Raw genomic sequence first — 55822 nt, 5'->3', positions numbered from 1 at the left:
ATGGTATGGCCGTCCGGCGCCGCCTTGGCCACCGCATCGGCGCCGAGGTTGCCGGCGGCGCCGGGGCGGTTCTCCACCACGACGGATTGGCCGAGCTGCTTCGTCAGCTCCGGCGCCAGGATGCGGGCGAGGATGTCGCTGGTGCCGCCCGGCGCGAAGGGAACGATGATGCGGATGGTATGGTCGAACGCCGTCTGTGCCAGCGCCGGCGTGGCGAGCAGGGTAGGGGTGGCGAGCAGCAGGCTGCGGCGCGTCGGCATGGGCGTCTTCCCGGACATGTTTCGCCGAGCGTAGCACCGGCGCGGTGAAGCCCAAACCAGGCAGGGCTTGGCGGCCGACGCGGGGGCAGTCCAGTCTGTCCGTCATCGGGGGAAGTGGCCATGAGCAACGCACGCAGCCTGCTGATCGTCGGCGCCAGCGGCGCGGCGGCCACCCGCATCGCCGAGCGGGCGTCGCTGACGCCGGGCCTCGCCCCGATCGGCCTGTCCCGACGCGTGCCGGAGGGGGCGGGGGACTGGATCGCCGCCGACCTGCAGGATGCGGCGGGCCTGGCCCGTGCGCTGGCGGCGCGGCCGGAGATCACACATCTCGTCTATGCGTCCCGCGCGCCGCATGGCGAGAGCGGGGTGGAGGACGTCGGCGCCAACCTGAGGATGCTGCGCAACCTGCTGGATGCGGCGGAGGCCAGCCTGCCGCGCTTCAACCATCTGCACCTGGTGCATGGCGGCAAGTGGTACGGGGTGCATATCGGCCCCTTCCGGACGCCGGCCCGGGAAGGTGACCCGCGCCACATGCCGCCCAATTTCTACTACGACCAACAGGACCTGGTGGCCGCGCGCCAGCAGGGCAGGGGCTGGAGCTGGAGCGCCAGCCGGCCGAGCTTCGTGCTCGACGTGGCGCCGGGCCGGGCGCGGAACCTCGTCTCGACCCTCGGCGCCTATGCGGCGATCTGCCGGGCGCTCGGCCTGCCCTTCGACTTCCCAGGCAAGCCCGGCACCTGGACCGCCCTGCACGAGGTGACGGACGCCACGCTGCTGGCCGAGGGCGTGCTCTGGATGATCGGCGAGCCGCGCTGCGCCAACCGGGCCTTCAACCTCGTCAACGGCGACTGCTTCCGCTGGTGCGATCTCTGGGCCTTCCTCGCCGACCGGTTCGGCCTGCCGGCCGGCGCCGTGCGGCCGATGCGGCTGGCGCATTGGATGGCCGACAAGGAACCGGTCTGGGAGGGCATCCGCGCGCGCCACGGCCTCGCCCTGCCGCTCGACGCCGTGGCGAGCTGGGCGTTTGCAGACTTCGTCCTCGGCATGGACTACGACGTGCTGCATTCGATGACCGCGGCGCGGCTGGCCGGCTTCACCGGCCATGTCGACAGCTGGGCGATGTTCACGCGCCAGATCGCCGCCTACCGCGAGGCGCGGGTCCTGCCGCCGGCTTAGGGCGCCGGCGTCCAGACCTGCTTCAGGTTGCGCAGGGTGAAGCTGCTCCGCGTATGACGGACGCCGGGCAGGCGGTAGAGCTTCTCCCGCAGCAGCCGCTCATAGCCCGCCGTGCCGCCGACCACGGCCTTGATGACGTAGTCGTACTCGCCGGTGACGAGCCAGGCCTCCACCACCTCCGGCATGTCGGTCACTGCCTGCTCGAAGCGGCGCAGGCTCTCCTCGTCGTGCCGCTCCATCATCACCTCGATGATGACGGTGTCCGGCAGGCCGAGCGCCGCCTGGTCGAGGATCGCCACATAGCCCTTGATGACGCCGGCCTGTTCCAGCCGCTTCACCCGCGTCCAGCAGGGGGAGGGGGAGAGGCCGACCTCCTCCGCCAGCTCGGCATTGGTGAGCCGGGCATTGCGGTGGAGGGCGCGGAGGATGCGGCGGTCGATGGCGTCCATGCGCCATGCTATGCCGGCCGCCATGCCTCGTGAAATCCGCCTGAACGCCTTCGACATGGCCTGCGTCGGCCATATCCAGCACGGGATGTGGACCCATCCGCGCGACCGCTCGGTGGAATACACGAGCCTCGACCACTGGATGGGCCTGGCGCGGACCTTGGAGCGGGGGCTCTTCGACGGGCTGTTCCTCGCCGATGTGGTCGGCGTCTACGACGTGCTGGGCGGCAGCCCGGATGCCGCCATCCGCAACGCGGTGCAGATCCCCCTGCTCGACCCGTTGATGCTGGTGCCGGCCATGGCGGCGGCGACCCGCCACCTGGGCTTCGGCGTCACCTGCAACCTTTCCTACGAGGCGCCGCCGCTCTTCGCCCGGCGGATGGCGACGCTCGATCATCTGAGCCGTGGGCGGATCGGCTGGAACATCGTCACCGGCTACCTGGACAGCGCCGCGCGGGCCATGGGCCTCCAGAAGCAGGTGGCGCATGACGACCGCTACGATGCGGCCGAGGCCTTCATGGACCGTGCCTATGCGCTGTGGGAGGGCTCCTGGGCGGATGACGCCGTGCTCCGCGACCGGGCCTCGGGCGTCTATGCCGACCCCGCCCGGGTGCGGGAGGTGGCGGGCGGCGGGCCCTTCCTGGTCGAGCCCTCGCCGCAGCGGACGCCGGTGCTCTACCAGGCCGGCGCCTCGGACCGCGGCCGGGCCTTCGCCGCCCGGCATGCGGAATGCGTCTTCGTCAATTACGGCCGGCCGGCGGACATCGCCCGCCTCACCGCCGACCTCCGGGGCCGCGCTGCCCCGCGGCCGATCCGCATCTTCGCCGGCGCCACGGTGATCGTCGGCCGGACCCGGGCCGAGGCGGAGGAGCTTCTGGCCGAGTACCGCCACCATGCCAGCGTCGAGGGCGCGCTGGCCCATGCCGCGGCCTCGCTCGGCATCGACTTCGACCGCTTCGGTATCGACGAGCCGATCGAGGTCGCGGCGACGGATGCCATCAGCTCCAATGTCGAGGCGATGCGGCGGGTCTTCGGCCCGGGCTGGACCAAGCGGCAGCTGATCGATCAGTTCGTCCTCGGCAGCCGGCAGCGCCCGATCACCGGCAGCGCGGCGGAGGTGGCGGAGGCGCTGATCGGCTTCGCCGAGGCGGCCGATGTCGACGGCTTCAACCTCGCCCGGACGGTGATGCCGGAGGGGATCGAGGCCGTCGTCGACCTGCTGGTCCCGGAATTGCAGGCGCGCGGGGCCTACAAGCGCGGCTACGCGCCGGGGACCTATCGTGAGAAGCTGTTCGGCGCCGGGCCACGCCTCGCCGCTCCCCATCCCGCGACCGCCCATCGCGGATGATCCTTCTGCCTTTTCGGCGGTGCAGCATGAAGAACGGAAAGAAACCCCGCCGGGAGCGGTTCATCCTTCCACGCTGAAAGGCTGGACCCAGGGGATTGCCCTGGCGCCCCGGCCGCCCGACATTCGGGATAACGACGCGGGAGACGGACCATGGGCAGCATCCTACGCCCCGAAGCGACCCTCGACGACCGCTGGGACAAGTCAGGCGAGACGCTGCTGCTGACCGGAATCCAGGCGCTGGTCCGCCTGCCCCTGGTCCGCCACCAGCTGGACAAGGCGCTGGGCTGGAATACCGGCGGCTATATCAGCGGCTATCGTGGCTCGCCCCTCGGCACCTACGACCTGCAGCTGATGAAGCAGGCCGGGCGCCTGGCCGAGGCGAACATCACCGTCCGTCCCGGGCTGAACGAGGACCTGGCGGCGACCGCAGTTTGGGGCAGCCAGCAGGTGGCGCTCTACGGCAATCAGACGGTCGATGGCGTCTTCGGCATCTGGTACGGCAAGGGGCCGGGCGTGGATCGCTCCGGCGACGTGCTGCGGCATGCGAACAGCGCCGGCACCGCGCCGAAGGGTGGCGTGCTGGCGCTCGCCGGCGACGACCCGACCTGCAAATCCTCCACCATCACCTCGGGCTGCGAGATCAGCTTCATGGACGTGGAGATGCCGGTGCTCGACCCGGCCGGCGTCCATGAGATCCTGGACTACGGGCTGAAGGCGATCGACATGTCGCGCTTCGCCGGCCTTTGGGTCGGCATGAAATGCGTGGCCGAGACCATGGACGGTGCCGCCTCCGTCCTCGTCGACCCGGCGGCCTATGCGAGCGTGATCCCGGACTTCGCCTTCCCGCCCGACGGCGTGCATATCCGCCTCCGCGACCATGCCATCCCGCAGGAACAGCGCCTGCGCCATGTGAAGCTGCCGGCGGCCGTCGCCTTCGCCCGGGCGAACGGGCTGAACCCCATCGTGGTGGACAGCCCGCAGGCGCGCTTCGGCATCGCCGCCCGCGGCAAGGCCTATGCGACCCTGCGCCAGGCGCTGCGCGACGCCGGCATCACCGACGAGCTAGCGCGGATGGCGGGCTTGCGCATCTGGAAGGTTGGCCTCGCCTGGCCGCTGGATGCCGAGGCCGCGCGGGACTTCGCACGGGGCCTCGAGGAGGTGCTGGTGGTCGAGGACCGCCGGCCAGTGATCGAGCCGCAGCTGCGCGAGGCGCTCTATCACGAGATGCAGCGCCCGCGGATCACCGGCAAGACCGACGAGCAGGGCCGGCGCCTGCTCTCCGACCTGCTGGAGCTCGACACCGGCGCGGTGCTGCGGGCGCTCTACGCCCGGCTGCCGGAGGCGCTGCGGACCGAGCAGCTGGCTGCGCGCATCGCCCAGCTCGACGAACTGGCCAATCTCGCCCTGGCGCCGGTGCATGACCGGACGCCGCATTTCTGCCCGGGCTGCCCGCACAACACCTCGACCAATGTGCCCGAGGGCAGCCATGCCATGGCCGGCATCGGCTGCCATACGCTGGCGATCTACATGGACCGCAAGACGGACCTGCTGACCCATATGGGCGGCGAGGGCATGCCCTGGCTCGGCATGGCGCCCTTCGTCAGCGAAAAGCACATGTTCGCCAATCTCGGCGACGGCACCTATGCCCATTCCGGCAGCCTCGCCATCCGCCAGGCGATCGCGGCGGGCGCCAACATCACCTACAAGATCCTGGTGAACAGCGCCGTCGCCATGACCGGCGGGCAGACGCCGGAAGGCGAGCTCGGCGTGCCGGAGATCGCCGCGCAGATGGCGGCCGAGGGCGTGGGAAAGATCGTCCTCGTTTCCGACGACCCGGAGCGGCACCAAGGCGACGCGCGCATGCCGCGCGGCATCACCTACCGCCACCGCAGCGAGCTGGACGCGGTGCAGCGCGAGCTGCGCGAGCTGCCGGGCGTTTCGGTCCTGATCTATGACCAGCAATGCGCGACGGAGCGGCGCCGCAAGCGCAAGCGCGGCACCCAGGCCGTGGCGATCAAGCGCGTGGCGATCAACCCGCGCGTCTGTGAGGATTGCGGCGACTGCTCCCGCACCTCCAACTGCCTCGCCGTCGAGCCGATCGAGACCGAGTTCGGCCGCAAGCGCCAGATCGACCAGAGCGCCTGCAACCAGGACCTGTCCTGCGTCGAGGGCTTCTGCCCCTCCTTCGTCACCCTGGTCGGCGCGGAGCCAGCGAAGAAGCCGGTGCCGAAGCCGGGCGAGGCGCTGGCGGAGCCGGTGGTGCCGGAGCCCCGCGCGGGCGAGCCGGCCTGGAACATCCTGCTCGCCGGCGTCGGCGGGCAGGGGGTGACGGCGCTCTCGGCCATCCTCGGCATGGCGGCGCATCTGGAAGGCCGGCCGAGCCGCTCGGTCGACATGCTCGGCCTCGCCCAGAAAGGCGGCGGCGTCTTCGCCCAGCTCCGCATCGGCCGGGCCGGCGCGGCGCCGGAGACGATCGAGGCGCCGCGCATCGGCATGGGCCAGACCGACCTGCTGCTCTCGGCCGACATGGTGGTGGCGCATGGGCGGACCGCGCGGCCGCTGCTCGGCGCCGAACGGACGGTCGCCGTGCTGAATGCCGACCTGCAGCCGACGGCGCAGTTCGTGAAGGACACGAGCACGAAGTATGACCGCGCCGGCATGCTGGCGAGCATCCGCGGCGCCTGCCGCGAGGTGGTGGCGGTGCCTGGCGTGCAGGTGGTGGACGAGGCCTTCGGCGACCTGATCTACCTCAATGTCTGGCTGCTCGGCATCGCCTTCCAGCGCGGGCTGGTGCCGCTCTCGGCCGAGGCGATCGACCGGGCGCTGGAGCTGAACGGCGCGCAGGTGGAGCGGAACAAGGCCGCCTTCGCCCTCGGTCGCGCCGCAGCCCTTGCCCCGCCCGCGCCGGTGACGCCGGAGGACGAGACGTTGGATGCTCTGATCGACCGCCGCGTCGCGGAACTCGCGGCCTATCAGAGCGCCTCTTATGCCCGTCCCTATGCGGAGTTCGTCGCCCGCGTCCGCGCCGCCGAGCAGCGCGCGGTGCCGGGCGAGGAGCGCCTCGCCCGCGCCGTCGCCACCCAGCTCTACCGGCTGATGGCCTACAAGGACGAGTACGAGGTCGCCCGGCTGCATCACCTGCCGGAATGGCAGGCACATCTCGCGGGCCATTTCACCGGCACGCAGCGGGTGGAGCTGAACCTGGCGCCGCCGATCCTCGCCAAGACGGATCCGGTGACCGGGCAGCCGCGCAAGATGGCTTTCGGCCCCTGGATGCTGAAGGCGATGGGCCTGCTGCGCCACGGCAAGCTGCTACGCGGCACGCCGCTCGACCCCTTTGGCCGCACCGAGGAGCGGCGGATGGAGCGGGCCCTGCCCGGCGAGTACCGCGCCGGCGTGGAGCGGCTATTGGATCTCCTCTCCCCCGAGACCCATGCGCGCATCTGCGACTGGGCCGAGGCGGCGGCGGGCATCAAGGGCTACGGCCATATCAAGGCCCGCAACGCCGCGGCGGCGCGGGCGCGGATGGCGGAGCTGGAGGCGGCGGTCGCGCAGCCGGTGGTGGCGATGGCGGCGGAATAGGCTACATCCGCCCAAGCTGCAGAGACGGCATCCGGAGGACGACCATGCTGCCCGACCAGGCCTTCGAACTGCCCGAGGCGACGCGAGAGCTCCGCGAGACGGCGCTCGGCTTCGCCATGGACACCCTCGCCCCGCGGGCGCTGGAATGGGACCAGGCACGGCACTTCCCGGTGGAAGAGATGCGCGCCGCCGCCAGCCTCGGCATGGCGGCGCTCTATGTTCGGGAGGAGAGCGGCGGGGCGGGACTGACGCGGCTCGACGCCGCGGTGGTGTTCGAGGCGCTGGCGATGGGCTGCCCCACCGTCTCGGCCTATCTCTCCATCCACAACATGGTCGCCTGGATGATCGACTGCTTCGGCAACGACACCCAGCGCGCCCGCTGGCTGCCGGAGCTGGTGCCGATGCGGCTGGTGGCCAGCTATGCGCTGACCGAGCCCGGCTCCGGCTCCGACGCCGCGGCGCTACGCACCCGGGCACGGCGGGAGGGCGACCATTACATCCTCGACGGCACCAAGCAGTTCATCTCCGGCGCCGGCGCCTCCGACCTTTACCTCACCATGGTGCGGACGGGGGGCGAGGGGCCGGGCGGCGTTTCCGCCCTGCTGATCCCGAAGGACACCCCGGGCCTCTCCTTTGGCGCCAATGAGCGGAAGATGGGCTGGAACGCCCAGCCGACGCGGCAGCTGATCTTCGACGGCGCCCGCGTTCCCGCCTCCGCCCTGCTCGGCGAGGAGGGGCAGGGCTTCCGCTTCGCCATGGCGGGGCTGGATGGCGGACGGCTGAACATCGCCGCCTGCTCGCTCGGCGGGGCGCAGGCGGCGCTCGACAAGGCCCTGGCCTATGTCCAGGAGCGCCAGGCCTTCGGCAAGGCGGTCGCCGATTTCCAGAACACCCAGTTCCGCCTGGCCGACATGCGGACGGAGCTGGAAGCGAGCCGCACCCTGCTTTGGCGCGCCTGCGGCAAGCTGGATGCCAAGGCGCCGGATGCCGGCGCCTTCTGTGCCATGGCCAAGCGCTTCGTCACCGACACCTGCCACAAGGTGGCGGACGATGCGCTGCAGCTGCTCGGCGGCTATGGCTACCTGGCAGAATACGGGATCGAGAAGATTGTCCGCGATCTCCGCGTCCACCGGATCCTCGAAGGGACGAACGAGGTGATGCGGCTGATCATCGCCCGCTCGATGCTCGGCCGGCGATAAGCCGCTTGCCGGGGGCGGTGCCGGATAGGTACAATATCGGAATGGTCCCTCGCCCCCTCCTGCCGCTGCTGCTGATCGTCCTGGCCTGGCCAGCGGCGGCGCAGCAGCGCGCAGTGGTGGTGCCGGCCGAGGCCTCCATCGCCGTGCCAGCGCGGGGCGCGGCGCCCATCGCCTCGCCCGGCCCGCCGCGACGACCGCGCCGGGCGATCAGCGAACGGGTGCTGCAGGCGCCCCGGCCGGCCGAGACGGGCGCGCCGACCTCGCTGCTGGTCAGCGTGCCGCTCGGCATTGCGGCCGGGGTGCTGGCGGCGACGCTCGGCGGCGGCGGCGGCGGGGGAGGGGGCGGCGTCTCGGCCCCGGCGCGGACGCGCTAGGCCTTCTCCGCCAGGGCGAAGACCCGAAGCGCACTCGCCAGCGGCCGGCCGGAGCCGGCGCGGGCGGTGTCGATCTCCGTCACCAGCCCGGCGAGGCTCTGCCCGCGCCGGGCGGCGACATCCTCCAGCACCACCCAGAAATCCGCCTCCAGCGCCACCGAGGTGCGATGCCCGGCAAGCTGGAAGCTGCGCTTCCTGAGATGCCGCTCCTCACCCATCCAGCGTGGCGCCGGGGGTGACCATGTCCTCCGGCCGGACCCAGCGGTCGAAATCCTCCGGGCTGACATGGCCGAGGCGCTGGGCGGCGTCCTTCAGCGTCAGGTTCTCCTTGAGCGCCAGCTTGCCGATGGCGACGGCCTTGTCGTAGCCGATCCGCGGGTTCAGCGCCGTCACCAGCATCAGCGACTTCGCCAGGTTCTCGGCGATGCGCTCCCGCGCCGGCTCCAGCTTCAGGACCATGTGCTCGGCGAAGCTTTCGGCGGCATCGGCCAACAGGGTCGCCGATTGCAGCACGCAGTGGATGATCACCGGCTTGAACACGTTGAGCTCAAGGAAGCTCTGCGCGCCGGCCATGGTGACGGTGGTGGTGTTGCCCATCACCTGGGCGCAGACCATGGTCAGCGCCTCCGCCTGGGTCGGATTGGTCTTGCCCGGCATGATGGAGGAAGAGAGCCCGTCCGCCGGCACCACCAGTTCCGACAGGCCGGAGCGTGGGCCGCTGCCCAGCAGGCGCACGTCGTTGCCGAGCTTGTTGAGCGAGACGGCGATCACGTTCATCGCCCCCTGCAGCTCGACGAGGGCGTCATGCGCGCCCATGCCCTCGAACTTGTTCGGGTTCGGGGCGAAGGCGAGGCCGGTGCGCTCGGCGACGATCTCGCAGAAGACGCGGTCGAAGTCGCGGTGGCGGTTGAGGCCGGTGCCGACCGCGGTGCCGCCCTGGGGCAGCATCAGCAGCCGTGGCAGGGTGGCGCGCAGGCGCTCCTGGCCGAGCTCCACCTGGCGGGCCCAGGCACCGGCTTCCTGGCCGAGCGTGACCGGCACCGCGTCCATCATATGGGTCCGGCCGACCTTGATGATGTCGGCCCATTCCTCCGCGCGCCGGTTCAGCGCTGCATGCAGCCGGCCGAGGGCGGGAAGCAGGCGTCCCTCCACCGTCTCGGCGGCGGCGATATGCATCATGGTCGGGAAATTGTCGTTCGAGGACTGGCCGCGATTGACGTGGTCATTGGGGTGGACGGGCTTCCGGCTGCCGAGCGGCTGACCCAGCATCTCGTTGGCGCGGTTCGAGATGACCTCGTTGGCGTTCATGTTGGTCTGCGTGCCGGAGCCGGTCTGCCAGATCGGCAGCGGAAAGTCGGCATCGCGCTGGCCGTCGACGATCTCCTGCGCCGCATCCCTGATCGGCCCGACAAGCTCGGCCGGAAGCTCGCCGAGCCGGCCATTCGCCTCGGCGCAGGCCCATTTGTGCAGGCCGACGGCGCGGATCAGGGCCGGGGTGAAATGCTCCGTCCCGATGCGGAAGAGGAGGCGCGCCCGCTCGGTCTGCGGGCCCCAGTAGCGGTCGGCGGGGATGTCGATGGTGCCGAGGCTGTCGGTCTCGGTGCGGGTCTCGGCCATGCGGGCGTCTCCTTGGCGGTCGCCCTGCCAACGTGGCGAAGGGCAAGCCGTTCGTCGGCCCGGCCCGGTCGCCTCAGGCGGAGTAGGAGGAGACCTCGATCAGGTTGCCCTCCGGATCCCGGCAATAGACCGAGCCCATGGCGCCGAGCGCGCCGGTGCGGCTGACCGGGCCGAGTTCGATGGTGACGCCGCAGGCATGGAACTGGCCGACGATCTCCGCCGGCGAGACCGCGACGACGAAGCACAGGTCCTGCGTACCGGGCTCGCAGCGGGCGGCGGCGATCCATTCCTCCGCCGGGGCATCGGCGGGGCGGAGGTTGATCTTCTGCCCACCGAATTTCAGCGCGATGCGGGGTGGCGTGCCGAAATCCTCCCGCTCCATCCCGAGGACGCGCTGGTACCAGGAAGCCATGACCTCCATGTCGCGGCAGTTGATGACGAGATGGTCCAGCCGATCGACCGCGAAGCGCATCAGATGGATCCTTTTCCGGGCAGGCGGGCCGTGACCTCGATCTCGATGCGCATGGCATCGGTCTGCAGCCCGGCATGGATGAGGGTGGAGGCGGGGCGGGCTTTGCCAAGGTGGCGCTTCACCACCGGCCAGCAGGGTTCCCAGTCCTCGCGGCGGGGCACGATGAAGAGCACGCGCACCACGTCGTCGAGGCTGGCGCCGGCCTCCGCGAGGGCGGCGGCGATGTTGCGGAAGGCCTGGTCGGCCTGGGCCACGACATCATCCTCGATGGTCATGCGGGCGTAGTCGTAGCCGGTGGTGCCGGACACCCAGACATGGTCGCCATAGACCACGGCGCGGGAATAGCCGATCTCCTCCTCGAAGCGGGAGCCGGAGGAGATGTGGATGCGGGCCATGCGGCTCAGGCTCCGGCGCAGGCGGGGAGGGTGGAGCGCTTGCGCGCCGTGGCGGCGGGGAAGCGCTCGAGCTTGCCGGCGGGCCGGACTGGCCGCGTCACCAGCTCGCCGCCGCAATTCGGGCAGAGGCCGCCGGGCAGGCGGTTCGCCGCGCAGTCCCGGCACCAGGTGCATTCGAAGGAGCAGATCAGCGCCTCCCGGCTCTCGGGCGGCAGGTCCCGCCCGCAGCATTCGCAATTCGGGCGGAGCTCCAGCATCACTCGAGGCCTTCGTAGAAGTCGTTGCCGTCGTGTCCCGGCCGAAGGCCGGGATGCGCAAAGCCAGTACCACACGGGCAACGGCTGGCGGGTGGCATCACTCCAGCCCCTCGTAGAAGTCGTTGCCCTTGTCGTCGACGACGATGAACGCAGGAAAATCCTCGACCTCGATGCGCCAGACCGCCTCCATGCCGAGTTCCGGATATTCCAGCACCTCGACCTTCCGGATGCAGTCCTGCGCCAGCCGCGCCGCCGGGCCGCCGACCGAGCCAAGGTAGAAGCCGCCATACTGCTTGCAGGCATTCAGCACCGCCTTGCTGCGGTTGCCCTTCGCCAGCATGACGAGGCTGCCGCCGGCGGCCTGGAAGGCGGCGACATAGCTGTCCATCCGCCCCGCGGTCGTCGGGCCGAAGCTGCCTGTCGCATAGCCCTCCGGCGTCTTGGCCGGGCCGGCATAGTAGACGGGGTGGTTCTTGATGTAGTCCGGGAGGCCCTCGCCGCGGTCCAGCCGCTCCTGCAGCTTGGCATGGGCGATGTCGCGGGCAACGACCACGGTGCCGGTCAGCGAGACGCGGGTCTTCACCGGATGCTTCGAGAGCTCGGCGCGGATCTCGCTCATCGGCCGGTTCAGGTCGATGCGGACCACGTCGCCGCCGAGGATGCTATCCGTCGCCTCCGGCAGGTAATGCGCTGGGTCGTGTTCCAGCTGTTCGAGGAAGACGCCCTGCGGCGTGATCTTCGCCTTCACCTGCCGGTCGGCCGAGCAGGAAACGCCGATGCCGATGGGGAGCGAGGCGCCATGCCGCGGCAGGCGGATCACCCGCACGTCGTGGCAGAAATACTTGCCGCCGAACTGCGCGCCGATGCCGAGATTCTGCGTGAGCTTGTGGACCTCGGCCTCCAGCTCCGGGTCGCGGATGGCATGGCCGGACTTGTCACCCTCGGTGGGGAGGGTGTCGAGCCAGCGCGTGGAGGCCAGCTTCACCGTCTTCAGCGTGGTCTCGGCCGTGGTGCCGCCGATGACGATCGCCAGGTGGTAGGGCGGGCAGGCGCTGGTGCCGAGGGTCTTGATCTTCTCCTCGAGGAAGGCGAGCAGCTTCGGCTTGTTCAGCACCGCGCGGGTCTGCTGGTAGAGGAAGGTCTTGTTGGCCGAGCCGCCGCCCTTGAGGACGAACATCATATGGAATTCGTCCGCATGGTGCTCGCCTGGTTGCGCCATGATGGAGAAGTCGACGGGGAGGTTGTTGCCGGTGTTCACCTCCTCGAACATCGAGAGCGGCGCCATCTGCGAGTAGCGCAGGTTGGTCTCGGTATAGGTGCGGTGGACGCCGTAGCTCAGCGCCTCCTCCTCGTCGCCCTCGACCCAGACGCGCTGACCCTTCTTGCCGAAGACGATGGCGGTGCCGGTGTCCTGGCACATCGGCAGCACGCCGCCGGCGGCGATGTTGGCGTTCTTCAGCAGGTCGAGCGCGACGAAGCGGTCGTTGGCGCTCGCCTCCGGGTCCTGCAGGATCTTGGCGAGCTGCCCGAGATGGCCGGGGCGGAGCAGGTGGGAGACGTCGCGGCAGGCCTGGAAGGCCAGATCCTCAAGGGCCTTGGCTGGGACCTTCAGCACGGTCTTGCCATCGACCTCGATGGCGCGGACGCCCTCGATCGGCAGGCGGCGCCAGGGCGTGCCATCCTCCGCCAGCGGGAACATCGGGCTGTACTGGAAGCCGGAAGCACGGGTGGGGGCCGACACCGGGCCAGCGTCGACATCGTGCGAAGGCACGCGCAGGTCGCCGTCCTGCGACGGCACGCGGAGGGTGTCTTGGGGAGGGGTCACGGGCGGTCTCCGCGAAGGGGGCGCCGCCGATGGGCCACCGGCGGCGCGATCATCACCCGGCATTAGCCCAGAGGCGGGGCCAAGCCAACCGGCAGAGGATCAGTCGCGGGCCGGCCGGCGGCGGAAGCTGTCGAGGCTGACGACCTGGCTTGGCTCGGCCGCCGCCGCCGCGGCCGCGGTCTCGGGCTGCGGCGCCGCTTCCTGCACGGGCATCGCCTGGAAGCGCAGGCCGAAGCGGACGGAGGGGTCGGCGAAGGCGGTCAGCGCGGCGAAGGGCACGGTCAGCATGGCCGGGACACCGCCGAAGGAGAGGCCGACGGAGAAGCTGCCGGCGCCGCGATCCACGACCAGGTCCCAGAATTTGTGCTGCATCACGACCGTCATCTCCTGCGGGTAGCGGGCGCGGAGATGGCCGGGCATGGCGACGCCCGGATGGTCGGTGCGGAAGGTGATGTAGAAATGGTGCTCGCCGGGCAGGCCGTGCTTGGCGGCATGCGACAGCGCATCCTGCACCACGGCGCGCAGGGCTTCCTCCGTCCAAAGGGCGTAGGGCAGAAGGCTCTCAGGACGGGTTGACGAATCGCTCATGCATCGAACTCCCCCCCCCATATAGTGCGATTTTACTCAATCACGGAAGTGGGAGTATTGGATAGGCCTGTAGAAAGTGGGGGGCTTCTGTTGCCCGGCGCCCCCCGAGCCGCGCTTACCTATTCCTAGGCAGCGAGTGCGACAGCCTCGCGGCTGTTATCGTTCGCACTTAGAATCGGCCCGATGACGGCGGAACCATGCCGGGCAAAAGCGGCTTCTTTACCACGCGCGTCGAGCCTGTTTCGCCCCCAGGATGGTGGAGGCGCCGGGCACTGCCCCCGGGTCCGCAACGATTATTCCAAGCCGTGTTTATCACCATAGTCGCCGAAGCGACGGATCAGATGTAGGCGCTTCGGCAGCGGAATTCGAGGGGGCAGGGCGGTTTATGTCGCGGTGAATGGCCTCGCGATGCGCCGGCGCCACACCGGCTCCCATCATCGTGGCGTGGAGGGCGGCGCTGGGCTACATCCCGGCCCAGCACGAAGGACCACCCATGCCCCTCACCGACGACCAGCAGCAGGAGATCGAGGCCGCCCGCGCCGCCGAGGGCCGTACCCGCCGCCCCGTCGCGCCAGGGCTGGAGGCGCTGCTCTACCGGGCCGCGCCGGTGCTCGATCACGGTTTCGTCCGCGTCATCGACTACATGGGCGACGACGCGGCGGTGGTGCAGGCTGCCCGCGTCTCCTATGGCCGCGGCACCCGCGCCGCCAATGAGGACCGGGGCCTGATCCGCTACCTGATGCGGCACCGCCACTCGACACCCTTCGAGATGTGCGAGATCAAGTTCCATGTGAAGCTGCCGATCTTCATTGCCCGGCAGTGGATCCGGCACCGCACCGCGAATGTGAACGAGTATTCGGCGCGCTACTCCATCCTCGACCGGGAATTCTACATCCCGGCACCCGACCAGCTCGCCGCGCAGTCCACCGCCAACCGCCAGGGCCGCGGAGAGCTGCTGGAAGGCGAGGAAGCGGCGCGCGTCCTCGACCTGCTGCGCGGCGATGCGATGCAGGCCTATGACCACTATGCCTGGATGCTGAACGAGGATGCCGAGGGCAATCCGGTCGATCCCGCCCGCCAGGGCCTGGCGCGCGAGCTGGCGCGGATGAACCTGACGCTCAATACCTATACCCAGTGGTACTGGAAGACGGACCTCCACAACCTCCTCAACTTCCTTTCGCTGCGCGCCGATGCCCATGCGCAGTACGAGATCCGCGCCTACGCCGATGCCATGCTGGAGATGGTGAAGGCCTGGGTGCCGGCCTGCCACGAGGCCTTCGTCGACTACCGCATGGGCGCCGCGACGCTCTCGGCCGGGATGCTGGCCATCGTCCGGCGGATGCTGGCGGGCGAGCCGGTGGAGCAGCCCGGCAGCGGCCTCTCCAAGCGGGAATGGCGCGAGCTGATGGAGATGCTGGGGCGCCCCGCCGCATGAGCCGGAGCCCAGGCGGCAAGGATGCCGGCAGCCCGGCGGGCACCGCCCGCCCGGCGCCGAAGCCCCGCGCCTCGCGTGCCGGCCGTCCGGCCGGCAGGCCGGCCGCCCCGCGCGCGGCGCGGCCGCCGGTGCCCGATTCGCCGCTGGCCGGCTGGCGGCGCTGGCTCTGGGTCGGCGTGCTGGTCCTCGCCGTGCTGATCGGCCTGCCGCTGGCCCATGCCCTGTTCGGCGAGGTGGTGGCGCTGCTTGGCGGGATGCTGCTCCTCGGTGTCCTGCTCGGGCGCTGGACCGCGCCGCGGCGGTAAGCCGCTACTCGATGACGATGCGCGGCCCGGCCGGCGCCTCCGCGCCGTTCAGCTTGGCCCAGAGCCGGGTGGCCATGCGGCGGTAGGTCTGCGCCTCCTCCGTTTCCGGCCGGGCGGCGACGATCGGGGTGCCGGCATCGGCGAGCGTACGGATCTCGAGCTTCAGCGGCAGCTCGCCGAGGAATTCGACGCCCATCCTCGCCGCCTCGGCCCGTGCGCCGCCATGGCCGAAAAGCTCGTCCCGGTGCCCGCAATTCGGGCAGCAATAGTAGGACATGTTCTCGATCACTCCGAGAACGGGGACATTGACCTTCTCGAACATCTTCACCCCGCGCCGGGCGTCGATCAGCGCCACGTCCTGCGGCGTGGAGACGATCACGGCGCCGGCCAGCGGCACGCGCTGCGACATGGTGAGCTGGGCGTCGCCGGTGCCGGGCGGCATGTCCACCACCATGATGTCGAGCGCGCCCCACTCCACCTGGCCCATGAGCTGCTCGAGCGCGCCCATCACCATCGGGCCACGCCAGATCATCGCCGTCTCCTCCTCGACGAGGAAACCGATGGACATGGCTTTCAGCCCCCAGCGGCTGATCGGGATGATCCGCTGGCCCTCGGTGCGCGGCCGCTCCCGCGTGCCGAGCATCTGGGGAAGGGAGGGGCCGAAGATATCGGCATCGAGAAGCCCGACCTTCAGCCCTTCGGCGGCCAGTGCCACGGCGAGGTTCACCGCCGTCGTGGACTTGCCGACGCCGCCCTTGCCGGAGGCGACGGCGACGATCTTCCGCACCTCGGGCAGCAGCATCGGGCCCTGGCCGGCAGGCGCCTTGGGCCCCGGCCGCGGCGGCGCGGCGGGGGCCGCAGGCGCCGGACGATGCGCCGTCAGCACCGCCGTCGCGCTCAGCACGCCCGGCACGCCGGCTGCGGCGCGCTCGGCCGCCAGGCGCAGCGGCTCCATCTGCGGCGCCCGCTCACGCGGCACGGCGAGGGCGAATTGCACCAGCCCGTCGCGCGCCGCCAGCCCCTGCACCATGCCGGAGGAAACGATGTCCTGCCCCGTCGCCGGATCACGCACCGCGCGCAGCGTATTCCGGACCGTATCGACCAGTTGTTCGGACATCGCTTGAAAACCCTCCACTTCCGGCCAATATCGCGCGCGCCTGGGGCGCTTTGCAGCGTGCGGGCACCCGTCGCCCGGCCGGGCGTGTCATATGGCCGGGTGCCGTCGCGCATCCAGCCCCAAACACGCCGCCAGGTGTGTCCGGGGTCCTGCCGGCGGTCAGAACGATCAATCGGTGGAGGCCGGACCAAACGATGGCGCTGAACAGTGGCGGACCCAGCCCTTGGGGAAATCCCCGACCGGGCGGGCCGTGGGGGACACCTCCACCCGGGCCACCGGGGGGCGGCCGCGGCCCGGGCGGGCCGGGACCCGACCTCGACGACCTGATCCGCCGCGCGCAGGACTGGGTCCGCGGTTTCCTGCGCACGCCGCGGGGCGGCGGCAGCGGGCGGGCGGCCGCATTGCTGGCCTTGCTCGTCCTCGGCGTTTGGGCGGCGAGCGGCATCTACCGCGTCCAGCCGGACGAGGAGGGTGTGGTGCTGCGCTTCGGCGCCTATCACCGCAACGCCCCGCCCGGCCTGAATTACCATATCCCCTGGCCGGTCGAGACCGCGCTGACGCCGCGCGTCACGACCGAGAACCTGGTCTTCATCGGCTTCCGCTCGGCCGATGCCAGCGCCCCCCGCGCCGGCGCCGGCCGCGACGTACGGGAGGAGTCGCTGATGCTGACCGGCGACGAGAACATCATCGACATCGATTTCGTGGTGCGCTGGCGCGTGCGTGACGCCTCGGAGTTCCTGTTCAACACCCGGAACCCGGAAAACACCATCAAATCGGCCGCTGAGAGCATGATGCGCGAGGTGATCGGCCGTACGCCGATCCAGCCGGCGCTGACCGAGGCGCGCGCCCAGATCGAGACCCAGGTGGCCCAGGGCACCCAGGCGATCCTCGACCAGTACAAGGCGGGCGTCGTCGTCACCCAGGTGCAGCTGCAGAAGGTCGACCCGCCCTCCGAGGTGATCGAGGCCTTCCGCGACGTGCAGCGCGCCGCCGCCGACAAGGAGCGCTCCCGCAACGAGGCCGAGGCCTATCGCAACGACATCATCCCCCGCGCCCGCGGCGAGGCGGAGCGGATGATCCAGGAGGCCCAGGGCTACCGCGACAGCCAGGAGGCCCGGGCCAAGGGCGAGGCGACGCGCTTCGTCAGCGTGCTCGGCGCCTATCGCCAGGCTCAGGACATCACGATGCGCCGGCTTTATCTCGAAACCATGGAGGACATCCTGCGGCGCAACCCGAAGGTCATCGTGGATGACCGGCTGCAGGGGCTGGTGCCCTTCCTGAACCTGACGGACCCGCCGGCGGCCCGCGGCGGTAGCCGCCCGGCCCCGTCTTCGCCGCCGACGCTGCCGAGCATGCCGCGCGGTGCGCAGACCCAGGGAGGCACGCGATGAACCGCCTTGCCGTTGCCGGCGTGGTGGTGCTCTTCGCGCTCTTCGCCGTCCTTTCCTCGCTCTTCACCGTGCACCAGACGCAGCAGGTGCTGATCACCCAGTTCGGCGAGCCGCGCCGGGTGGTGCGGGAGCCGGGGCTGAACATGAAGGTGCCCTTCATCCAGACGGTGATCGCCTTCGACCGCCGCCTGCTCGATTTCGACGCGCAGGGGCAGGAGGTGATTCTCGGCGACCAGCGGCGGATCGTGGTGGATACCTTCACCCGCTACCGCATCACCGACCCACTGCGCTTCTACCAGACGGTGGGCGCGACCGAGAACGGCATCCGCCTTCGGCTCGGGCCGATCGTTTCCTCGACGCTGCGGAACACCCTCGGCAGCGAGACGCTGCTGGCGGTGCTCTCGGCCGACCGCGCCCGGATCATGGGCGAGATCCGCCAGCGGGTGAACACCGAGGCGCAGAGCTTCGGCATCGAGGTGACGGACGTCCGCATCCGCCGCGCCGACCTGCCGGAGGAGAACACCCAGGCCATCCTGTCCCGCATGCAGTCGGAGCGCGAGCGCGTCGCCCGGGAGCAGCGGGCCGAGGGCGCCGAGCAGGCCCAGCGCATCCGCGCCGCAGCCGAGCGCGACCGGACGGTGCTGATCGCCGAGGCGCAGTCCCAGGCCGAGATCCTGCGCGGCCAGGGCGAGCAGACCGCCATCCGCATCTTCGCCGAGGCCTTCCAGCAGGATCCGGAGTTCTTCCAGTTCTGGCGGACCATGCAGGCGATGCGGGAGGCCTTCTCCGATGGCGAAACGCGGATGCTGCTGAGCCCGGAGAGCGACTTCTTCAAGTACTTCCGCAGCATCCCGACGCCGGGCGCGGGGCGGACGCCCTGACCGGACGGGGCGCGGTGCCGGGCCGCGCCCCTCCTCCTTCCGGCTGGCGGATTGGGCACCAGCCACCATCTAGCCTAGCCTGTCGTTCAGTCCTTCCGGCGGGTGCCGCGTTGAAGCGGCACCCTTTCGCAATTGAGGTGTCGCCGATGCGCCTAGCCCATCCCCTCCTTGCCTTGGTGATCGCCGGCCTGCCGGCGCTGGCCCAGGGCCAGCCCGCGCCGATCGCGCCCGCGCCGGTGGCGCCGCTGCCTGCGCCGCCCGCCGCGGCACCGCCCACCAATGCGCCGCCGGCGATGCCGATGCGGGACGTCCCGCCTTCCTTCGCGCCGCTGGCGCGTCAGCTCCTCCCGGCGGTGGTCAACATCTCGACGACCCAGAACGCCCAGGCCCGGGCCAACCGGCCGGACGCGCCCGACATGCCGCAGGCCCCGCCCGGCAGCCCCTTCGAGGAGTTCTTCCGCGACTTCTTCAACCGCAACCGGCCGGGGCAGCCGGGCCAGCCGGGGCAGGGGCCGGAGCAGCAGCGGCCGCGCCGGGCGCAGTCGCTCGGCTCCGGCTTCATCATCGACACCAGCGGCATCGTGGTGACCAACAACCACGTCATCGACGGCGCCGACGAGATCAACGTCATCCTCCAGGACAACACGTCGATCCGGGCGGAGCTGCTGGGGACCGACCCGCGCACCGACCTCGCCGTGCTGCGGATCAAGACCGATAAGCCGCTGCATGCCGTGCAGTTCGGCGACAGCGACTCGGCGCAGGTCGGCGACTGGGTGCTGGCGATCGGCAATCCCTTCGGCCTCGGCGGAACGGTCACGGCCGGCATCGTCTCGGCCCGCGGGCGGGACATCCGCCAGGGCATGTATGACGACTTCATCCAGACGGATGCCGCCATCAACCGCGGCAATTCCGGCGGGCCGCTGTTCAACCTGGAAGGTCAGGTGGTCGGCATCAACACCGCGATCTACTCGCCCTCCGGCGGGTCGATCGGCATCGGCTTCTCCATCCCCTCCAACCTCGCGCGCAACATCACCGCGCAGCTGAGGGACGGCGGCAAGGTGCGGCGCGGCTGGCTCGGGGTGAACATCCAGCAGGTCACCGACGAGATCGCTGAGAGCCTGGGCCTCCAGGGCGGCGGCCGCGGGGCGCTGGTCGCCCGCGCCCAGGAGGACGGGCCGGCGGCCAAGGCCGGCATCCGCAACGGCGACGTAGTGCTGCGCTTCAACGGACAGGAGGTGCGGGAGATGCGCACCCTGCCGCGCATTGTGGCGGAGACGCCGGTCGGTCGGCCGGTGCCGGTGGTGGTCTGGCGCGACGGGCGCGAGCAGACGGTCAACGTCACCGTCGGCGAGCTGCCCGGCGAGCCGCAGCAGGCCGCGGCGACGCCCGCCCCGCAGGCGAACCGGCCGACGGAGCTCTCCGGCCTCGGGCTCCGCGTCGCGCCGATCTCGCCGGAAACGCGGGAGCGGTTCAGCCTGAAGCCGGACCAGCGCGGAGTGGTCGTCATGGAGGTGGCGCCCGACAGCCCCGCCGCCGAGCGGGAACTGCGCCCCGGCGACGTCATCGTCGAGGTGCAGCAGGAGCGGGTGACGACGCCGCAGGAGGTCCAGGCGAAGCTGGAGCAGCTCCGCCGGCAGAACCGCCCGAGCGCGCTGCTGCTGATCGAGACGGCGCAGGGCCAGCGCTTCGTCCCGCTGCGGCTGCGCGGCGAGCGCGGCAGCCCGGGCTGAGGAGGCAGGGGCCGGGCGACCGGTCCCCGTCATGCCTGTCAGGCGGCGGCCATGCGCCCCACCCGGCAGCGCATCAGCGGCTGGATGCGGGTGCCGAACTCGTCCATGCCGCGCAGGAAGTCGTCGAAGACCAGCATGATGCCGCTGGTCCCCGGCACCTCGGCCGCCTCGTCCAGCAGCCGGGCGACGGCGGCGTGGGAGCCGACCATCAGCCCCATGTTGAAATTCACCGCCGACTTCGCCTTGGCCATCCAGCGGGCGGTCGAGGTTTCGTCCGCCGCCGTGTCGGCGCCGGCCTGCTCGGTGAGCCAGGCCACGGCCTCGAGGTCGACCCCGTCGCGGTAGTGCTCCCAGCGCGCCTCGGCATCCGCATCCGTCTCGGCGGCGATGACCATGTAGAGGACATAGGCGCCGACCGCGCGGCCCGTCTCCGCCGTCGCCTCGACCAGCCGGGCGATGTTGGGGGCGGTCTGCATCGGGTTGTTCACCCCGGCGCCGGCGCAGAAATTGTAGTCGCCGTGTTGCGCGGCGAAGCGGATGCCGGTCGGGCTCTGGCCGGCGCAGACGATCTTCACCTCGCCCTTCGGACGGGGGCTGACCCGGCAATCCTCCATCCGGAAGAACTGCCCCTTGAGATCGGTACGGCCGGTGGCCCAGAGCTCGCGCAGGATCTGCACATATTCGGCGCAGTACTCATAGCGCCGGGCGAAATGCGCCTCGCCCGGCCAGAGGCCCATCTGGCTGTACTCCGCCTGCTGCCAGCCGGAGACGATGTTGACCCCGAACCGCCCTCGGGAGATGTCGTCGATGGTGGCGGCCATCCGCGCCACGATGGCGGGCGGGATGGTCAGCACCGCGACCGAGGCGTAAAGGCGGATGCGGCTGGTGACGGCGGCCAGCCCCGCCATCAGGGTGAAGCTTTCGAGGTTGTGGTCCCAGAACTCGCTCGGGCCGCCGAAGCCCCGCAGCTTGATCATGGACAGGGCGAAGTCGAAGCCGTAGCGCTCCGCCCGCTGCACCACCTCGCGGTTCAGGTCGAAGCTCGGCATGTATTGCGGCGAGGTGGTGGAAATCAGCCAGCCGTTGTTGCCGATCGGAATGAAGACGCCGATATCCATCCTGCCGCTCCCGGTATTCTGCGGTCGGGAGAGGCAAGCGCTATGCCGCGACGATCTCCTCGGCCCGGTAGCCCTGGGCGAAGAGCAGGGCCCGGAGGTCGGCATGATCGACCCGCGCCTGCGCGGCGGCCGCGACCACCGGCTTGGCGCGGAAGGCGATGCCGAGGCCGGCGGCCTGCAGCATGGCGAGGTCATTCGCCCCATCGCCCACCGTCAACGCATCGGAGAGCGGCAGGCCGTGCTCGGCCGAGAGGCGCTTCAGCGTCGCCAGCTTGGCGTCGCGGTCGAGGATCGGCTCCTCCACCAGCCCGGTCAGCTTGCCATCCGCCACGCCGAGGGTGTTGGAGTAGTGGGCATGGAAGCCGAGCCTCTCCGCCACCCGCCCCGTGAAGAAGGTGAAGCCGCCGGAGACGATGGCGCAATGCGCCCCATGCGCCCGCATGGTGGCGACCAGCGCCTGGGCGCCCGGGGTGATCTCGGTCGCCTTCCAGGTCTCTTCCAGTGCGGCGGCATCGAGGCCGGCGAGCAGGCCGACGCGCTCCGCCAGCGCCTCCCGGAAATCCAGCTCGCCATTCATCGAGCGGCGGGTGATGGCGGCGATGCGGTCCTTCAGCCCGGCATAGGCCGCCAGCTCGTCCAGCGTCTCGCTGGTGACGATGGTGCTGTCCATGTCGGCCAGCAGCAGGCGCTTGCGGCGGCCCTCGGCGGGGAGGGCGATGGCATCGACCGGCGCCTCCTCCAGCGTGGCGCGGGCGGCGGCGGTCGCCTGCTCCGGCGAGAGGCCGGCGAAGGCGATGTCGGCCGCTTCGTCTGGCGCCAACCAGTCCGGCGTGCCGGCATCGGCGCCGAGATCGGCAAGCGCGGTGCGCAGCCGGGCGAGGGTGGCGGCGGCGAGGCCGCCGGCGGGGGCCACCAGGGTCAGGACATGGGACATGCGGGCGGGGATATGCCGGGCGGGACGGCATGACGCAACGCCGGCTTGCGCTGCTGATTGCCGGTCCGACCGCGAGCGGGAAGTCGGCCCTGGCCCTGGCCCTGGCACAGCGCTCCGGTGGCACCGTCATCAATACGGATTCCATGCAGCTCTACCGCGAGCTTCGCGTGCTGACCGCCCGGCCGACGCCGGAGGAGGAGGCGCTGGCGCCTCACCGGCTCTACGGCATTCGCCCTGCGGCCGAGGCGGCAAGCGTCGCGTGGTGGCGCGAGGCGGCCCTGGCCGAGATGGAGCGGGCGGAGCTGCCCATCCTCTGCGGCGGGACCGGCCTCTACTTCCTCTCGCTGACCAGGGGGCTCTCCGCCATCCCTCCCGTGCCGGTCGAGGCGCGGGCGGAGGCGCGGGCGCTGCTTGCGACGCTCGGGGCACCCCGGCTGCATGAGCGGTTGGATGCGGAGACGGCGGCCCAGCTCCGTCCCGGCGACAGCCAGCGCATCGCCCGGGCCTATGAGGTGCTCGTCGGCACCGGGCGCGGCCTCGCCGCCTGGCAGCGGGACGCGCCGCAGACCGGGCCGGCGCCCTGGCGCTTCGCTGCCATCCGCCTCGACCCGCCGCGGGAGGCATTGCGCAAGGCCATCGCCACCCGGTTCGACGCCATGCTGGCCAGCGGCGCGATGGAGGAAGTGCGCGCTCTCATCGCCCAGAGGCTTGACCCCGCCCTCCCGGCGATGCGCGCCCATGGCGTGCCGGAACTGGCCGCCGTCCTGCGCGGCGAGATGGCGCCTGAGGCGGCGCGGCAGCGGGCCATCCTCAATACCGGGCAATATACCAAGCGGCAGGCGACCTGGTTCCGCCACCATGAATTGGCCGCCCCGAGCGAGACGCATATCTTCCATGCGCGCATGGCGGGCGCTGCGCAATTTCAGGAAAGCGGATTGGCAGAAATCTTCGCATTTGTTGAAAGGTGGCGTTGACCTGCTGCGAGGAGGGGTCTAAGCCTCCCGCTCCGCCACGACCGGGGCCAACCCGGCGCGGCGATGTGTTCTCGAGGAGCCCGCCATGTCCGCCACCCTGCAGACCGCCGAGACCCGCACCATGACCGGTGCGGAGATCGTCCTTCAGGCGCTGAAGGACAATGGCGTCGAGGTCATCTTCGGTTATCCCGGCGGCGCCGTATTGCCGCTCTACGATGCGCTGTTCCAGCAGAACGCCATCCGCCACATCCTGGTTCGGCACGAGCAGGCGGCGGTGCACGCCGCGGAGGGCTATGCCCGCTCCACCGGCAAGGTCGGCGTGGTGCTGGTGACCAGCGGGCCGGGCGCGACCAATGCCGTCACGGGCCTCGTCGATGCGCTGATGGACAGCATCCCAGTGATCTGCCTGACGGGGCAGGTGCCAACGCATCTTATCGGCAACGATGCCTTCCAGGAGGCCGACACCACCGGCATCACCCGCCCGGCGACCAAGCACAACTACCTGGTCAAGGACATCCGGAAGCTTGCCTCGACGGTCCACGAGGCCTTCTACGTGTCGAAGTCCGGCCGGCCCGGCCCGGTGGTGATCGACCTGCCGAAGGACATCCTGATCGGCAAGGGGCCGTACAGCGAGGCGCCGCAGGCCCCGCACCGCAGCTACCGGCCGCAGACCGAGCCCGACATGGCGAGCATCCGCGCCGCGGTGCGGCTGCTGAAGGGGGCGAAGCGGCCGATCGTCTATGCCGGCGGCGGCGTCATCAATGCCGGTCCCGAGGCCTCGCGCCTGCTCGGCGACTTCGTCCGCATGGCGAACATGCCCTGCACCAACACGCTGATGGGGCTTGGCGCCTTCCCCTCGGAGGATCCGCAGTTCCTTGGCATGCTCGGCATGCACGGGACCTATGAGGCGAACCTCGCCATGCATGGCTGCGACGTCATGCTCAATATCGGCGCCCGCTTCGACGACCGGGTGACGGGGCGGCTGAACGCCTTCTCGCCGAATTCGAAGAAGATCCATGCCGATATCGACCCGTCCTCCATCAACAAGAACGTCAAGGTCGACGTAGCGATCGTTGGCGATGCGGGGGCGGTGCTGAAGGCGCTGATCGAGTGCTGGCAGGCCGAGGAGCAGCCGCAGGACCAGGCGGCCATCGCCGAGTGGTGGCGCGCGATCGACGGCTGGCGCGGCACGGGCTGCCTGCAGTACCGGCAGGAAGGCAGCATCATCAAGCCGCAGCACGCGGTGAAGCGCCTCTACGAGATCACCCGCGAGATGGGCCACGAGACCTTCATTACCACCGAGGTCGGCCAGCACCAGATGTGGGCGGCGCAGTATTTCGGCTTCCAGAAGCCGAACCGTTGGATGACCTCGGGCGGCCTCGGCACCATGGGCTACGGGCTGCCGGCCGCGATGGGCGTGCAGATCGCCCATCCGGATGCGCTCGTCATCGACATCGCCGGCGAAGCCAGCATCCTGATGAACATCCAGGAGATGGGGACGCTGGCGCAGTACCGGCTGCCGGTGAAGGTCTTCATCCTCAACAACGAGTACATGGGCATGGTGCGGCAGTGGCAGGAGCTGCTGCATGGCAGCCGCTACTCCGAGAGCTACTCCGAGGCGCTGCCCGATTTCGTCCGTCTCGCCGAGGCCTTCCATGCACGCGGCATGCGGGTGACGGAGGCGAGCCAGCTCGACGACGCCATCCGCGAGATGATCGCGCATCCCGGCCCGGTCATCGCCGATATCGCCGTTGCCAAGGACGAGAACTGCTTCCCGATGATCCCCTCGGGCGCGGCGCATAACGAGATGATCCTGGCCCCCGGCCAGGAGGGTGGCGTCACCGGCGTGACGGATGAGGGCAAGGTCCTCGTCTGACCGTTCCGCTCTTGCCGACCGATCCCGGGGCGGCTACGCCCCGCGCGCCCTCCTGCCCTTGGCTGACCGATGCCTGATTCCCTGGAACCCACGCTCCGCAACGCGACCATTGCCGTGCTCGTCGAGAACGAGGCCGGCATCCTGGCGCGCGTCGTCGGCCTCTTCTCCGGCCGCGGCTACAACATCGAGAGCCTGACCGTTGCCCCGGTCGATGCCGACCGGCGCCTGTCGCGCATCACCATCGTGACCCGCGGCACCGACATGGTGATCGAGCAGATCAAGGCGCAGCTCGACCGGCTGGTGCCGGTGCACAAGGTGAGCGACCTGACGCTGGAGGGGCCGCACATCGCCCGCGAGCTGGCGCTCATCAAGGTCGTCGGCAAGGGCGAGGCGCGGATGGAGGCGCTGCGGCTGGCCGATGCCTTCCGCGCCCGCGTGGTGGACGCCACCATCGAGAGCTTCGTCTTCGAGATGACGGGAGCGGGCGAGAAGCTCGATGCCTTCATCGCCTTGATGCGGCCGATCGGCCTCGCCGAGGTGTCGCGTACCGGCGTCGTCGCCATCGCCCGCGGGCCCGGCGGTTTCGAGGCCTGAACTCGTTTTAGTTGCAGTGAGGAGGAGCGCGATCATGCGCGTGTATTACGACCGCGATGCGGATGTGAACCTGATCAAGGCCAAGAAGGTCGCGATCATCGGCTTCGGCAGCCAGGGGCATGCGCATGCGATGAACCTGCGCGACAGCGGCTGCGCCGACGTCGCCATCGGTGTCCGCAAGGGCGGGTCCTGGAGCAAGGCCGAGGCAGCCGGCTTCAAGGTCATGACCCCGGCCGATGCGGCCAAGTGGGCCGATGTCGTCATGGTCCTCACGCCGGACGAACTGCAGGGCGACCTCTACCGCGAAGCGCTCGGGCCGAACATGAAGGAGGGCGCCGCGCTCGCCTTCGCCCATGGCCTGAATGTCCACTTCAACCTGCTCGATCCGCGCCCCGACCTCGACGTGTTCATGATCGCGCCGAAGGGCCCGGGCCACACCGTCCGCTCCGAGTACCAGCGCGGCGGCGGCGTGCCCTGCCTCGTGGCGCTCGCGCAGAACCCCTCGGGCAACGGGCTCGAGATCGCGCTCTCCTATGCCTCCGCCATCGGCGGCGGCCGCGCCGGCGTGATCGAGACGACCTTCAAGGAGGAGTGCGAGACCGACCTCTTCGGCGAGCAGACCGTGCTCTGCGGCGGCTTGGTCGAGCTCATCAAGGCCGGCTTCGAGACGCTGGTCGAGGCGGGCTACGCCCCCGAGATGGCCTATTTCGAGTGCCTGCACGAGGTGAAGCTGATCGTCGACCTCATCTATGAGGGCGGCATCGCCAACATGAACTACTCGATCTCCAACACCGCCGAGTACGGCGAGTACATCACCGGCCCGCGCATCATCACCGCCGAGACCAAGGCTGAGATGAAGCGGGTGCTGGACGATATCCAGAGCGGCAAGTTCGCCCGCGACTGGATGCTGGAGAACCGGGTGAACCAGGCGAGCTTCAAGGCCACCCGCCGCCGCCTGGCCGAGCACCCGATCGAGGAAGTCGGCGAGAAGCTCCGGGCGATGATGCCCTGGATCAAGAAGAACGCCCTGGTCGACAAGGCGAAGAACTGAGCCTGGGGGCGGGGGAATGCTCCCCCGCCCAACCTGCCTCACATGCCGCCGTTCTTGTGGATCGGGTCGATCCAGAGAACCTGCTCCGGCTTCTCGACCGGCTCGATGTCGAGGTTGACCACCACCGCCTCGTTGTCCGAGCGCACCAGCACGCAGCGCAGCGTCTCGTCGGTCGACGCATTGATCTCTTGGTGCGGCACATAGGGCGGCACGAAAATGAAGTCGCCCGGCCCGGCTTCCGCGACGAATTCCAGCTTCTCCCCCCAGCGCATGCGGGCGCGGCCGGAGACGATGTAGATCACGCTCTCCAGCGCGCCGTGATGGTGGGCGCCCGTCTTCGCATTCGGGTGGATGTGGACGGTCCCCGCCCAGATCTTCTGCGCGCCGACGCGGGCCGCGTTGATGGCCGCGGCGCGGTTCATCCCCGGGGTCTGCGCCGTGTTGGTGTCGAGCTGGTCGCCGGGGATGACCCGGACGCCGGTATGCTTCCACCCGTCATCCGGGGGCGTATCGTGGCTGTGGTGGCCGTCATGCGGCATGGCGTGCGCTCCTGGCTATGCCACCATCATAGACCGGCGAAGAGTTCCGTCGACAGGTAGCGCTCGGCGAAGGAGGGGGCGATGCCGACCACCAGCCCGCCCCGCATTTCCCGCGCCACCTGCACCGCCGCATGCAGCATGGCGCCGGAGGAGATGCCGACCGGCAGCCCCTCGAGCTGCGCGCAGCGGCGGGCGGCGGCCACCGCCTCCCGCTCCGCGACGCGCATCACCCCGTCGAGCCGGTCGAGTTCCAGCACCGCCGGCTTGAACCCGGCGCCGATGCCCTGGATGCCGTGCGGCCCCGGCTCGTCGCCCGAGAGCACCGCGCTTTCGGCTGGTTCCACGCCGATGATGCGGAGGCCGGGCTTGCGCGGCTTCAAGGCCCGGGCGATGCCGGTCAGCGTCCCGCCCGTGCCGAGCCCTCCGATGACGGCATCGACGGCGCCATCGGTATCGGCCCAGATCTCCTCCGCCGTGGTGGCGGCATGGATGGCGGGGTTGGCGGGGTTGTCGAACTGCTTCGGCATCCAGGCGCCGGGCGTCGCGGCAAGGATGGCCTCGGCCCGGGCGATGGCGCCGGCCATGCCGCGGCGGGACGGCGTCAGTTCCAGCTCGGCGCCCATCAGCCGCATCATCTTGCGCCGCTCGATGCTGGCGCCGTCCGGCATGACGACGATCAGCCGGTACCCCTTGGCGGCGGCGACGAAGGCCAGCGCGATGCCGGTATTGCCGGAGGTCGGCTCCACCAGCGTGGAGCGGCCGGGCGCGATCAGCCCCTCGCGCTCGGCCGCCTCGACCATGGCGAGGCCGATGCGGTCCTTCACCGAGCCGAGCGGGTTGAAGAATTCCAGCTTGAGCGCGATGTCGGCGCCCAGCCCCTCGGCCGCCTTCAGCCGCGGCAGCCGCACCAGCGGGGTGCCGCCGACGATCTCGAGCACGCTGTCATAGATCCGCCCGCGTGGGGCCAGGGAAACAGTGTCTTTCACCATGGTGCATGTGGGTATCACGGTTCCACAGCCAAGATGAGGGGGTAGGGACGCTACCCAGCGCTCCGGGGCCATGCCAAGCTGACGCTGGAGGAAACGGAGCCGACCCATGGCCCATCCAGGCACCACGCCGCGCCTCGCGCGCCGGCTGCTGCTCGCCAGCCCGCTGCTCGCCGCGCCGGCGCTTGCGCAGGGCACGCGGGCGATCACGCTCATCGTCCCCTATCCCCCCGGCGGCAGCAGCGACAACGTCGCGCGGCCGATCCAGCAGCCGCTGGCGGAGGCGCTGGGCCAGCCGGTTCTGATCGAGAACCGCGGCGGCGCCGGCGGCTCCATCGGCGCCGCGATGGTGGCGCAGGCGAAGCCGGACGGGCTGACCCTGCTGGTCTGGCCAACCGCGGTGCTGACCATCAGCCCGCACATGATGCGCCTGCCTTACGACCCGCAGCGGGATTTCACCCCCATCGCCATGTTGGCCATCTCGGATGGCGTGGTGGCGATGCACCCTTCGGTGCCGGTGCGGGACATCCGGGCGCTGGTCGCCCATGCGCGGGCCAATCCCGGCAAGCTGCGCTTCAGCTCCGCCGGCAACGGCACCATCACCCAGATGACAGGCGAGATCTTCGCCCATGCGGCCGGCATCCGGCTGGAGCATGTCCCCTATCGCGGCTCCGCCCCGGCGCTGACCGCATTGCTGGCCGGCGATGTGGAACTGCAATTCGACCCGGTCGCCACGCCGCCGGTGAAGGACGGGCGCCTGATCGGCCTCGCCACCACCGGCGGGACGCGGAGCCCGGAACTGCCCGAGCTGCCGACGCTGCGCGAGCTTGGCCTCTACGGCGAGGGCGGCCTCGCCTTCTTCGGCCTGGCCGGGCCGGCGGGCATGCCGCCGGAGCTGGTGGCGCGGCTGGTCGGGGCGCTGGAGCGGGTGCTGGCCCTGCCGGAGGTGGCGCGGGCCATGGCGCCGGTCGGCCTCCGCCCGCAGCTGGAGGCGGGCGAGGCCTTCGCCACCCGCATCCAGCGGGACCGGGCGATCTTCGGAGAGGCGGTGCGCCGCACGGGAGCGAAAGTGGAATGAGCTTCGAGCATACGAAGGTTTGGGACGACGGCCCGGTGCGCATCGTCGCGCTCAACCGGCCCGACAAGGGCAATGCCATCACCCGGCTCATGGCCGAGGAGATCCAGGCGGCAATGCAGGACTTCGCCACCTCCGACCAGCGCGTCGCGGTGCTGACGGGGATGGGCGAGAAGGCCTTCTCCTTCGGCGCCGATGTGGGGGAGCCGCCGGAGCTCTGGCGCGCCGTCCCCAATGTCGGCTGGCAGACCGACAAGCCGCTGATCTGCGCGGTGGAGGGCTGGTGCATCGGCGGCGCGCTGGTGCTGGCGATGATGGCCGACCTCGCCGTCTGTGGGACTTCGGCGAAATTCTACTATCCGGAGGCGAAGCTCGGCCTGACGGGGGGGATGATCGCAGCACTGCCCTCCCGCATCCCGCACAAATTCGCCATGGAGCTGACCCTGCTCTGCCGCACCTTCGACGCGGCGAAGTCGGAGCGCGTCGGCCTCGTCAACGAGGTGGTGCCGGATGGCGGCGCGCTGGCGAAGGCGATCGAGTGGGGCAAGGAGATGGCCGGCTTCGCGCCGATGGTTACCGGTGCGATCAAGCGGATGGTGCTGGACGACATCCTGCCGCGCGGCCCCTCCGAGCAATGGGCCCTGCAGGGCCAGCGGCTGAACGGCATCCGCAACTCGGAGGATTTCCAGGAAGGCGTCGCCGCCTTCCGCGAACGCCGCCCGCCGCAGTTCAAGGGGCGGTAGGGCTCAGGGGATCGTATAGCCCCGCGCCGCGCCAACCGTCCGGTTCCAGGCCGCGGCGCATTCGGCCCAGACGCGGTTGCAGCTGTCGCGGAATGTGGGCAGCACCACGCTGCTCACCGCCTCCCGCACCCGCGCGTCGTCCTCAGGCGGCACGGCGCTGATGACGGCGCCGAACTTGCGCTCCGGGCATTCCGGCTTGCCGGCGAGGCAAGCCAGCGACTGCGCATCGCTCACCTGGGCGAAGCGCCACATCTCCGCCTCCAGTCCCTTGAAGGCGGCGGTCAGCGCCGCCTGCTGCTCTGGCGTGAAGCGGCGCCAGGCGGCATTGCTCATGAAATGCCCCTGGATGCCGCCGGCGACGGAAAGCGGCAGCACATGCGTCGTCACCTCGCCCCAGTTGCCGGCATAGGCCGAGACGGCGGAGGTGATGCCGCAGGTGACGAGGCCGCGCTGGAGCGAGGGATAAACCTCGGAGAATTGCAGCGTGACCGGGATGGCGCCGAAATGCTGCACCAGCGCCGTCATGCTCGGCGTGTAGCTCCGCACCTTCAGACCGCGCAGATCGGCCACGCTGCGGACGGGGCTGTTGCAGAAGAAGTATTGCGGCCCGAAGGGCCAGAGCGCCAGGACGCGGCCATTGAAGCGCTCCTGCAGCCGCCGGTCGAAGGCCTCGCGCCCGGCCTCGACCGCCTTCTGCAAATCGGCCGTATTGGTCGAGACGCCGATGAGGTCGAGCCCGTCGAAGAAGGGCTCGTCCCGCGCCACCTGCCCGATCAGCACCGCCATGACGTCGAAGGCGCCGCTGCGGAGATGGCGCAGCGCATCCGCCGCCTGCACGCCGATCTGGTCCATCGGGTTGAAGCTGACGGCGAGGTTCATCCCCGTCGCCTGGGGCAGCCGCGCATAGAAGGCGCGCTCGATCTCGATCTGCTTGGTGTTCTGCGAGAAATGCCCGACGGCGCGCAGCGGGATCTGCTGCGCGGGGGCGGGGAGGGCAGCGGCGCAGAGCAGCGCGGCGGCCAGGGCGAGGATGCGGGTCATGGGTGCTCCCTTGGGGTTGCGGGCGGTCATCCGTAGGTCAGCTTCGGCAGCCAGGTCGCCATCTGCGGGAAGGCGATGAGAAGGGCCGTCATCACCACCATGGCCAGGAAGAAGGGGATGGTGCCCTCGAAGACCTGCGCGATGGTCCCCTCCTTGCGCACCGCCTGGATGACGTAGAGAGTCATGCCGACCGGCGGGCTGATGAGGGAGATCTCGCACATCAGCACGATGAAGACGCCGAACCAGACCGGGTCGATGCCCGCCGCGACGATCACCGGGAAGACGACGGGCACGGTGCCTACCAGCATCGGCAAGGTTTCGAAGAAGACGCCGAGCAGCAGGTAGAAGACCGTCAGCGCCAGGATGAGGCCGAGCGGCGTCACGCCGATCTGCGTCACGAAGGCGCCGAGCGCGGGCGTGACGCCGAGCAGGCCGAGCACGAAATTGAGGTAGAAGGCGACGGCGAGGATCAGCAGGCTCATCGCCGTCAGCGTCGCCGTCGCGGTGAAGCAGTCATGCAGCATGGCGATGCTGAGCCGGCCATAGAGCGCCGCGATCGGCAGCGCGGCGACGCAGGCCAGGGCCGCGCTTTCCGTCACCGTCGCCCAGCCGCTGTAGATGCTGCCCATGATGATGGCGAAGATGACGAGCGGCGGCAGGATGTCGACAAGCCGCCGCACCCGCACCGCCAGCCGGTCCTTTGCCTCCTGCTGGCGAATCCAGTCGGGCTTGAGAATGCCCATGAGCACGATGGTCGCCATGAAGAGGACCGTCATGACGATACCCGGCACCACCGCCGCCGCGTAGAGCTGCCCGACCGAGGTGTTGGTCATCGCCCCGTAGACGATGAGCGCGATCCCCGGCGGGATCAGGTTGCCGAGCGAGGCGCCGGCGGCGATGGAGCCGAGCACCAGCCGCTCGTCGTACTTCCGGGTACGGAAGCTCGGCAGCGCGACGGTGGAGACGGTCGCCGCCGTCGCCACGGAGGAGCCGGAAACGGCCGAGAAGATGGCCGAGGCCGCGATATTGGTGTGCAGCAGCCCGCCGGGCAGGATGTTCAGCCAGTCCGCCAGGCTGCGGTAGAGCCGGTCCGTGCTGCCGCTGCGCACCAGGATCTCGCCAAGCAGGATGTAGAGCGGGATGGAGAGAAGAACGTAGTCCTCCATCGAGGCCCAGAGCTGGGTGCCGAGCGAATCGATCAGCGCCGGGGAGAGGTAGAGCGAGGCCCCGAGCACGGCGGTGAGGAACATCGCCGTTGCCACATGCAGGCCGAGGAAGAGCAGCGCGACCAGGATGCCGAAGCCGATCGCCGCCTCGCCGACGCCGATCACGCCTTGAACTCCTCGACCGGGCCGCGGGCGAGGATGGCGCCGGCTTCCGTCTCCACCTCCTCGTCGATGGTCATGGGGCCGTAGAAGCGGTTGACCCGCCGCCAGTCGGTCAGCATCAGCCAGGCGGCGTGGAGGGCCAGCACCGTCGCGGTGATGGCGAAGGCAACCAGCCCCGCAAGCCACAGCCCCTGCGGCAGCCACATCGGCGTGCCGAGCGGCGAATTGGCGTGGCTCTGGAACTCGATGCTTTCCTCCAGCACCCACCAGCCGCGCCAGGCGGCGAAGACGGCGAGCGCCGCGAGCAGCACATAGGCGAGCGCGTTCAGCAGCGCCCGCAGCGGCCCCGGCAGATGCGCCAGCAGGAAATCGACGCGGGTATGCGACTTCACCAGCAGCGCATAGGCGAAGCTGAGCGTCGAGAAGACGGCCAGCGTGTAGGCGCCGATCTCGTCCACGCCCTGGAGCGAGACGCTTAGCAGCTTGCGGCAAAGGATCTCGGCGCAGGTGAGGAAGGCGAGGCCGAGCAGCCACCAGCCGCCGATGATCGCAACGAGGCGCACGAACGGCTCCAGCCGCCGTGCCACGGGATTGTCCCCGGTCATGCCGGCAGCCCCATCCGCGCTTGCCAATGCCGCGCGATATCCATCCGCCGGGCGATCCAGACGCCGGGCTGGCGGGTGACGTGCTCCAGCAGCATCTCCAGCCCGGCGATGCGCCCCGGCTTGCCGATGGTCCGGAGATGCAGCCCGACCGACATCATCTTCGGCTGTGCCGCGGCCTCGCGCATCAGCCAGTCGAAGGCGCCGATGCAGTAGTCGCTGAAGTCCCGCGCTTGAACGAAGCCCTGGCCCGGGGCGAAGCGCATGTCGTTGGTGTCGAAGCTGTAGGGCAGGATGACATGCGGCCGCCCGGCGTCCTCGACCAGCCGCGGCAGGTCGTCGTCATAGGCATCCGAGTCGTAGAGGAAGCCGCCCTCCTCGATCAGCAACCGCCGCGTGTTGACCGAGGGCGCCGACTTGGTGTGCCAGCCGACGGGGCGGGTGCCGGCCGCCCTGGCCAGCGTCTCGACCGTCGCGGCGATGACGGCCCGCTCCTGCGCCTCGGGCATGCCGGCCAGCATCTCCCAGCGCCAGCCATGGGCGCTGACCTCATGCCCGGCGGCGGCCGGCGCAGCCGCCAGCGCCGGCGTCACCGCGACGGCGCGGCCGCAGCAGGAGAAGGTCGCCTTCACCCCGAAGCGGTCGAACAGGTCGAGGATCCGCCAGATCCCGACCCGCGAGCCATAGGCGAAATGCGTCTCCATGCAGGGATCGGGATGGTCATCGACCAGCTGGTGGCTTTCCGGCACGCGCTCGTTCCGCTCGTCGCCGCTGGCAACGGAGAGCTCCGCCCCTTCCTCGACATTGACGACGAAGGAGAGGGCAAGGCGGGCGCCGCCTGGCCAGCGCGGATCGGGCGGGGTGCGGCCGTAGCCCGCCAGGTCGCGCGTGGCGGGCGGCATCCCGCCGGGAAGGTCTGTCATGCGGCGCTCCTCTAGGCGCCGAAGGGGCAGCAATGCGCGTGCCAGGCCGGAATCGGCCATGGCGGCCAAATCTGGCGCCGCAACAGGCAGGCTGCCTAGGCCCTGGGCGCGTCTTCAGGCGAGGGCGGCGCTAGCCTCCGGCCCGAGTGCCGCTTCCAGCGCCGCCAGCGTCTCGTCGGCGACGGCAAGGACCGACGCGCGAAGCGCCATCGCCTCCTCCGCCGGCAGCCGCTTCGCATCGGCCTGGAACTGCCGCGCCGCCGCCGCCAGCCGGCTCGCGCCGAGCGTCGCGGCGGAGCCCGTCAGGCGGTGCGCCGCGGCGATCGCCTCGCTCGCCATCTCCGGCCCGGCGGCGCGCAGCACGCGCGTCTGCTCGGCGATCTCCTGAAGGAAGACCGGCGCCAACCGGCTCGCCGCCGCCTCGTCGAGGCCGGGGATGGTGAGCTTTCCGTTCGTCCCGCGCTGTGTCAGCAGCGGCAGCTCCGGTTGCGCCGCGGCCGCGGCTGGGGCGGCGGGCGGCGAAGCGGCGGGCTGGGCGGCGTCCTCGCCGGCGGTCAGCCGCCCGATCGCCGCCATCAGCGCGTCCCGCTCGATCGGCTTCGCCAGATGCGCATTCATCCCGGCGGCGCGGCAGGCGGCGATGTCCTCGGCGAAGGCGCTGGCGGTGACGGCGAGAATCGGCACCTGCCCGCCCGGCGCCGGCAGCTGGCGGATGCGGCGCGTCGCCTCCAATCCGTCCATGCCGGGCATCATCACGTCCATCAGCACCAGATCGTAGGGCCGGGCCGGCGCCGACTTGGCCAGCGTCTCGAGGGCGAGCGAGCCGTCCGAGACGCAGTCCACCCGGTGCCCGCCCGACTCCAGCAGCGCCCGCGCCACCGCCAGGTTGGCCGGCACGTCATCTGCCCCCAGCACGCGGGGCCCCCGCTGCTCCGCCGCCGGCGCCGCCGGCTCGGCGGGCTCGGCCTGAGGCATGGCAAGCGGCAGCAGCGGCAGCTCCACCCAGAAGACGGCGCCATGCCCGCTCGGCGAGGCGAGGTTGTCGGTGCAGCCGATGCTGCCCTCCATCTGTGCCGCGATGCCGGCAGCGATGGCGAGGCCGAGGCCGGTGCCGCCCGCACGCTCGCCGCGGTCGAGCTGGACGAAGTCGCCGAAGACGACCTTGCGCTTCGCCTCCGGCACACCCGGCCCGGTATCCCGCACCTCGATCCGCACCAGCCGGCGGCCATCCGTGCCGGCGGGGCCGACGAGCCGCGCGATCAGTTCCACCAGCCCGCCGGCGGGGGTGAACTTCACCGCGTTGGAGAGCAGGTTGAGCAGCAGCTGGCGCAGCCGGGTCTGGTCGGCCTGCACCAGGGGCGGCAGCTCCGCCGCGACCTGGACGCGGAGCGTCAGCTGCTTTTCCTCCGCGGCCGGGCGGACCAGCGTTGCGGCGCTGTCCAGCAACTCGCCCAGCTGGGCCGGGCCGAGCCGCAGCTCCAGCCGCCCCGCCTCCACCTTGGCGAGGTCGAGCACGTCGTTGGCGACGGTGACGAGGTGGCGCCCCGCCTCCTCCAGCGTCCGCGCCCGGGCGCGCTGCTCGCCGGACAGCGCCGGGTCGCGCGCCAGGGCCTGGGCGAGGCCGAGCACGCCGTTCAGCGGGGTGCGCAGCTCATGGCTCATCTGGGCGAGGAAGCGGGACTTGGCCGCGGTCGCCGCCGCCGACTGGTCGCGCGCCAGGGCGAGATCGCTCATCGCCCGCTTCAGCGTGGTGATGTCGGTGCGGATGCCGACCGTGCCGCCATCCGGGGTCCGCCGCTCGCTGACCATCAGCCAGCGCCCGTCAGGGAGCAGCCGCTCGATGCTCGGGTGGTTGCCGCGGTGCCAGGCGGTGGTCTCGGTGACGAAGCGCTCGATATCCTCGCCCGCCTGCGGGTACTGGCCGCGCCGGGCGCCCTCGCGGATGATGTCCTCGAATTTGGCGCCGACGGTGATGAAGGGCGCGCTGACCGCATAGAGCTCGCGGTAGCGCTGGTTGCAGATCACCAGCCGGTCGTCCGCGTCGAACATGACGAAGCCGTCGGGCATGGTCTCGATCGCGCCTTCCAGCACCGACCGCGCCCGCGCCCGCTCGGCGTCGACCCGCTCGCGCTGGCGCAGCGCGTGATAGAGCGCGGCCGCGAGCGCCGTCATCAGCACACCGAGGCTGGCGGCGACGAGGATGAGGCGCCGGCGGTCCTGCTCCCAGCCGGCGAAGGCGGCGCCCTGGTCGTAGCTCGCCACCACATACATGTCGCGGTAGAGGATCGGCTTGGCGGCGGCCAGGACCGGCGCGTTCTGGAAGCGGCCGGGAACGAAGGCGGCGCTGCCATCCGCCGGCAGGGTGGTGGCGGGCCGGGCGAGCGGCCGCCCCATGCGCGTCTCGTCATGCGGGAGGGAAGCCAGCACCCGCCCATCCACCCGCTCCACCGAGATGCGCAGCCCCGGCACCTCGCCGATCGGGGCGAGCAGGGTGGCGACCAGGGAAACGGGCACCTCGGCCACCCCCACCACCGGACCGATGCCGGGCAGCTCCGTGGAGCGGAGGAACATCAGCGACCACTCGCCGGTCAGCGGGTTGCGCGCAGGCCCGCTGATGACCGCGGCGCCGAGCGCGGCCGCGCTGGCCAGGGCGGCCGGCTCGATCGGTGGCGGCCGGCTGCGCGAGGCGGCCAGCGCCGCAGCCCAGGGGCGGCCATCCGGCAGCACCAGCATCAGGTCGCGGAAGCTGAAATTTTGGAAGTTCAGCTCGCGCAGCATGCGGTTGGCCGCCGCCTGCTCGGTCCGGCCGCTGCTAGCAACCTGGTTGAGCAGGGCAGGAAGTCCGGCAAGCATGCCGTCCACGGCCAGGAAATGCCGGTTGACGGTGCTCTCGGCCACGCGGGTCACGCGCTGCACCGTCTCCCTAGCCGTCTGCTCCGCGGTGCGGTGCAGGCGGTCGATCAACAGGCTGGTGCCGAGGCCGAGCGCCAGCAGCAGCAGCAGGGCGACGAGCAGGACGGCGAGGCGGAAGCGGCGTTGCTGCATGCTATTCGGGCCGTGCCAGGATGCCCCGGCTAGGGGCCATGATGGTGTTCCAGGTTTCGACGCAGTCGCCGCCGCAGCGGCGGACCCAGCTCGGCAGGATGACATCCCGCAGCAGCTGGGCGCGACGCTGGCGGTCGCGCGGCTCGTCGTCCAGCACGACCATCTGGCCGCGCGTGCCGCGCACGCAATCCGGCCGGCCGGCGTTGCAGGCGAAGCCTTCCTCCGTTTCCTGCTCGGCCGCCTGCCAGATCTGCTGCTGCAATTCGCTGAGCCCCCCCTGCAGCTGGCTACGGACCTCGGGCGGCAGGGCCGCCCAGGCGGCGGCATTGGCGCCGAAGACGGAGACGCCCCAGGTGATCGCCTGCCGCGAGACATAGTTGGCGATACCGGGCAGGCCGAGCGTGTTGCCGGAGAAGCTTCCGGTCACCGCGCATTCGACGATGCCGCCGCGCAGCGCGGACGGGATGTCGGCGAAGGGGATCACGACCGGGGTCGCGCCCAGCGCCTCGAACAACTCGCTCTGCCCGACCGAGGAGACGCGAATGCGGCGCCCGCCCAGGTCGCCGAGGCCGGAGAAGGGCTGGCGGCAGAACACCACCTGGGCCGGATAGGCATAGATCGCCAGCAGGACGACGTTGAACCGCTCCTTCAGCAGCGCCTCGAGCCGCGGGCGGAGCTGCGCCACGGTTTGACGGAGCGTGGCAATGTCGGGGTTGAGCACCGCGAGATCCACGGCGTTGATTTCCGGCTCCTCGCTGGCCGAGACCGAAAGCGGCACCGTGCCGAAGGGCACCACGCCGAGCCGCATCAGTGGCAGCATCTCGGGCCCGCGGATGCCGCTGCGGTCGAAGGGCGCGATCTCCGCCCGGACTTGGCCGCGGGTGAGCTGCGGCACCTGCTCGGTCCAGAAGGGCATCTCGTAGCGTGTGTACTGCGTGACGCCGCCCAGGCCGCCGACGATCTTCAGGCTGATCGGCGGGTTATCGGCCAGGGCCGGCACGGCGCCGAGCAAGGCGAGGCAGGCGAGCAGGAGCGAGGCCGCACGCCGCGCCGCGCCGCGCCGGAGCGAAGGTCCGGTCAAGAAGTGCCGGCGCAGAAACATGAAAACCCCTTCCTTTCGCGCCGGCAGGGGGCGGCGCCACGCCATGGGCTGGGACCATGATCCATGGTCCTCGGATCGCGGTCCAGCGTGCTATCCCGCCGCTTGACGGCACAACCCGCCTCATCAACCCGATGTCGCTTTCGGTCTTCTTAATTTTCCGCCTCGATTCGCCCCGCCCCATTATATCCGGATCTGTCACGAGTTTCGACATCCATCCGCGGCCGCCGCCACGAGGCGGCAGGCCCTCAGCCTGGCCTGAACCGTGCCGCCGTCACCGCGTCCCCGCTGAGCGCCGCCAGCACCTGCGCCCGGCCGGCTGCACTGGCGGCCAGCGCCACCACCCGTTCGAACCAGGCGCAATGCCCGCGCACCCGGGCCTGGAACAGCCGGTCGAGCGCCACCGCCGCCGCCGGCCGGCCGTTGCAGCAGGAGCAGGCCGCCACATGCGCCTCCGCCGCGAAAGCCTCGACCGCACGGTGCGGCCGGGGCAGGGCAGGGGCCTCGGCCAGCACCGCGGCCGGCGGCCCGTCGGCCAGCACCCGGTCGAGCGCCGCCTCGTCCTCCACCAGCAGAAGCGGGATGCGCGCATCCAGGGTCCAGGCCATGGAACTCTCCTTCAGCTACTAGACATAAGGATATCTTTATGTGATATCCAGCGTCATGGATGAGCTTCTGGCCCAACTGCGTGCCGCCGCCGAGCCGACCCGTTTGCGGTTGCTGGCGCTTTGTGCCCGTGGGGCCTTCTGCGTTTCCGACCTCTGCGCGGTGCTCGGCCAGTCGCAGCCCCGCCTGTCGCGCCATCTGAAGCTGCTGGTCGAGGCCGGGTTGCTGGAGCGCCTGCCGGAAGGCGCGAATGCCTATTTCCAGGTCCCCGCCGCCGCCGGCCTGGTGCATCAGCTGCTTGCCCGGCTGCCGGAGGAGGATCCGCTCCTCGCCGCCGACCGGCGCCAGGCCGCGCGGCTCGCCGCCGAGCGCGCCCGCATCGCCTCCGACGCCTTCCGCCGTCATGGCGCCGACTGGGACGAGATGCGCGCCCTCGGCCTGCCGGCGGAAGCGATCGAGGCGGCACTGCTCGCCGCTCTGCCGGAGCGCATCGGCCGCGTCCTCGATATCGGCACCGGCACCGGCCGCCTGCTGGAGCTGCTGGCCCCGCGCGCCGAGGCGGCGCTTGGCGTCGACGCCAGCCGCGACATGCTGGCCCTGGCCCGTGCCCGCCTCGCCGAGCGAGGCCTCGGCGCCCATTGCGCCGTGCGCCAGGCAGACATGTACCGCCTGCCGCTGCCCGATGCCGGCTTCGACCTCGCCACCATGCAGATGGTCCTGCACTATGCCGAGGACCCGGCCGCCGCCTTGGCCGAGGCCGCCCGCGTGCTGCGCCCGGACGGGTTGCTGCTGATCCTCGACCTCGCCCCGCATGGCCGGGGCGAGCTGCTGGACCGCCACGCCCATCGCTGGCCCGGCTTCGACGATGCCGGGATCGCCGGCTGGCTCGGCCCGGCCGGCTGCGCGCCGCTGCCGCCCGTTACCATTCCCGGCCCGCTCGCCGTTCGGCTCTGGCCGGCGCGGCGGCTCGCCGTTCCCGTCGCCGCCCTGCCTGCCCTGACCTTCTAGGAAGCCCTCACCATGGCGCGTCCCCCCCTGCTCCAGGCCCTCCGCGACCGCGTGCTGCTCTGCGACGGCGGCATGGGCAGCCGCGTGCAGGCGCTGACCCTCGATGTCGACCGCGACTACTGGGGCAAGGAGAATTGCACCGAGGTGCTGAACCTGTCCCGCCCCGACCTCGTCCGCGAGATCCATCGCGGCTATTACGAGGCCGGGGCCGACATGGTGCTGACCAACAGCTTCGGCGGCTCCCCGGTGACGCTCGGCGAGTTCGAGCTGACCGAGCGCGCCTTCGAGATCAACAAGCTGGCCGGCGAGCTGGCGCGCGAGGCCGCCGAGACCTTCGCCGATGGCCGTGACCGCTGGGTGATCGGCGATATCGGCCCGGGCACCAAGCTGCCTTCCCTGGGCCATATCGCCTATGACGACCTCCAGGCCGCGCTCGAGGAGCAGTGCCGCGGGCTGATCGCCGGCGGCGTCGACGCGCTGCTGACCGAGACCAACCAGGACACGCTCTTCATCAAGGCGGCGGTGAACGCGGCCAAGGCGGCGCTGAAGCAGACCGGGCGCGACCTGCCGATCTTCGTCCAGGTGACGGTCGAGACCACCGGCACGCTGCTGGTGGGCCCTGACATCGCCGCCGCCTCCACCGTGGTGCATGCGCTGGACGTGCCGCTGATCGGGCTCAACTGCGCGACCGGCCCGCAGGAGATGGCCGAGCATGTCCGCTTCCTCAGCCAGAACTGGCCCGGCCTCATCAGTGTCCAGCCCAATGCCGGCCTGCCGGAGCTGGTGGATGGCAAGACCCACTACCCCCTCGGCGCCGCGGAGATGGCGAGCTGGATGGAGCGCTTCGTCCGCGAGGACGGGGTGAACCTCATCGGCGGCTGCTGCGGCACCTCGACGCCGCATATCGCAGCCCTCGACGCCATGCTGCGGAAGCATGACGCCTGGCGCCCGGCCCCGGTCGCCCGCAAGTACCACTGGGTCCCCTCCGTCGCCTCGCTCTATGGGGCGGTCTCGCTGCGGCAGGAGAATGCCTATTTCTCCATCGGCGAGCGCTGCAACGCCAATGGCTCCAAGGCTTGGCGCGAGCGGCAGGCGGCGCATGACTGGGACGGCTGCGTCGCCATGGGCCGCGAGCAGGTGGGCGAGGGCTCCAACAGCCTCGATATCTGCACCGCCTTCGTCGGTCGCGACGAGATGGCCGAGATGAACGAGGTCGTCACCCGCTTCACCTCCTCGGTCAACGCCCCGCTGGTGATCGACAGCACCGAGACGCCGGTGATCGAGGCGGCGCTGAAGCTGCATGGCGGCAAGCCGATCATCAACTCGATCAATTTCGAGGATGGCGAGGGCGCGGCGCAGGATCGCCTGGTGCTTGCCAGGAAGTTCGGTGCCGCCGTCATCGCGCTCACCATCGACGAGGTCGGCATGGCGAAGACGGCGGAGGACAAGCTGCGCATCGCCCGCCGGCTGGTCGATTTCGCCTGCAACAAGCACGGCCTGCCGCAGTCCGACCTGCTGATCGACCCGCTGACCTTCACCATCGCCACCGGCAACGAGGACGACCGCAAGCTCGGCCAGTGGACGCTGGAGGGCATCCGGATGATCCGGGACGAATTCCCCGACATCCAGATCATCCTCGGCCTGTCCAACATCTCCTTCGGCCTCAACCCGGCCGCGCGGCACGTGCTGAACAGCGTCTTCCTCGACCATGCCGTGAAGGCGGGGATGACCGGGGCGATCGTGCATGTCAGCAAGATCAAGCCGCTGCACCTGATCCCGCCCGAGGAGGTGGAGGTCGCCGAGGACCTGATCTTCGACCGCAGGCGGGAGGGCTACGACCCGCTCCAGAAGCTGCTGGAAATCTTCTCCGGCCGGAAGGCCGCCGACAACACGAAGAAGGTCAGGGCCGAGACGGTCGAGGGCCGCCTCAAGGACCGCATCGTCGATGGCGACCGCAAGGGGCTGAGCGAGGAGCTGCAGGATGCGCTCGACCAGGGCATCGCCCCGCTCGCCATCATCAACGACGTGCTGCTCGACGGCATGAAGGTGGTGGGCGAGCTGTTCGGCGCCGGCAAGATGCAGCTGCCCTTCGTGCTCCAGAGCGCGGAGACGATGAAGGCCGCCGTCGCCTATCTCGAGCCCTTCATGGAGAAGATCGAGGGGCAGGAGAAGGGCACCATCGTCCTCGCCACGGTGAAGGGCGACGTGCACGACATCGGCAAGAACCTGGTCGACATCATCCTGACCAACAACGGCTACCGCGTGGTCAATCTCGGCATCAAGGTGCCGCTGGCCGACATGGTGGCGGCGGTGAGGGAGCACCGGGCGCATGCCATCGGCATGTCCGGCCTGCTGGTGAAGTCCACCGTCGTCATGCGTGAGAACCTCGAGGAGATGAGCCGCATCGGCCTAGACGTGCCGGTGCTGCTCGGCGGCGCCGCGCTGACCCGCAACTATGTCGAGGAGGATTGCGTCCGCGCCTATGCTTCCGGCCGCGTCGCCTATGCGCGGGATGCCTTCGACGGCCTCCACCTGATGGACAAGGTGACCGGCAACGGCTTCGACGACTACCTCGCCGCCCTGCAATCGAAGCGGAAGGGCAGGCCGCGCAACGAAAGCCGCACCCTCGGCACCGCCGACCCGCGCGGCTTCGCCCCCGTCGATGTCGCCTATGCCGAAGCGCGCCGCCGCCGCCTCACCGCGGAGGAGCCGGTGCCGGCGCCGCCCTTCTGGGGCGCGCGCGTCATCGAGGCGGCGCCGAAGGCCATCATCCCCTTCATCAACGAGCGCAGCCTCTACCAATTCCAGTGGGGCTTCCGGAAGCAGGGCCGCTCGCTCGACGACTTCCTCGGCTGGGCGAAGCAGGAGCTGCGCCCCGTCCTGAAGCGCATGCTGGCGCTGACCGAGGCGGAGGAGATCCTCCGGCCCCAAGCCATCTACGGCTACTGGAAATGCGCCGGCGCCGGCAACGACCTCATCCTTTTCGAGGAGGACGGGGTGACGGAGGCCTGCCGCTTTACCCTGCCACGCCAGCCGAAGCAGGACGGCGAGTGCATCGCCGATTTCATCCGCGACATCGGCGACGGGCCGGATCGGCGCGACGTGATCGGCCTGCAGGTCGTCACCATCGGGCAGAAGGCCTCCGACATGGCGCGGGTCTGGTTCGAGGAGAACCGCTACCAGGATTACCTCTACCTGCACGGCCTCTCGGTCGAGATGGCGGAGGCGATGGCGGAGTACGTCCACAAGCGCATCCGCGCCGAGTGGGGCTTCGCCGGCGACGACGACCGCGACATGGACAAGATGTTGCAGCAGGGCTACCGCGGCGGGCGCTACTCCTTCGGCTACCCGGCCTGTCCGCGGCTGGAGGACCAGGTGCCGCTGTTGCGGCTGCTCGGCGCGGAGCGTATCGGCGTGTCGATCAGCGACGAATGGCAGCTTCATCCGGAGCAATCGACCAGCGCCATCGTGCTGCACCACCCGCGAGCGAAATACTTCTCGGTGTAGTCGTCGGGCAGTTCCCTCCGGCAGCCCGGCTCCCGCGCCTTTGATCCGATGCAGCGGCATAGGCGTCGCGCCTTGCCGGCGTGGCGCCTAGGATGCCGCGGAGACGGGCCGAAAGCCTGAGGAGCGGATCGTGCCAGAGGAAGGCCGAGGAGCGGCACCCGATATCGATGCGATCCGCAGCTTCGCCGAGTTGGCGCTGCATCCCATCGCCGTGGTCGCCGGCCCGACCCATCGCCTGCTCTACGTCAACCCGGCCTTCGCCGCGGCCTGTGGGCAGGACTGCGATGAGCCGGACTGCCGCCCTGCGGCCGAGTTGTTCCCGGCCTTTGCGGAAGGCGGCCATCTGGCGCCGCTCGACCTGGTGCGCACCACCGGCCGGCCGTTCCGGGCCGAGGCCAGGCGGCTGCCCTTCGGCGGCCCGGACCGGCTTTGGGATGTCGACGCCGTGGCGATTCGAGCCCGCGACGGCATCATCACGGGCGTCCTCGTTCAGCTCCACGACGTGACCGCCCTGCGCGGGCGGCTGCGTCAGGCAGAAGCCGCCACCGCCATGCTCGAGGCGGTGCTGGAGCATGCGCCCATTGGCCTCGCCATTGCCGGGCCGGAGGGCGGGCTGCAACGGCTCAGCCGGCATGGCCTGGCGCTCGCCGGACGCGGGCTTGCCGAATGCCTGACGGGTGGACCCGCCGCCGATGGTTGGGCGGCGACGCATGGCGACGGCCAGCCCGAGGCGCTGCCCCTGGCCCGCGCCCTGACGCAGGGCGAGGCGGTGGTGCGCGAGCCCTGGCTGCTCCGCGCCTGGGACGGGACGGAGCGCAGCCTCGAATGCAGCGCGGCCCCCGTGCGGGACCGTGCCGGGCACATTGCCGGCGGCATCCTCGCCTGGACCGACCCGCCCGAGGCCGGGATCGGCCTCGATGCCCGCTACCGGGCCCTGGTCGAGGCCGGCGCCCTCGCCGTCTGGACCGCCGCGGCGGATGGGGCGGTGGTGAGCTTCGGCGGATGGGGCCAGTTCACCGGCCAGACCCCGGCGCAGTCGGTCGGCTGGGGCTGGCTGGAGGCGGTCCACCCGGAGGATCGCAGCCGTGTCCGCGCGGACTGGGCCGCTTCCATCGCCGCCGGCAAGATCTACGAGGCCGAGTACCGCCTGCGCGGCCCGGGCAGCGCCTGGCGCTGGACCGCCGTGCGCGCCGCCCCGCTGCGCGACATGCGTGGGCGGATCGTCGAATGGCTCGGCGTCAACACCGATATCGACGCCCGCAAGCGGACCGAGCGGGCGCTCCGCGACAGCGAGGCACGGTTCCGCATCCTGGCGGAAGCCATGCCGCATCTGGTCTGGCAGACGGATGCGAATGGCGAGCCGGATTACGTCAACTCCCGCTGGCGGGAGCTGACCGGCCTCGACCTGCCGGAGCTCCGCGGCGGCGGCTGGCTCGATGTCGTCCACCCGGAGGACCGCCAGCCCCTCGCCGCCGCCTGGGCCGCGGCCCAGGGCGCCAATCAGGATTACGACGTCGATGCCCGGCTGCGCGATCGCGAAGGCCGCTATCGTTGGCACCGGGTGAAAGCCGCCCCCGTTTGCAACGCCGCAGGCATCGTCCGGCACTGGGTCGGCACCTGCACCGACACCGAGGAACGCCACGTCGCCGAGGACAGGCTGCGCGAGGCGCTGGCCGCCCGCGAGCAGCTGGCGCGCGAGGCCGATCACCGCATCAAGAACAGCCTGCAACTGGTCGCCGCCCTGCTCCGCCTGCAGGCCGGCCGGGTGGAGGAACCGGCGGCGCGCGAGGCGCTGGAGGCCGCGACCGCCCGCGTCCAGGCCGTGGCCGAGGCGCATCGGGCCCTGCAACAGAGCCCGGATTTCCGCAACATCCGCCTCTCCGACATGCTGCGCGAGCTGGCCGCCGGCGCGGCCGTGCATCACCCGGCGGCCGATATCCGCACCGCGGCGCCCGAGGCGCTGACCCTCGATGCCGAGCGCGCCATCCCCCTCGCCCTCATCCTCTCGGAGCTGGTGACCCAGGCGCTGCGCCAGGGCGGCTCAAGGGGAGGGCCCGTGCGGCTCTCCGCCCGGCTGGACGAGGGCGCAATCCTCGCCGAGGTCGAATGCCATGGCGACGGCGCGGGCTACGGCGGCAAGGCGGGACTTGGCCAGACGGTGGTGAAGGCGCTCGCGCGGCAGATCGCCGCGACCGTGACGGAAGGGGAGGGCAGGGTGACCCTCCGCCTGCTCCAGGAGCCGGGTTAGGGCAGGATCGCCGAAGGCTGGACCGGCCGGAAGCGGCCGGTGATCCCGGCCTAGGCCTCGCAGCCCTCGTCCAGCAGCAGCCGCTCAACCGTCTCCGGCGATACGTCGCCGGCGGTGAAGGCCTCGCCCGGCCCGCGCAGCAGCACGAAGCGCAGCGCACCGTCGCGGGCCTTCTTGTCCTTCCGCATCCGCCCGAGCAGCGCCGCGGCGGAGAAGCGCCGGGGCAGGTCGCCGATCCGTGCCGGCATGCCGCAGGCCTGGAGATGGGCGATCACCCGCCCCGGCAGCTCCTGGCTGCAATGGCCGAGCCGGGCCGAGAGGCCGGCGGCGAGGCCGAGCCCGACCCCCACCGCCTCGCCGTGCAGCAACATGCCGCCGTAGCCGCACTCCGCCTCCAGCGCGTGGCCGAAGGTATGGCCGAGATTGAGCAGCGCCCGGCCACCCTCGGCGCTTTCCTCCCGCTCGTCGCCTGCGACGACGCTGGATTTCAGCCGGCAGCTTTCCAGCACCGCCGTCACCAGCGCCTCGCGGTCGCCGCCGACGAGGGCAGGGCCATGGGCCTCGCACCAGCGCCAGAACCGTTCGCCGGAGAGCAGCCCGTGCTTCGCCACCTCGGCATAGCCGGCGCGCAGCTCCCGCACCGGAAGGGTGCCGAGCGTCCCGCTGTCGGCCAGGACCAGCCGCGGCTGGTGGAAGGCGCCGACCAGGTTCTTGCCGAGCGACAGGTTCACGCCGGTCTTGCCGCCGACCGAACTGTCCACCTGGGCGAGCAGCGTCGTCGGAAGCTGGACGAAGGGCAGGCCGCGCAGCGCGACCGCCGCAGCGAAGCCGGCCAGGTCGCCCACCACCCCACCGCCGAGCGCCAGCACCGCCGTCCGCCTGTCGGCCCCGGCCGTCAGCATCTGCTCCAGCACGCGATGGAGCACGCCGATATCCTTGCTCGCCTCGCCGGACGGCACGGTGATCTCGGCGATGATGGCGGTGCCGGTCTCGGCGAGGCCGGCCCGCAGGGTGGGCAGGTGCAGCGGCCCGACCACCTCGTCCGTCACCACCACCACGCGGCGGGCGGGCAGGATCGGGGCGAGGAGCGCCCCCGCCCGGGCCAGCAGACCCTCGCCGATCAGGATGTCGTAGCCTCGCTCCCCGAGCGGGACCGAGAGGCGGACGGGGGGCTGCCAGTCTTCCACGGCCTGCTGCACCCGGCGGGTGGTGACCTCGGGGCTCTCGTCGGAACAGGCGATCACGATATCGGCCTCGGCATAAAGGGGGTGGCGCGCCACCATAAGCCGCTCCAGCACCTCGGCCGGGTCGGCATTGAGGAACATCGGGCGGTGCTCGCGCCCGGCGACGCGCTTCAGCAGCGTCGCCATGCGGCAGTGCAGCCAGACGGAAACGGCGCCCGAGGCGCGGATGGCCGCCCGCGTCCGCGCATCCGCGAAGGCGCCGCCGCCGGTGGCCAGCACCAGCGGTGGCCCGGCCAGCAGCCGGGCGATCACCCGCCGCTCGCCGTCGCGGAAATGCGCCTCGCCGTAGCGGGCGAAGATATCGGTGATGGGCAGGCCGGCCGCCGCTTCGATTTCCGCATCCGCATCGAGGAAGGGGAGGCCGAGGCGCAGCGCCAGGCGGCGGCCGATCGAGGTCTTGCCCGCTCCCGGCATGCCAACCAGCACGATGCTGCGGCCCGGCCGGGCAGGCGCGGGCTCCGGCCCGGCCGGGCCGCTCCAGATGGCGGTGTCCAGGGCCCCGAATGCGCCCTGTGGAACGATGGCGTTGGCGGTGTTGCGCGACACGATGCGGAGAGGCTAGCACACCGCGGCCCCGATGCGATGGGGCCGGCTTCATTGCCGAAGCCCGTCTCTCCAGGAGCCCAGCCGCCCATGTTCCGCCGCCCCATCCTGTTGCTGGCCGTGATCCTGGTTGCCCTGGCGGCGGCGGGGCTGCTGGCGCTGGGCGCCTTCCCACCGGCCGCCACCCCGACCGCGGTGGAGCGCGTGCTGCCGAACGACCGCTTCCAGACCCGCTGACCCCTTGGCCGGCGCCCTCCGCGAGTCCTTCCTTGAGATGCTGGCGGCGGAGCGTGGCGCCGCCCTCAACACCCTCGCCGCCTACCGGACCGACCTCGAGGACTTCGCTGCCTTCTGCGCCCGGCTCGGCCTGGCGCCGGAGGCGGTGGGGCCGGAGCCGCTCAGCGACTATCTCCGCTCCCTCGCCGATCTCGGGCTGAAGCCGCGGACGGCGGCGCGGCGGCTCTCCGCGCTCCGTCAATTTTACCGATTCCTGGCCCGCGAGGGCATCCGCCCCGACGACCCGACCGAGTTGCTGGACGGCCCGCGGCCGACGCCGCCCCTGCCCAAGCCGCTGGCCGAGGATGAGGTCAGGGCCCTGCTCGCCGGCGCCGCTGCCCTGCCGAAGGGTCGCGGCCCGCTGGCCGTCGCCGCGATCGAGCTGCTCTACGGCGCCGGGTTGCGGGCGACGGAGCTGGTCACGCTTCCCGCTTCCGCCCTGCGTGCCGACCAGCCGATGATCACGCTGCGCGGCAAGGGCGGGCGGGAGCGGCTGGTGCCGATCTCCTCCCGTGCCCGGGAAGCCGCCGCCGAGGCCCGCGCCGGGGAGGAGGAGGCACCCCCCGGCGACCGCCGGCGCCGCTGGCTCTTCCCCTCGCGCGGCGCCTCCGGTCACATGACCCGCCAGGGCCTCGGCCTGCTGCTTAAGGAGGCGGCGATGAAGGCCGGCCTCGCCCCGGACCGCGTCTCGCCGCATGTGCTGCGGCACTCCTTCGCCAGCCACCTGCTGGCCCGCGGCGCCGATCTCCGCAGCCTGCAGATCCTGCTTGGCCATGCCGACATCGCCACCACCCAGATCTACACCAAGGTGATGGAGGAGCGGCTGCGGGCGCTCGTCGAGGCCCATCATCCGCTTGCCGAGAGTTAGAGCGGCCCTCTCCGCCATGGCCGGCGGCACCCGGCCGGCCAGGTCCGGCGCGCCTTCGGATGCATGGGCATTAACCCCCATGCGACACGGCGTCCCGCAGCCCGACGCCGGCATGGCGGGAGAGGATTTCCAACCACCCTAGCTTCTTGGTCATGCGGTCGCGGCGAGTGAAAGGGTGCGGCATCATTCCACGCGAGGGTCGCGGTGACGGAGCAGCAGGGTGCGGTACGGGGCTGAATCAATGGCTCAAGTCCTGCCCACTCCGCCCCCGCTTCCGCAGCGGCAGCTTTTCCGCTAACCCCGCCGGCCATGCGCCACTTCCTGGATTTCGAGAAGCCGATCGCCGAGCTGGAAGGCAAGATCGAGGAGCTGCGTCGGACCTCCGATGCCGGCGGGATCGACGTTGCCGAGGAAGTCGCGCGGATGCGCGACAAGGCGCAGGCCCTGCTGAAGACCACCTATGCCAAGCTTTCGCCCTGGCAGAAGACCCTGGTCGCCCGCCACCCCGACCGGCCGAAATGCCTCGATTACATCCGCGCCCATATCGAGGAGTGGACGCCGCTGGCCGGCGACCGGGCCTTTGCCGACGATGCGGCGGTGGTGGGCGGCCTCGGGCGCTTCCGCGGCCGGGCGGTCGCCGTGCTGGGAACGGAGAAGGGCAGCGACACCGAGAGCCGGGTGCTGCATAATTTCGGCATGGCCCGGCCGGAGGGCTACCGCAAGGCCCGCCGCATCATGGAGCTCGCCAGCCGCTTCGGCCTGCCCATCCTCTCCTTCGTCGACACCGCCGGCGCCTTCCCGGGCATCGAGGCCGAGGCGCGCGGCCAGGCGGAGGCCATCGCCCGCTCCATCGAGGCGGGGCTCGAGGCGCCGGTGCCCTTCGTCGCCACCATCATCGGCGAGGGCGGCTCGGGCGGCGCCATCGCCCTGGCGGCGGCCGACCGCATCTTGATGCTGGAGCATTCGGTCTATTCGGTCATCAGCCCGGAAGGCTGCGCCAGCATCCTCTGGCGTGATGCCGCCCAGGCGCCGACCGCGGCCGAGGCGCTGAAGCTCACGGCGGAAGATCTCCGCCGCCTCAACCTGGTCGATGCCGTGGTGCCGGAGCCGATGGGTGGAGCGCACCGCGACCCGGAGGCCACGCTCGCCGCGGTCGGCGACAAGGTCTGGGACAGCCTGGAGCCGTTGCTGGCGCTGGATGGCGCCACGCTGCGTGCCCGCCGCCGTGAGAAGTTCCTGGAGATGGGCCGCAACAGCGTGGTCTAGCCCTGCATCCGCCTAGCTGCCGCCGGGCGGATGCGGGAGGAGCTTCAGGCGGGCGCCGGCGCCACGCCGATCGAGGGCGGCGCCTCCGGCCGGGGTGCCGGTGCGGTGAGCACCGGTGCCGGCGCCGTGCCGCTCGCCTCCACCGCCAGGTCCAGCGCCTCGGCCAGGTTCATCGCCAGTTGCAGCGGGGCCGATTCGCCCTCCGCCCGCAGCGCCTTGGCGAGCACGCCGTCGCTCTCCCCTCCGCCATCGGGCGACCAGGCGAGGGCGATGGCCGGCACGCCCGGCAGCCGACGCCGCGCCCGGCGCAGCAGGTAGCGGGCGGTCGCGCTGCTGCTGCCGCCCTCCAGCAGGCAGAGGCAGATCAGCCGCGGCGGCGCCCCCGGCACGGCGCTCACGCCCCCGACCTGAACGCCGAAGCCGCGCCGCGCCAGCACCTGGCCGAGCATATTGGCCGCCAGCGCATCGAAGGGCCCGCGCCCTGGCAGGCAAAGGACCGCGCCCGGCACATGCCAGGCGGCGGGAATGGGCTCCTGCGGCGTCTCGCCATCGGGCGGCACCGGGTCCTCTTCCTCCTCCAGGTCCTCGATCAGCAGCTCCACGCTGCGCAGCAGGGCATCTCGCCGCTCCGGGCGGAGGGCGCCATGCACCGCATCGGCCTGGGCAAGCCGCAGCGCCGGCAGCGCCACCGCATCGAGGTAGTCGGCGAGGGGCTTGTCCTTCAGGCAGCGCTCGGCCTGCTCGGCCAGCGCGTTGGAGTCGCCCGCCAGCGCCCGCTGGTAGAAGGTTTCCTCCGGGTCGAGCGGTGGCCGGTCGCCGAGCATCACCTCAAGGAATTCCAGCCGGTCCACATGCCGCCCGAGCACGACGAGGCAGACCGTCAGCGGCACCGCCAGCAGCAGCCCGACCGGCCCCCAGAGCCAGGTCCAGAAAGTCGCCGCGGCGATCACGGCGATCGGCGAAAGGCCGGTCGAATGGCCGAAGACCATCGGCTCGACCACCTGGCCCATCAGCATCTCGCTGATGCCGAAGAGCACCAGCACCCAGATCAGGGTTGCCCAGCCCGGATCGACGGCGAGGGCCAGCAGCACCGGCCCGCTCACCGTGATGAACACGCCGATGAAGGGCACGAAGCGCATCAGCCCGGCGACGAAGCCCCAAAGCAGCGGGTTGGGAATGCCGATGGCCCAGAGCGCGGCGGCGATGAACAGGCCGAACAGGGCATTCATCCCGGTCTGCGCGAGGAAGAAGCGGGAAAGGCGATAGGCCGCGTCGTCCATCGCCGCCATGGTGCGGTGCAGGTCGCGCGCGCCGGCCAGGCGGATCAGCCGGTCGCGCAGATCCTCGCGGTAAAGCAGGATGAAGATGACGAGGATGACGACGATGCCGGCCGTCGCCAGCGGCCCGAGCAGGGGCTCCGCCACGCTGCGGAGCATGTCGAACGGCGTCGGGTCCGGCGTGTGGATCTCGACCGGCATCGGCGGCCGCACCGGGTCGCCCGAGACGGCCGGCGTGGGTCCCTCCCGGCCGCCCATGCCGTGGCCGACAGCCTGCACGGCGCCGCTCAGCCGGTCGATCCAGCCGCCCGCGCTTTGCAGGCCGGAAAGCTTCTCGCGGATGGTTGTCTGATAGCTCGGCAGGTTCTCGGCGAGCATCGTCGCCTGCCGCCCCATCAACCCGCCGATGCCGAAGATGATGGCGCAGGCCAGCAGCACGCTGATCACGACGGCCGCAGAGCGCGGCATGCGGGTCCGCCGCAGCACCCGCACCACCGGTGCCAGGACGAAGGCGAGCAGCACGGCCAGCACCAGCGGTACCAGCAGCTCCCGCCCGAAATAGAGCACTGCGATGACGAGCAGCGCGCCTTGGAGCATCTGCAGGCCGGAAGCGGGGGTGCCTGCCGCGCTCAGGCCGCGGGGTGGCGCAGGGGCAGGTCGTGATTCAGGCATCCGGGCTCGGTTCCGTGGTCCTCGAGCCTCCAGCGGCCCGCCCGACGCGAACGCCCGTCCCACGGTTCCGTTGCGTTGTCCTAGCTTTTCATCGGCGCGAGTTCCCGCTCCACCACCGCCGCCAGCACGCCTGCGCCATAGGGGATGGCGGCGTCGTTGAAATCGTAGTGAGGGTTGTGGACCTCGCAGCCGCCGGCCTCGCCCTCGCCGTTGCCGACAAGGATGTAGGCGCCCGGCACTTCGGCCATCATGTAGGAGAAATCCTCCGAACCCATGGCCGGGATGCGGTTGCGGTCCACCGCCGCCTCGCCGACCATCGCGGCCGCGGCATCCGCGATGGTCGCCGTCTGCTCCGCGCCGTTCACCACCGGCACCGTGACCTCGCGGAAGTCGAGCCGCGCCTCGGCGCCGAAGCCCTCGGCGATGCTGGCCGCGAGCGCCTGCATGCGCCGCTCGATCAACGCCATGGTTTCGGTGCGGAAGGCACGGACGGTGCCCCGCAGCGAGACCTGGTCGGGGATGACGTTGTAGGCCGTGCCGGCGCTGAAGCCGGTGACGCTGACGACGCCGGTGTCGTTCGGCGCCACGTTGCGCCCGATGATGGACTGGTAGGCCGAGACGATGGCCGCGCCGCAGACTACCGGATCGATCGTGCTCTCCGGTCGCGCCCCATGCCCGCCGCGACCCTGGACCACGAGATCGAAGAAGGCGCAGCCGGCCATCATCGCGCCGGCGCGGATGCCATACTGCCCGACCGGCATGCCCGGCCGATTGTGCAACCCGTAGACGGCATTGCAGGGGAAGCGATGGAACAGCCCCTCCTCCACCATCGACCGCGCGCCGCCCTGGCCTTCCTCGGCCGGCTGGAAGATGAAGTGGACGGTACCGTTGAAGTTGCGCGTCTCGGCCAGGTAGCGGGCGGCGCCGAGCAGCATGGTGGTGTGCCCGTCATGGCCGCAGCCATGCATCTTGCCGGGGATGGTGGAGCGGTGGGCGAAGTCGTTCGCCTCCGGCATGTCGAGCGCATCCATGTCGGCGCGCAGCCCGACCGCGCGATCGCCATTCCCCGCCCGCAGCACGCCGACCAGCCCGGTGCGGCCGATGCCGCGATGCACCTCGATTCCCCAGGATTCCAGCCGTTCCGCCACCAGCGCGCCCGTGCGCACCTCCTCGAAGCCGGTTTCCGGATGGGCATGGAAATCCCTTCGCCAGCCGGTGAGTTCATCCTGGTACAGCCGAATATGCTCGATGGGGTTCACATCGGTCTCCTGCGGTTGAAGTGGGCAAGCCCCATCGCTTTCAGCTATCCCTTTGGGCTATCCCTTCCGGCTAAGCCTGCGACAGCACTGGGTCAACAACGTGGCGACGGAACACCAGACGGAGGATATGGCGGGCCCCCGGCGCGTGCTGCCCGCGCCGCAGGGACTCTCCCGCGGGGCGCCGGTGCCGTGGTGGGTGAAGCTCGGGGTCAAGCTCGGCCTCGCCGCCATCGGCATCCACGGCGCCCGCGCCCGGGTGGTCGGCCTGGCCCGGCCCTCCTTCGAGGCGCGTGATCCGGCCAAGCTGCTCGGCGCGCCGTCGGCCTGGGTGGGCGATGCGACGCGGCTGATGGGCCGCCGCCCGCGCACCATCCTCGAGGTCGGGCCTGGGCGGATGGTGTTGCGCGCCCCGGTGCTGGCCGGGCTCGGGCTGGACCACATCTGGTTCATCGACCCAGCCGACAGCGCCCCCGCCGACGCCGCCGCCTATCAGCAGGTTGCTGCCCTCGCGCGCAGCCAGGGCCTGCCCGTGCCCGACCTCGCCGGCTGTACCGACCGCGCCGCCGTGCTCCAGCGCTGCCACGTGACGTTGCTGCATGGCGGCCCTTCGGCCCTCGGCGCTATCCCGGACGGAGCGATCGACCTCGTGGTGAGCGAGGCGGTGCTCGAGCATGTCCGGCGCGACGAGATGGGGCCGTTGCTGGCGCAGCTCAGCCGGGTGACGGCACCGGACGGCATCGGCCTGCACCGCATCGACTTCCAGGATCATCTGGGCGGCGGCCTGCAGCATCTCCGCTTCAGCGACGCCTTCTGGAGCAGCCCGCTGGTCGGGCGGGCGGGAATCTACGTGAACCGCCTCGGCCTCTCGGCCATGGTCGGGCGCTTCCGCCGCGCCGGCTTCCAGGTGGAGGTGCCGGAGGCCACGGTCTGGCCGCGCCGCCCCCGCGGTCCCGCCCGGCCGCACCCGGAAGCGATGCGCCCCGCCGCCGACGACCTCATCGCCCGCGCCGTGCTGGAAGTCCGGCCACGGCGTTGAGGTGTCGTCGCCGGGACGCGGGCCCGCGAGCCTTCGCCATCCATTGACGCCGCCGTGTACGACCGGCGTGGTTGCAACCTATGGTCGCCCCCGGACCGATTGGATATCCTGCAGCCCAATCTTGTCGGAGGATGGCATGTTGCGTCGCGCGGTGCTGGTCGCTGTGTTGGGGTTCATGGCCTGGATCGGGCCTGGCCAGGCACAGTCGAACGACCCTTCGTTCCGTGTCGTCAACAACACGCCGAATGTTGTGAATGAGGTCTACGCCTCGCCCAGCAGCGAGCGGAGCTGGGGCCAGGACCGGCTTGGCGACCAGGTGATCGCACCTGGCGCCAACTGGATCATCCGCCTGCCGTCCGACGGCAACTGCACGTTCGACATCCGCATCGTCTACCAAGGCGGGACGGCGGAGGAGCGGCGCAACGTCAACACCTGCGCCATGACGGACCTCGTGCTTGGCCAGCCGGGCGGGCCGGCGCCGCGGACCCAGCGCAACCAGCAGCAGGGCAGCACGCAGCAGGGCAACCCTTCCTTCAACCTGCTCAACCAGAGCGGCCGGGTGATCGAGGAATTCTACGCCTCGCCCTCCTCCCAGCAGAATTGGGGCCCGGACCGGCTGGGCGACGACGTGGTGCAGCCGGGCGCGACCTTTGCCGTCCGCCTGCCGCAGGGCGAGTGCACCTATGACATCCGCGTTGTCTTCTCCGGCGGCCAGACGCAGGAGCGGCGCAACGTGAACGCCTGCTCGCTGACCAACTACACCGTCCGGTAGCGCCCGCGCCGGGGGGGGCGGTGCCGGTCAGGCATTCGCCCCCGCCAGCGCCGCGATCACCGCCGCCGTCACCTCGGCCGTGGTCGCCTTGCCGCCGAGATCCGGCGTCAGCACCTCGCCGCGCCCGGTGACCGCCTCGACCGCCGCCATCAGCCGGCCCGCCGCGCGCGGCTCGCCGCAATGCTCGAGCAGCATCGCCGCCGTCCAGAAGGCGCCGAGCGGGTTGGCGATGCCCTTGCCCGTGATGTCGAAGGCCGAGCCATGGATGGGCTCGAACATCGAGGGCCGCTGCCGCGACGGATCGATATTGCCCGTTGCCCCGATGCCGAGCGAGCCTGCCAGCGCCGAAGCCAGGTCGGAGAGGATGTCGGCATGGAGGTTGGTGGCGACGACGGTGTCGACCGTCCCCGGCTTCATCACCATGCGCGCCGTCATGGCATCGACCAGCATCTTGTCGACGGAGAGCTCCGGGTACTGCGCCGTGACCTCGGCGCAGACCTCGTCCCACATCACCATGCCATGCCGCTGCGCGTTGGACTTGGTGACGACGGTGAGCAGCCGGCGCGGCCGGCTCATGGCGACCTCACAGGCATGGCGGCAGATGCGCGCCACGCCCTCGCGGGTGAAGACGGCCACATCCATGGCGACCTCGAGCGGCAGGCCGCGATGCGCCCGGCCGCCGACGCCGGCATACTCGCCTTCCGAGTTTTCCCGCACGATCACCCAGTCGATCTGCCGCCCCAGCTCCTCCCGCAGCGGCCCCTGGACGCCGGGCAGCAGGCGGGTGGGCCGCACATTGGCGTACTGGTCGAAGCCCTGGCAGATCGCCAGCCGCAATTCCCAGAGAGTGACATGATCCGGGATGTCCGGCGCGCCGACCGCGCCGAAGAAGATCGCGTCGAACCCCTCGAGCT

49 protein-coding genes and 1 other RNA gene (2 of these 50 running past the window's edge) are annotated in these 55822 nt (G+C 70.9%); 24 read left to right on the top strand and 26 right to left on the bottom strand.

Annotation, left to right across the window (positions count from 1 at the left end; all coding sequences use genetic code 11):
* On the bottom strand, positions 1 to 260 hold the 5' end (the start) of the coding sequence (locus LH62_RS04025; protein WP_043359406.1) for a tripartite tricarboxylate transporter substrate binding protein. The gene continues 706 nt to the left of window position 1, outside the view; 260 of the gene's 966 nt are visible here — the first part of the coding sequence; its start codon is at positions 258 to 260; the stop codon falls past the left edge of the window.
* Between the two features lie 120 nt (positions 261 to 380).
* Here LH62_RS04025 and LH62_RS04020 point away from each other — a divergent pair, with 120 nt between their 5' ends.
* A complete protein-coding gene (locus LH62_RS04020; protein WP_043359405.1) occupies positions 381 to 1436 on the top strand; it encodes an SDR family oxidoreductase in 1056 nt (351 codons plus the stop codon).
* Here the strand turns inward: LH62_RS04020 and LH62_RS04015 are convergent.
* Positions 1433 to 1885, bottom strand: a complete 453-nt coding sequence (locus LH62_RS04015) for an Lrp/AsnC family transcriptional regulator (RefSeq protein ID WP_043365135.1) — start codon at positions 1883 to 1885, stop codon at positions 1433 to 1435. The genes LH62_RS04020 and LH62_RS04015 overlap by 4 nt on opposite strands.
* A 22-nt stretch (positions 1886 to 1907) precedes the next feature.
* Here LH62_RS04015 and LH62_RS04010 point away from each other — a divergent pair, with 22 nt between their 5' ends.
* From LH62_RS04010 to LH62_RS03995, 4 genes are all read left to right on the top strand, one after another.
* Entirely contained in the window at positions 1908 to 3230 is a 1323-nt protein-coding gene (locus LH62_RS04010; protein ID WP_043365134.1) for an LLM class flavin-dependent oxidoreductase, read from the top strand.
* Between the two features lie 150 nt (positions 3231 to 3380).
* Positions 3381 to 6812, top strand: a complete 3432-nt coding sequence (locus tag LH62_RS04005; RefSeq protein ID WP_043359403.1) for an indolepyruvate ferredoxin oxidoreductase family protein — start codon at positions 3381 to 3383, stop codon at positions 6810 to 6812.
* A 44-nt stretch (positions 6813 to 6856) separates the two neighbouring features.
* On the top strand, positions 6857 to 8011 hold the full coding sequence (locus LH62_RS04000; RefSeq protein ID WP_043359401.1) for an acyl-CoA dehydrogenase family protein: 1155 nt from the start codon (positions 6857 to 6859) through the stop codon (positions 8009 to 8011).
* A 41-nt stretch (positions 8012 to 8052) separates the two neighbouring features.
* A complete protein-coding gene (locus LH62_RS03995; protein WP_043359400.1) occupies positions 8053 to 8385 on the top strand; it encodes a hypothetical protein in 333 nt (110 codons plus the stop codon).
* Here the strand turns inward: LH62_RS03995 and LH62_RS03990 are convergent.
* From LH62_RS03990 to ssrA, 8 genes are all read right to left on the bottom strand, one after another.
* On the bottom strand, positions 8382 to 8603 hold the full coding sequence (locus LH62_RS03990) for a ribbon-helix-helix domain-containing protein (RefSeq protein WP_043359398.1): 222 nt from the start codon (positions 8601 to 8603) through the stop codon (positions 8382 to 8384). The genes LH62_RS03995 and LH62_RS03990 overlap by 4 nt on opposite strands.
* Positions 8596 to 10002, bottom strand: coding sequence for a lyase family protein (locus LH62_RS03985; protein ID WP_043359397.1), 1407 nt, complete (start codon positions 10000 to 10002; stop codon positions 8596 to 8598). Before LH62_RS03985 ends, LH62_RS03990 begins: the two co-directional genes overlap by 8 nt.
* Before the next feature lie 73 nt (positions 10003 to 10075).
* Positions 10076 to 10474, bottom strand: coding sequence for a VOC family protein (locus tag LH62_RS03980; protein WP_043359396.1), 399 nt, complete (start codon positions 10472 to 10474; stop codon positions 10076 to 10078).
* Positions 10474 to 10869: a RidA family protein gene (locus LH62_RS03975; protein WP_043359395.1), complete on the bottom strand. Its 396-nt coding sequence runs from the start codon at positions 10867 to 10869 to the stop codon at positions 10474 to 10476. The genes LH62_RS03980 and LH62_RS03975 overlap by 1 nt, the downstream gene beginning before the upstream one ends.
* A gap of 5 nt (positions 10870 to 10874) precedes the next feature.
* The gene (locus LH62_RS03970) at positions 10875 to 11126 is read right to left on the bottom strand and encodes a DUF1272 domain-containing protein (RefSeq protein WP_043359393.1); all 252 of its coding nucleotides are present in this window, start codon (positions 11124 to 11126) and stop codon (positions 10875 to 10877) included.
* Positions 11127 to 11223: 97 nt separating this feature from the next.
* Positions 11224 to 12825, bottom strand: a complete 1602-nt coding sequence (locus LH62_RS03965) for a fumarate hydratase (protein ID WP_052214932.1) — start codon at positions 12823 to 12825, stop codon at positions 11224 to 11226.
* Positions 12826 to 13050: 225 nt separating this feature from the next.
* The gene (locus LH62_RS03960; RefSeq protein WP_043359391.1) at positions 13051 to 13539 is read right to left on the bottom strand and encodes an SspB family protein; all 489 of its coding nucleotides are present in this window, start codon (positions 13537 to 13539) and stop codon (positions 13051 to 13053) included.
* 75 nt (positions 13540 to 13614) lie between these two features.
* Positions 13615 to 13912, bottom strand: a transfer-messenger RNA (tmRNA) gene (gene ssrA, locus LH62_RS29015).
* A 120-nt stretch (positions 13913 to 14032) separates the two neighbouring features.
* Here ssrA and thyX point away from each other — a divergent pair.
* Together thyX and LH62_RS03950 are read left to right on the top strand one after the other, a co-directional pair.
* A complete protein-coding gene (thyX, locus tag LH62_RS03955; RefSeq protein WP_043359389.1) occupies positions 14033 to 14974 on the top strand; it encodes an FAD-dependent thymidylate synthase in 942 nt (313 codons plus the stop codon).
* A complete protein-coding gene (locus LH62_RS03950; RefSeq protein ID WP_043359387.1) occupies positions 14971 to 15279 on the top strand; it encodes a hypothetical protein in 309 nt (102 codons plus the stop codon). Before thyX ends, LH62_RS03950 begins: the two co-directional genes overlap by 4 nt.
* Positions 15280 to 15283: 4 nt before the next feature.
* Here the strand turns inward: LH62_RS03950 and LH62_RS03945 are convergent, their stop codons facing one another.
* A complete protein-coding gene (locus LH62_RS03945) occupies positions 15284 to 16396 on the bottom strand; it encodes an Mrp/NBP35 family ATP-binding protein (protein ID WP_043359385.1) in 1113 nt (370 codons plus the stop codon).
* A gap of 194 nt (positions 16397 to 16590) precedes the next feature.
* Here LH62_RS03945 and hflK point away from each other — a divergent pair, with 194 nt between their 5' ends.
* The 3 genes from hflK (at position 16591) to LH62_RS03930 (ending at position 20398) form a co-directional block, all read left to right on the top strand.
* Positions 16591 to 17787: an FtsH protease activity modulator HflK gene (gene hflK, locus LH62_RS03940; protein WP_052213684.1), complete on the top strand. Its 1197-nt coding sequence runs from the start codon at positions 16591 to 16593 to the stop codon at positions 17785 to 17787.
* Positions 17784 to 18668 (top strand): protease modulator HflC, encoded by an 885-nt coding sequence (gene hflC / locus LH62_RS03935; protein ID WP_043359383.1) that lies wholly within the window; start codon positions 17784 to 17786, stop codon positions 18666 to 18668. Before hflK ends, hflC begins: the two co-directional genes overlap by 4 nt.
* Positions 18669 to 18814: 146 nt before the next feature.
* Positions 18815 to 20398, top strand: a complete 1584-nt coding sequence (locus LH62_RS03930) for a DegQ family serine endoprotease (protein ID WP_043359382.1) — start codon at positions 18815 to 18817, stop codon at positions 20396 to 20398.
* A 38-nt stretch (positions 20399 to 20436) separates the two neighbouring features.
* On the opposite strand, the gene rutA is transcribed toward LH62_RS03930, so the two are convergent.
* Positions 20437 to 21516 (bottom strand): pyrimidine utilization protein A, encoded by a 1080-nt coding sequence (rutA, locus tag LH62_RS03925; protein ID WP_043359380.1) that lies wholly within the window; start codon positions 21514 to 21516, stop codon positions 20437 to 20439.
* A 40-nt stretch (positions 21517 to 21556) separates the two neighbouring features.
* On the bottom strand, positions 21557 to 22450 hold the full coding sequence (serB, locus tag LH62_RS03920; protein ID WP_043359378.1) for a phosphoserine phosphatase SerB: 894 nt from the start codon (positions 22448 to 22450) through the stop codon (positions 21557 to 21559).
* Positions 22451 to 22479: 29 nt separating this feature from the next.
* On the opposite strand from serB, the gene miaA reads away from it, so the two are divergent.
* The 4 genes from miaA (at position 22480) to ilvC (ending at position 26945) form a co-directional block, all read left to right on the top strand.
* Positions 22480 to 23424 carry a tRNA (adenosine(37)-N6)-dimethylallyltransferase MiaA gene (gene miaA / locus LH62_RS03915; protein ID WP_043359376.1) on the top strand — a complete coding sequence of 315 codons (945 nt, stop codon included), beginning with the start codon at positions 22480 to 22482 and terminating at the stop codon, positions 23422 to 23424.
* Positions 23425 to 23509: 85 nt separating this feature from the next.
* Positions 23510 to 25300: an acetolactate synthase 3 large subunit gene (locus LH62_RS03910; protein ID WP_052213683.1), complete on the top strand. Its 1791-nt coding sequence runs from the start codon at positions 23510 to 23512 to the stop codon at positions 25298 to 25300.
* A 69-nt stretch (positions 25301 to 25369) separates the two neighbouring features.
* Positions 25370 to 25894 carry an acetolactate synthase small subunit gene (gene ilvN, locus LH62_RS03905; RefSeq protein ID WP_043359374.1) on the top strand — a complete coding sequence of 175 codons (525 nt, stop codon included), beginning with the start codon at positions 25370 to 25372 and terminating at the stop codon, positions 25892 to 25894.
* Positions 25895 to 25928: 34 nt separating this feature from the next.
* Positions 25929 to 26945 carry a ketol-acid reductoisomerase gene (gene ilvC / locus LH62_RS03900; protein WP_043359372.1) on the top strand — a complete coding sequence of 339 codons (1017 nt, stop codon included), beginning with the start codon at positions 25929 to 25931 and terminating at the stop codon, positions 26943 to 26945.
* A 38-nt stretch (positions 26946 to 26983) separates the two neighbouring features.
* On the opposite strand, the gene LH62_RS03895 is transcribed toward ilvC, so the two are convergent.
* A complete protein-coding gene (locus LH62_RS03895) occupies positions 26984 to 27484 on the bottom strand; it encodes a cupin domain-containing protein (protein ID WP_043359371.1) in 501 nt (166 codons plus the stop codon).
* Between the two features lie 26 nt (positions 27485 to 27510).
* Positions 27511 to 28473 carry a cysteine synthase A gene (gene cysK, locus LH62_RS03890; RefSeq protein ID WP_043359369.1) on the bottom strand — a complete coding sequence of 321 codons (963 nt, stop codon included), beginning with the start codon at positions 28471 to 28473 and terminating at the stop codon, positions 27511 to 27513.
* 106 nt (positions 28474 to 28579) lie between these two features.
* Between cysK and LH62_RS03885 the strand changes: the two genes are divergently transcribed.
* Positions 28580 to 29548, top strand: coding sequence for a tripartite tricarboxylate transporter substrate binding protein (locus LH62_RS03885; protein ID WP_043359367.1), 969 nt, complete (start codon positions 28580 to 28582; stop codon positions 29546 to 29548).
* Positions 29545 to 30288 (top strand): enoyl-CoA hydratase/isomerase family protein, encoded by a 744-nt coding sequence (locus tag LH62_RS03880; RefSeq protein ID WP_043359365.1) that lies wholly within the window; start codon positions 29545 to 29547, stop codon positions 30286 to 30288. Before LH62_RS03885 ends, LH62_RS03880 begins: the two co-directional genes overlap by 4 nt.
* A gap of 3 nt (positions 30289 to 30291) precedes the next feature.
* Here the strand turns inward: LH62_RS03880 and LH62_RS03875 are convergent, their stop codons facing one another.
* The 7 genes from LH62_RS03875 to LH62_RS03845 all read right to left on the bottom strand — a co-directional run bounded on the left by LH62_RS03875 (position 30292) and on the right by LH62_RS03845 (position 38934).
* Positions 30292 to 31329 carry a TRAP transporter substrate-binding protein gene (locus LH62_RS03875; protein ID WP_043359363.1) on the bottom strand — a complete coding sequence of 346 codons (1038 nt, stop codon included), beginning with the start codon at positions 31327 to 31329 and terminating at the stop codon, positions 30292 to 30294.
* Between the two features lie 26 nt (positions 31330 to 31355).
* Positions 31356 to 32660, bottom strand: coding sequence for a TRAP transporter large permease (locus tag LH62_RS03870; protein WP_043359361.1), 1305 nt, complete (start codon positions 32658 to 32660; stop codon positions 31356 to 31358).
* Positions 32657 to 33262, bottom strand: a complete 606-nt coding sequence (locus tag LH62_RS03865; RefSeq protein WP_043359360.1) for a TRAP transporter small permease subunit — start codon at positions 33260 to 33262, stop codon at positions 32657 to 32659. Before LH62_RS03865 ends, LH62_RS03870 begins: the two co-directional genes overlap by 4 nt.
* The gene (locus LH62_RS03860; RefSeq protein ID WP_082012337.1) at positions 33259 to 34182 is read right to left on the bottom strand and encodes a polysaccharide deacetylase family protein; all 924 of its coding nucleotides are present in this window, start codon (positions 34180 to 34182) and stop codon (positions 33259 to 33261) included. The genes LH62_RS03865 and LH62_RS03860 overlap by 4 nt, the downstream gene beginning before the upstream one ends.
* A 114-nt stretch (positions 34183 to 34296) precedes the next feature.
* Complete coding sequence (locus LH62_RS28020) at positions 34297 to 37227, bottom strand: PAS-domain containing protein (protein ID WP_052213682.1); 2931 nt, start codon at positions 37225 to 37227, stop codon at positions 34297 to 34299.
* A 1-nt stretch (position 37228) separates the two neighbouring features.
* Positions 37229 to 38329 (bottom strand): TRAP transporter substrate-binding protein, encoded by a 1101-nt coding sequence (locus tag LH62_RS03850; RefSeq protein WP_082012336.1) that lies wholly within the window; start codon positions 38327 to 38329, stop codon positions 37229 to 37231.
* Between the two features lie 245 nt (positions 38330 to 38574).
* Positions 38575 to 38934, bottom strand: a complete 360-nt coding sequence (locus LH62_RS03845; protein ID WP_043359359.1) for a hypothetical protein — start codon at positions 38932 to 38934, stop codon at positions 38575 to 38577.
* A gap of 55 nt (positions 38935 to 38989) precedes the next feature.
* On the opposite strand from LH62_RS03845, the gene LH62_RS03840 reads away from it, so the two are divergent.
* From LH62_RS03840 to LH62_RS03830, 3 genes are all read left to right on the top strand, one after another.
* The gene (locus LH62_RS03840) at positions 38990 to 39940 is read left to right on the top strand and encodes a metalloregulator ArsR/SmtB family transcription factor (protein WP_043359358.1); all 951 of its coding nucleotides are present in this window, start codon (positions 38990 to 38992) and stop codon (positions 39938 to 39940) included.
* A 12-nt stretch (positions 39941 to 39952) separates the two neighbouring features.
* Positions 39953 to 43447 (top strand): methionine synthase, encoded by a 3495-nt coding sequence (gene metH / locus LH62_RS03835; RefSeq protein WP_043359357.1) that lies wholly within the window; start codon positions 39953 to 39955, stop codon positions 43445 to 43447.
* Between the two features lie 130 nt (positions 43448 to 43577).
* Positions 43578 to 45695: a PAS domain S-box protein gene (locus tag LH62_RS03830; protein ID WP_043359356.1), complete on the top strand. Its 2118-nt coding sequence runs from the start codon at positions 43578 to 43580 to the stop codon at positions 45693 to 45695.
* A gap of 50 nt (positions 45696 to 45745) precedes the next feature.
* Here the strand turns inward: LH62_RS03830 and aroB are convergent, their stop codons facing one another.
* Positions 45746 to 47485 (bottom strand): 3-dehydroquinate synthase, encoded by a 1740-nt coding sequence (gene aroB, locus LH62_RS03825; RefSeq protein ID WP_082012335.1) that lies wholly within the window; start codon positions 47483 to 47485, stop codon positions 45746 to 45748.
* An 87-nt stretch (positions 47486 to 47572) separates the two neighbouring features.
* Here aroB and LH62_RS30985 point away from each other — a divergent pair, with 87 nt between their 5' ends.
* The 3 genes from LH62_RS30985 (at position 47573) to LH62_RS03815 (ending at position 49892) form a co-directional block, all read left to right on the top strand.
* Positions 47573 to 47719 carry a hypothetical protein gene (locus LH62_RS30985; protein WP_160299768.1) on the top strand — a complete coding sequence of 49 codons (147 nt, stop codon included), beginning with the start codon at positions 47573 to 47575 and terminating at the stop codon, positions 47717 to 47719.
* Positions 47720 to 47723: 4 nt separating this feature from the next.
* Complete coding sequence (locus tag LH62_RS03820) at positions 47724 to 48626, top strand: tyrosine recombinase (protein WP_255359981.1); 903 nt, start codon at positions 47724 to 47726, stop codon at positions 48624 to 48626.
* A 309-nt stretch (positions 48627 to 48935) separates the two neighbouring features.
* Positions 48936 to 49892 (top strand): acetyl-CoA carboxylase carboxyltransferase subunit alpha, encoded by a 957-nt coding sequence (locus LH62_RS03815; protein ID WP_043359353.1) that lies wholly within the window; start codon positions 48936 to 48938, stop codon positions 49890 to 49892.
* Between the two features lie 44 nt (positions 49893 to 49936).
* On the opposite strand, the gene LH62_RS03810 is transcribed toward LH62_RS03815, so the two are convergent.
* Entirely contained in the window at positions 49937 to 51766 is a 1830-nt protein-coding gene (locus LH62_RS03810; protein WP_052213681.1) for an AI-2E family transporter, read from the bottom strand.
* A gap of 155 nt (positions 51767 to 51921) precedes the next feature.
* A complete protein-coding gene (locus LH62_RS03805; protein WP_043359350.1) occupies positions 51922 to 53100 on the bottom strand; it encodes a M20 aminoacylase family protein in 1179 nt (392 codons plus the stop codon).
* Positions 53101 to 53227: 127 nt separating this feature from the next.
* Here LH62_RS03805 and LH62_RS28015 point away from each other — a divergent pair, with 127 nt between their 5' ends.
* Positions 53228 to 54136, top strand: coding sequence for a class I SAM-dependent methyltransferase (locus tag LH62_RS28015; protein WP_144404368.1), 909 nt, complete (start codon positions 53228 to 53230; stop codon positions 54134 to 54136).
* 136 nt (positions 54137 to 54272) lie between these two features.
* Positions 54273 to 54908, top strand: coding sequence for a hypothetical protein (locus LH62_RS03795; RefSeq protein WP_052213679.1), 636 nt, complete (start codon positions 54273 to 54275; stop codon positions 54906 to 54908).
* A gap of 27 nt (positions 54909 to 54935) precedes the next feature.
* Here the strand turns inward: LH62_RS03795 and LH62_RS03790 are convergent, their stop codons facing one another.
* Positions 54936 to 55822, bottom strand: partial view of a tartrate dehydrogenase gene (locus tag LH62_RS03790; protein WP_043359348.1) — the 3' portion only. It continues 190 nt past the right edge of the window; only the last 887 of its 1077 coding nucleotides appear in the window; its start codon lies beyond the right edge, outside the window — the gene reads right to left on this strand; the stop codon is at positions 54936 to 54938.

The organism is Belnapia sp. F-4-1 (assembly GCF_000802185.1).
GTDB lineage: Bacteria > Pseudomonadota > Alphaproteobacteria > Acetobacterales > Acetobacteraceae > Belnapia.
The sequence above is the reverse complement of the archived record's forward strand: the minus strand, read 5'-3'. Positions and strand labels throughout refer to the sequence as shown.

Excerpts from the sequence above, each read along its gene's own strand:
- LH62_RS04020 (WP_043359405.1), top strand. The coding sequence starts at position 381 with ATGAGCAACGCACGCAGCCTGCTGATCGTCGGCGCCAGCGGCGCGGCG.
- LH62_RS04015 (WP_043365135.1), bottom strand. The coding sequence starts at position 1,885 with ATGGACGCCATCGACCGCCGCATCCTCCGCGCCCTCCACCGCAATGCC.
- LH62_RS04010 (WP_043365134.1), top strand. The coding sequence starts at position 1,908 with ATGCCTCGTGAAATCCGCCTGAACGCCTTCGACATGGCCTGCGTCGGC.
- LH62_RS04005 (WP_043359403.1), top strand. The coding sequence starts at position 3,381 with ATGGGCAGCATCCTACGCCCCGAAGCGACCCTCGACGACCGCTGGGAC.
- LH62_RS04000 (WP_043359401.1), top strand. The coding sequence starts at position 6,857 with ATGCTGCCCGACCAGGCCTTCGAACTGCCCGAGGCGACGCGAGAGCTC.
- LH62_RS03995 (WP_043359400.1), top strand. The coding sequence starts at position 8,053 with ATGGTCCCTCGCCCCCTCCTGCCGCTGCTGCTGATCGTCCTGGCCTGG.
- LH62_RS03990 (WP_043359398.1), bottom strand. The coding sequence starts at position 8,603 with ATGGGTGAGGAGCGGCATCTCAGGAAGCGCAGCTTCCAGCTTGCCGGG.
- LH62_RS03985 (WP_043359397.1), bottom strand. The coding sequence starts at position 10,002 with ATGGCCGAGACCCGCACCGAGACCGACAGCCTCGGCACCATCGACATC.
- LH62_RS03980 (WP_043359396.1), bottom strand. The coding sequence starts at position 10,474 with ATGCGCTTCGCGGTCGATCGGCTGGACCATCTCGTCATCAACTGCCGC.
- LH62_RS03975 (WP_043359395.1), bottom strand. The coding sequence starts at position 10,869 with ATGGCCCGCATCCACATCTCCTCCGGCTCCCGCTTCGAGGAGGAGATC.
- LH62_RS03970 (WP_043359393.1), bottom strand. The coding sequence starts at position 11,126 with ATGCTGGAGCTCCGCCCGAATTGCGAATGCTGCGGGCGGGACCTGCCG.
- LH62_RS03965 (WP_052214932.1), bottom strand. The coding sequence starts at position 12,825 with ATGTTCCCGCTGGCGGAGGATGGCACGCCCTGGCGCCGCCTGCCGATC.
- LH62_RS03960 (WP_043359391.1), bottom strand. The coding sequence starts at position 13,539 with ATGAGCGATTCGTCAACCCGTCCTGAGAGCCTTCTGCCCTACGCCCTT.
- thyX (WP_043359389.1), top strand. The coding sequence starts at position 14,033 with ATGCCCCTCACCGACGACCAGCAGCAGGAGATCGAGGCCGCCCGCGCC.
- LH62_RS03950 (WP_043359387.1), top strand. The coding sequence starts at position 14,971 with ATGAGCCGGAGCCCAGGCGGCAAGGATGCCGGCAGCCCGGCGGGCACC.
- LH62_RS03945 (WP_043359385.1), bottom strand. The coding sequence starts at position 16,396 with ATGTCCGAACAACTGGTCGATACGGTCCGGAATACGCTGCGCGCGGTG.
- hflK (WP_052213684.1), top strand. The coding sequence starts at position 16,591 with ATGGCGCTGAACAGTGGCGGACCCAGCCCTTGGGGAAATCCCCGACCG.
- hflC (WP_043359383.1), top strand. The coding sequence starts at position 17,784 with ATGAACCGCCTTGCCGTTGCCGGCGTGGTGGTGCTCTTCGCGCTCTTC.
- LH62_RS03930 (WP_043359382.1), top strand. The coding sequence starts at position 18,815 with ATGCGCCTAGCCCATCCCCTCCTTGCCTTGGTGATCGCCGGCCTGCCG.
- rutA (WP_043359380.1), bottom strand. The coding sequence starts at position 21,516 with ATGGATATCGGCGTCTTCATTCCGATCGGCAACAACGGCTGGCTGATT.
- serB (WP_043359378.1), bottom strand. The coding sequence starts at position 22,450 with ATGTCCCATGTCCTGACCCTGGTGGCCCCCGCCGGCGGCCTCGCCGCC.
- miaA (WP_043359376.1), top strand. The coding sequence starts at position 22,480 with ATGACGCAACGCCGGCTTGCGCTGCTGATTGCCGGTCCGACCGCGAGC.
- LH62_RS03910 (WP_052213683.1), top strand. The coding sequence starts at position 23,510 with ATGTCCGCCACCCTGCAGACCGCCGAGACCCGCACCATGACCGGTGCG.
- ilvN (WP_043359374.1), top strand. The coding sequence starts at position 25,370 with ATGCCTGATTCCCTGGAACCCACGCTCCGCAACGCGACCATTGCCGTG.
- ilvC (WP_043359372.1), top strand. The coding sequence starts at position 25,929 with ATGCGCGTGTATTACGACCGCGATGCGGATGTGAACCTGATCAAGGCC.
- LH62_RS03895 (WP_043359371.1), bottom strand. The coding sequence starts at position 27,484 with ATGCCGCATGACGGCCACCACAGCCACGATACGCCCCCGGATGACGGG.
- cysK (WP_043359369.1), bottom strand. The coding sequence starts at position 28,473 with ATGGTGAAAGACACTGTTTCCCTGGCCCCACGCGGGCGGATCTATGAC.
- LH62_RS03885 (WP_043359367.1), top strand. The coding sequence starts at position 28,580 with ATGGCCCATCCAGGCACCACGCCGCGCCTCGCGCGCCGGCTGCTGCTC.
- LH62_RS03880 (WP_043359365.1), top strand. The coding sequence starts at position 29,545 with ATGAGCTTCGAGCATACGAAGGTTTGGGACGACGGCCCGGTGCGCATC.
- LH62_RS03875 (WP_043359363.1), bottom strand. The coding sequence starts at position 31,329 with ATGACCCGCATCCTCGCCCTGGCCGCCGCGCTGCTCTGCGCCGCTGCC.
- LH62_RS03865 (WP_043359360.1), bottom strand. The coding sequence starts at position 33,262 with ATGACCGGGGACAATCCCGTGGCACGGCGGCTGGAGCCGTTCGTGCGC.
- LH62_RS03860 (WP_082012337.1), bottom strand. The coding sequence starts at position 34,182 with ATGACAGACCTTCCCGGCGGGATGCCGCCCGCCACGCGCGACCTGGCG.
- LH62_RS28020 (WP_052213682.1), bottom strand. The coding sequence starts at position 37,227 with ATGCAGCAACGCCGCTTCCGCCTCGCCGTCCTGCTCGTCGCCCTGCTG.
- LH62_RS03850 (WP_082012336.1), bottom strand. The coding sequence starts at position 38,329 with ATGTTTCTGCGCCGGCACTTCTTGACCGGACCTTCGCTCCGGCGCGGC.
- LH62_RS03845 (WP_043359359.1), bottom strand. The coding sequence starts at position 38,934 with ATGGCCTGGACCCTGGATGCGCGCATCCCGCTTCTGCTGGTGGAGGAC.
- LH62_RS03840 (WP_043359358.1), top strand. The coding sequence starts at position 38,990 with ATGGATGAGCTTCTGGCCCAACTGCGTGCCGCCGCCGAGCCGACCCGT.
- metH (WP_043359357.1), top strand. The coding sequence starts at position 39,953 with ATGGCGCGTCCCCCCCTGCTCCAGGCCCTCCGCGACCGCGTGCTGCTC.
- LH62_RS30985 (WP_160299768.1), top strand. The coding sequence starts at position 47,573 with ATGTTCCGCCGCCCCATCCTGTTGCTGGCCGTGATCCTGGTTGCCCTG.
- LH62_RS03815 (WP_043359353.1), top strand. The coding sequence starts at position 48,936 with ATGCGCCACTTCCTGGATTTCGAGAAGCCGATCGCCGAGCTGGAAGGC.
- LH62_RS03810 (WP_052213681.1), bottom strand. The coding sequence starts at position 51,766 with ATGCTCCAAGGCGCGCTGCTCGTCATCGCAGTGCTCTATTTCGGGCGG.
- LH62_RS28015 (WP_144404368.1), top strand. The coding sequence starts at position 53,228 with ATGGCGGGCCCCCGGCGCGTGCTGCCCGCGCCGCAGGGACTCTCCCGC.
- LH62_RS03795 (WP_052213679.1), top strand. The coding sequence starts at position 54,273 with ATGTTGCGTCGCGCGGTGCTGGTCGCTGTGTTGGGGTTCATGGCCTGG.